At 68.0% G+C, this 56781-nt stretch carries 55 protein-coding genes, 2 tRNA genes and 1 other RNA gene (1 of these 58 only partly in view); 21 read left to right on the top strand and 37 right to left on the bottom strand.

Annotated features, from left to right (window positions below):
- Together IE302_RS38995 and IE302_RS38990 are read left to right on the top strand one after the other, a co-directional pair.
- On the top strand, nucleotides 1-451 hold the 3' portion of the coding sequence (locus IE302_RS38995; protein WP_191259476.1) for an alpha/beta hydrolase family protein. 626 nt of this gene lie to the left of the window's left edge; 451 of the gene's 1077 nt are visible here — the last part of the coding sequence; its start codon lies off the left edge, out of view; it ends in the stop codon at nucleotides 449-451.
- A complete protein-coding gene (locus tag IE302_RS38990) occupies nucleotides 448-1194 on the top strand; it encodes an ABC transporter permease (RefSeq protein ID WP_191259475.1) in 747 nt (248 codons plus the stop codon). Before IE302_RS38995 ends, IE302_RS38990 begins: the two co-directional genes overlap by 4 nt.
- A 124-nt stretch (nucleotides 1195-1318) precedes the next feature.
- Here IE302_RS38990 and IE302_RS38985 read toward each other — a convergent pair whose 3' ends face one another.
- Nucleotides 1319-1864 (bottom strand): TetR/AcrR family transcriptional regulator, encoded by a 546-nt coding sequence (locus IE302_RS38985; RefSeq protein ID WP_191259474.1) that lies wholly within the window; start codon nucleotides 1862-1864, stop codon nucleotides 1319-1321.
- Nucleotides 1865-1907: 43 nt separating this feature from the next.
- Here IE302_RS38985 and IE302_RS38980 point away from each other — a divergent pair, with 43 nt between their 5' ends.
- Nucleotides 1908-3029, top strand: coding sequence for an FAD-dependent monooxygenase (locus tag IE302_RS38980; RefSeq protein WP_191259473.1), 1122 nt, complete (start codon nucleotides 1908-1910; stop codon nucleotides 3027-3029).
- Here the strand turns inward: IE302_RS38980 and IE302_RS38975 are convergent.
- Nucleotides 2974-3648 carry a response regulator transcription factor gene (locus IE302_RS38975; protein WP_191259472.1) on the bottom strand — a complete coding sequence of 225 codons (675 nt, stop codon included), beginning with the start codon at nucleotides 3646-3648 and terminating at the stop codon, nucleotides 2974-2976. The genes IE302_RS38980 and IE302_RS38975 overlap by 56 nt on opposite strands.
- A complete protein-coding gene (locus IE302_RS38970; protein ID WP_191259567.1) occupies nucleotides 3623-5227 on the bottom strand; it encodes a sensor histidine kinase in 1605 nt (534 codons plus the stop codon). The genes IE302_RS38975 and IE302_RS38970 overlap by 26 nt, the downstream gene beginning before the upstream one ends.
- A 125-nt stretch (nucleotides 5228-5352) precedes the next feature.
- On the opposite strand from IE302_RS38970, the gene IE302_RS38965 reads away from it, so the two are divergent.
- Nucleotides 5353-5562, top strand: a complete 210-nt coding sequence (locus IE302_RS38965) for a hypothetical protein (RefSeq protein WP_191259471.1) — start codon at nucleotides 5353-5355, stop codon at nucleotides 5560-5562.
- On the top strand, nucleotides 5559-6317 hold the full coding sequence (locus tag IE302_RS38960; protein WP_191259470.1) for a hypothetical protein: 759 nt from the start codon (nucleotides 5559-5561) through the stop codon (nucleotides 6315-6317). The genes IE302_RS38965 and IE302_RS38960 overlap by 4 nt, the downstream gene beginning before the upstream one ends.
- A gap of 25 nt (nucleotides 6318-6342) precedes the next feature.
- Here the strand turns inward: IE302_RS38960 and hutI are convergent, their stop codons facing one another.
- From hutI to hutH, 5 genes are read right to left on the bottom strand one after another with little or no spacing between them, the layout of a single operon-like run.
- Complete coding sequence (gene hutI, locus IE302_RS38955; RefSeq protein ID WP_191259469.1) at nucleotides 6343-7509, bottom strand: imidazolonepropionase; 1167 nt, start codon at nucleotides 7507-7509, stop codon at nucleotides 6343-6345.
- Nucleotides 7497-8801 carry a formimidoylglutamate deiminase gene (locus IE302_RS38950; RefSeq protein ID WP_191259468.1) on the bottom strand — a complete coding sequence of 435 codons (1305 nt, stop codon included), beginning with the start codon at nucleotides 8799-8801 and terminating at the stop codon, nucleotides 7497-7499. The genes hutI and IE302_RS38950 overlap by 13 nt, the downstream gene beginning before the upstream one ends.
- Nucleotides 8798-9994, bottom strand: coding sequence for an allantoate amidohydrolase (locus IE302_RS38945; protein WP_191259467.1), 1197 nt, complete (start codon nucleotides 9992-9994; stop codon nucleotides 8798-8800). Before IE302_RS38945 ends, IE302_RS38950 begins: the two co-directional genes overlap by 4 nt.
- Nucleotides 9991-11658: a urocanate hydratase gene (gene hutU, locus IE302_RS38940; RefSeq protein ID WP_191259466.1), complete on the bottom strand. Its 1668-nt coding sequence runs from the start codon at nucleotides 11656-11658 to the stop codon at nucleotides 9991-9993. Before hutU ends, IE302_RS38945 begins: the two co-directional genes overlap by 4 nt.
- Before the next feature lie 4 nt (nucleotides 11659-11662).
- Complete coding sequence (hutH, locus tag IE302_RS38935) at nucleotides 11663-13189, bottom strand: histidine ammonia-lyase (protein ID WP_191259465.1); 1527 nt, start codon at nucleotides 13187-13189, stop codon at nucleotides 11663-11665.
- A 349-nt stretch (nucleotides 13190-13538) separates the two neighbouring features.
- Here hutH and IE302_RS38930 point away from each other — a divergent pair, with 349 nt between their 5' ends.
- Nucleotides 13539-14324: an IclR family transcriptional regulator gene (locus IE302_RS38930; RefSeq protein ID WP_191259464.1), complete on the top strand. Its 786-nt coding sequence runs from the start codon at nucleotides 13539-13541 to the stop codon at nucleotides 14322-14324.
- On the opposite strand, the gene IE302_RS38925 is transcribed toward IE302_RS38930, so the two are convergent.
- The 5 genes from IE302_RS38925 to ssrA form a co-directional block, all read right to left on the bottom strand.
- Nucleotides 14312-14527: a hypothetical protein gene (locus tag IE302_RS38925; RefSeq protein WP_191259572.1), complete on the bottom strand. Its 216-nt coding sequence runs from the start codon at nucleotides 14525-14527 to the stop codon at nucleotides 14312-14314. The genes IE302_RS38930 and IE302_RS38925 overlap by 13 nt on opposite strands.
- A 207-nt stretch (nucleotides 14528-14734) precedes the next feature.
- Nucleotides 14735-15694, bottom strand: coding sequence for a hypothetical protein (locus tag IE302_RS38920; protein WP_191259463.1), 960 nt, complete (start codon nucleotides 15692-15694; stop codon nucleotides 14735-14737).
- Nucleotides 15675-16778, bottom strand: coding sequence for an AAA family ATPase (locus tag IE302_RS38915; RefSeq protein ID WP_191259462.1), 1104 nt, complete (start codon nucleotides 16776-16778; stop codon nucleotides 15675-15677). The genes IE302_RS38920 and IE302_RS38915 overlap by 20 nt, the downstream gene beginning before the upstream one ends.
- Entirely contained in the window at nucleotides 16775-17929 is a 1155-nt protein-coding gene (locus tag IE302_RS38910; RefSeq protein ID WP_191259461.1) for a DUF262 domain-containing protein, read from the bottom strand. Before IE302_RS38910 ends, IE302_RS38915 begins: the two co-directional genes overlap by 4 nt.
- 109 nt (nucleotides 17930-18038) lie before the next feature.
- Nucleotides 18039-18411, bottom strand: a transfer-messenger RNA (tmRNA) gene (gene ssrA / locus IE302_RS38905).
- Between the two features lie 155 nt (nucleotides 18412-18566).
- Here ssrA and IE302_RS38900 point away from each other — a divergent pair.
- From IE302_RS38900 to IE302_RS38880, 5 genes are all read left to right on the top strand, one after another.
- On the top strand, nucleotides 18567-19262 hold the full coding sequence (locus IE302_RS38900) for a sensor domain-containing protein (protein WP_191259460.1): 696 nt from the start codon (nucleotides 18567-18569) through the stop codon (nucleotides 19260-19262).
- Nucleotides 19259-20398 (top strand): sensor histidine kinase, encoded by a 1140-nt coding sequence (locus tag IE302_RS38895; protein WP_191259459.1) that lies wholly within the window; start codon nucleotides 19259-19261, stop codon nucleotides 20396-20398. Before IE302_RS38900 ends, IE302_RS38895 begins: the two co-directional genes overlap by 4 nt.
- 52 nt (nucleotides 20399-20450) lie before the next feature.
- Complete coding sequence (locus IE302_RS38890) at nucleotides 20451-21092, top strand: response regulator transcription factor (protein WP_191259458.1); 642 nt, start codon at nucleotides 20451-20453, stop codon at nucleotides 21090-21092.
- An 82-nt stretch (nucleotides 21093-21174) separates the two neighbouring features.
- The gene (locus IE302_RS38885; protein WP_191259457.1) at nucleotides 21175-21426 is read left to right on the top strand and encodes a DUF8847 domain-containing protein; all 252 of its coding nucleotides are present in this window, start codon (nucleotides 21175-21177) and stop codon (nucleotides 21424-21426) included.
- 93 nt (nucleotides 21427-21519) lie between these two features.
- A complete protein-coding gene (locus tag IE302_RS38880; protein WP_191259456.1) occupies nucleotides 21520-22845 on the top strand; it encodes an acyltransferase family protein in 1326 nt (441 codons plus the stop codon).
- Here IE302_RS38880 and IE302_RS38875 read toward each other — a convergent pair.
- From IE302_RS38875 to IE302_RS38840, 8 genes are all read right to left on the bottom strand, one after another.
- A complete protein-coding gene (locus IE302_RS38875; protein WP_191259455.1) occupies nucleotides 22835-23731 on the bottom strand; it encodes an amidohydrolase family protein in 897 nt (298 codons plus the stop codon). The two genes, IE302_RS38880 and IE302_RS38875, sit on opposite strands and share 11 nt — an antisense overlap.
- Nucleotides 23728-24210, bottom strand: a complete 483-nt coding sequence (gene smpB, locus IE302_RS38870) for an SsrA-binding protein SmpB (RefSeq protein WP_034322147.1) — start codon at nucleotides 24208-24210, stop codon at nucleotides 23728-23730. Before smpB ends, IE302_RS38875 begins: the two co-directional genes overlap by 4 nt.
- Before the next feature lie 51 nt (nucleotides 24211-24261).
- The gene (gene ftsX / locus IE302_RS38865) at nucleotides 24262-25155 is read right to left on the bottom strand and encodes a permease-like cell division protein FtsX (protein ID WP_191259454.1); all 894 of its coding nucleotides are present in this window, start codon (nucleotides 25153-25155) and stop codon (nucleotides 24262-24264) included.
- 51 nt (nucleotides 25156-25206) lie between these two features.
- Nucleotides 25207-25896 carry a cell division ATP-binding protein FtsE gene (ftsE, locus tag IE302_RS38860; RefSeq protein ID WP_005168409.1) on the bottom strand — a complete coding sequence of 230 codons (690 nt, stop codon included), beginning with the start codon at nucleotides 25894-25896 and terminating at the stop codon, nucleotides 25207-25209.
- A 135-nt stretch (nucleotides 25897-26031) separates the two neighbouring features.
- Entirely contained in the window at nucleotides 26032-27135 is a 1104-nt protein-coding gene (gene prfB, locus IE302_RS38855) for a peptide chain release factor 2 (RefSeq protein WP_039920096.1), read from the bottom strand.
- A gap of 66 nt (nucleotides 27136-27201) precedes the next feature.
- Nucleotides 27202-27702, bottom strand: a complete 501-nt coding sequence (locus IE302_RS38850) for a PadR family transcriptional regulator (RefSeq protein WP_020633847.1) — start codon at nucleotides 27700-27702, stop codon at nucleotides 27202-27204.
- A gap of 277 nt (nucleotides 27703-27979) precedes the next feature.
- Nucleotides 27980-28053 (bottom strand) — tRNA-Met (locus IE302_RS38845).
- A gap of 83 nt (nucleotides 28054-28136) precedes the next feature.
- Nucleotides 28137-28730: a TetR family transcriptional regulator gene (locus IE302_RS38840; protein ID WP_191259453.1), complete on the bottom strand. Its 594-nt coding sequence runs from the start codon at nucleotides 28728-28730 to the stop codon at nucleotides 28137-28139.
- A gap of 93 nt (nucleotides 28731-28823) precedes the next feature.
- On the opposite strand from IE302_RS38840, the gene IE302_RS38835 reads away from it, so the two are divergent.
- On the top strand, nucleotides 28824-30281 hold the full coding sequence (locus tag IE302_RS38835; RefSeq protein ID WP_191259452.1) for an FAD-dependent monooxygenase: 1458 nt from the start codon (nucleotides 28824-28826) through the stop codon (nucleotides 30279-30281).
- Nucleotides 30282-30481: 200 nt separating this feature from the next.
- Here the strand turns inward: IE302_RS38835 and IE302_RS38830 are convergent.
- Nucleotides 30482-30555: transfer RNA gene (locus tag IE302_RS38830), tRNA-Met, on the bottom strand.
- A gap of 67 nt (nucleotides 30556-30622) precedes the next feature.
- Complete coding sequence (locus IE302_RS38825) at nucleotides 30623-33622, bottom strand: UPF0182 family protein (protein ID WP_268246798.1); 3000 nt, start codon at nucleotides 33620-33622, stop codon at nucleotides 30623-30625.
- Between the two features lie 156 nt (nucleotides 33623-33778).
- Here IE302_RS38825 and IE302_RS38820 point away from each other — a divergent pair, with 156 nt between their 5' ends.
- Nucleotides 33779-34327, top strand: a complete 549-nt coding sequence (locus tag IE302_RS38820; protein WP_191259451.1) for a PPA1309 family protein — start codon at nucleotides 33779-33781, stop codon at nucleotides 34325-34327.
- Nucleotides 34328-34457: 130 nt separating this feature from the next.
- Here the strand turns inward: IE302_RS38820 and IE302_RS38815 are convergent, their stop codons facing one another.
- Nucleotides 34458-35462 (bottom strand): YlbL family protein, encoded by a 1005-nt coding sequence (locus IE302_RS38815; RefSeq protein WP_191259565.1) that lies wholly within the window; start codon nucleotides 35460-35462, stop codon nucleotides 34458-34460.
- A gap of 203 nt (nucleotides 35463-35665) precedes the next feature.
- Between IE302_RS38815 and IE302_RS38810 the strand changes: the two genes are divergently transcribed.
- Nucleotides 35666-37015, top strand: coding sequence for a zinc-dependent metalloprotease (locus IE302_RS38810; protein ID WP_191259450.1), 1350 nt, complete (start codon nucleotides 35666-35668; stop codon nucleotides 37013-37015).
- A 6-nt stretch (nucleotides 37016-37021) separates the two neighbouring features.
- Here IE302_RS38810 and IE302_RS38805 read toward each other — a convergent pair whose 3' ends face one another.
- Entirely contained in the window at nucleotides 37022-37585 is a 564-nt protein-coding gene (locus tag IE302_RS38805) for a M48 metallopeptidase family protein (RefSeq protein WP_005167498.1), read from the bottom strand.
- A 163-nt stretch (nucleotides 37586-37748) separates the two neighbouring features.
- Here IE302_RS38805 and IE302_RS38800 point away from each other — a divergent pair, with 163 nt between their 5' ends.
- The 3 genes from IE302_RS38800 to IE302_RS38790 all read left to right on the top strand — a co-directional run bounded on the left by IE302_RS38800 (nucleotide 37749) and on the right by IE302_RS38790 (nucleotide 41255).
- Nucleotides 37749-38783 carry a hypothetical protein gene (locus IE302_RS38800; RefSeq protein WP_191259449.1) on the top strand — a complete coding sequence of 345 codons (1035 nt, stop codon included), beginning with the start codon at nucleotides 37749-37751 and terminating at the stop codon, nucleotides 38781-38783.
- 77 nt (nucleotides 38784-38860) lie between these two features.
- Nucleotides 38861-40201, top strand: a complete 1341-nt coding sequence (locus IE302_RS38795) for an ABC1 kinase family protein (RefSeq protein WP_191259448.1) — start codon at nucleotides 38861-38863, stop codon at nucleotides 40199-40201.
- 142 nt (nucleotides 40202-40343) lie between these two features.
- On the top strand, nucleotides 40344-41255 hold the full coding sequence (locus IE302_RS38790) for a hypothetical protein (RefSeq protein ID WP_191259564.1): 912 nt from the start codon (nucleotides 40344-40346) through the stop codon (nucleotides 41253-41255).
- Between the two features lie 5 nt (nucleotides 41256-41260).
- On the opposite strand, the gene IE302_RS38785 is transcribed toward IE302_RS38790, so the two are convergent.
- The 6 genes from IE302_RS38785 to IE302_RS38760 all read right to left on the bottom strand — a co-directional run bounded on the left by IE302_RS38785 (nucleotide 41261) and on the right by IE302_RS38760 (nucleotide 45785).
- Nucleotides 41261-41440, bottom strand: coding sequence for a hypothetical protein (locus IE302_RS38785; RefSeq protein ID WP_191259447.1), 180 nt, complete (start codon nucleotides 41438-41440; stop codon nucleotides 41261-41263).
- Complete coding sequence (locus IE302_RS38780) at nucleotides 41437-42306, bottom strand: class I SAM-dependent methyltransferase (protein ID WP_191259446.1); 870 nt, start codon at nucleotides 42304-42306, stop codon at nucleotides 41437-41439. Before IE302_RS38780 ends, IE302_RS38785 begins: the two co-directional genes overlap by 4 nt.
- A gap of 102 nt (nucleotides 42307-42408) precedes the next feature.
- Entirely contained in the window at nucleotides 42409-42666 is a 258-nt protein-coding gene (locus IE302_RS38775) for a hypothetical protein (RefSeq protein ID WP_191259445.1), read from the bottom strand.
- Entirely contained in the window at nucleotides 42663-43046 is a 384-nt protein-coding gene (locus IE302_RS38770; RefSeq protein WP_093936198.1) for a WhiB family transcriptional regulator, read from the bottom strand. Before IE302_RS38770 ends, IE302_RS38775 begins: the two co-directional genes overlap by 4 nt.
- A gap of 167 nt (nucleotides 43047-43213) precedes the next feature.
- Nucleotides 43214-43480 (bottom strand): hypothetical protein, encoded by a 267-nt coding sequence (locus IE302_RS38765; RefSeq protein WP_191259444.1) that lies wholly within the window; start codon nucleotides 43478-43480, stop codon nucleotides 43214-43216.
- 217 nt (nucleotides 43481-43697) lie between these two features.
- Nucleotides 43698-45785, bottom strand: a complete 2088-nt coding sequence (locus IE302_RS38760) for an ATP-dependent DNA helicase UvrD2 (protein ID WP_191259443.1) — start codon at nucleotides 45783-45785, stop codon at nucleotides 43698-43700.
- 63 nt (nucleotides 45786-45848) lie between these two features.
- Between IE302_RS38760 and IE302_RS38755 the strand changes: the two genes are divergently transcribed.
- Together IE302_RS38755 and IE302_RS38750 are read left to right on the top strand one after the other, a co-directional pair.
- Complete coding sequence (locus IE302_RS38755; RefSeq protein WP_191259442.1) at nucleotides 45849-46577, top strand: DUF4191 domain-containing protein; 729 nt, start codon at nucleotides 45849-45851, stop codon at nucleotides 46575-46577.
- A 103-nt stretch (nucleotides 46578-46680) separates the two neighbouring features.
- Complete coding sequence (locus IE302_RS38750; protein ID WP_229908243.1) at nucleotides 46681-47634, top strand: hypothetical protein; 954 nt, start codon at nucleotides 46681-46683, stop codon at nucleotides 47632-47634.
- A gap of 62 nt (nucleotides 47635-47696) precedes the next feature.
- Here IE302_RS38750 and IE302_RS38745 read toward each other — a convergent pair whose 3' ends face one another.
- Nucleotides 47697-48182, bottom strand: a complete 486-nt coding sequence (locus tag IE302_RS38745; protein WP_229908242.1) for an RDD family protein — start codon at nucleotides 48180-48182, stop codon at nucleotides 47697-47699.
- Nucleotides 48183-48354: 172 nt separating this feature from the next.
- Here IE302_RS38745 and glnA point away from each other — a divergent pair, with 172 nt between their 5' ends.
- Nucleotides 48355-49779, top strand: a complete 1425-nt coding sequence (gene glnA, locus IE302_RS38740; RefSeq protein WP_005167524.1) for a type I glutamate--ammonia ligase — start codon at nucleotides 48355-48357, stop codon at nucleotides 49777-49779.
- Nucleotides 49780-49867: 88 nt separating this feature from the next.
- Here glnA and IE302_RS38735 read toward each other — a convergent pair whose 3' ends face one another.
- The 5 genes from IE302_RS38735 to IE302_RS38715 form a co-directional block, all read right to left on the bottom strand.
- Nucleotides 49868-50302 (bottom strand): acyl-CoA thioesterase, encoded by a 435-nt coding sequence (locus IE302_RS38735; protein ID WP_191259441.1) that lies wholly within the window; start codon nucleotides 50300-50302, stop codon nucleotides 49868-49870.
- A gap of 127 nt (nucleotides 50303-50429) precedes the next feature.
- Nucleotides 50430-53402, bottom strand: coding sequence for a bifunctional [glutamine synthetase] adenylyltransferase/[glutamine synthetase]-adenylyl-L-tyrosine phosphorylase (locus IE302_RS38730; protein ID WP_191259440.1), 2973 nt, complete (start codon nucleotides 53400-53402; stop codon nucleotides 50430-50432).
- A 109-nt stretch (nucleotides 53403-53511) separates the two neighbouring features.
- The gene (locus tag IE302_RS38725; RefSeq protein ID WP_373308077.1) at nucleotides 53512-54630 is read right to left on the bottom strand and encodes an inorganic phosphate transporter; all 1119 of its coding nucleotides are present in this window, start codon (nucleotides 54628-54630) and stop codon (nucleotides 53512-53514) included.
- Nucleotides 54631-54735: 105 nt separating this feature from the next.
- The gene (locus tag IE302_RS38720; RefSeq protein ID WP_191259438.1) at nucleotides 54736-55491 is read right to left on the bottom strand and encodes a type 1 glutamine amidotransferase; all 756 of its coding nucleotides are present in this window, start codon (nucleotides 55489-55491) and stop codon (nucleotides 54736-54738) included.
- Nucleotides 55492-55579: 88 nt separating this feature from the next.
- Nucleotides 55580-56032, bottom strand: a complete 453-nt coding sequence (locus tag IE302_RS38715) for a rhodanese-like domain-containing protein (RefSeq protein WP_191259437.1) — start codon at nucleotides 56030-56032, stop codon at nucleotides 55580-55582.
- A 107-nt stretch (nucleotides 56033-56139) separates the two neighbouring features.
- On the opposite strand from IE302_RS38715, the gene IE302_RS38710 reads away from it, so the two are divergent.
- The gene (locus tag IE302_RS38710; RefSeq protein ID WP_191259436.1) at nucleotides 56140-56583 is read left to right on the top strand and encodes an Lrp/AsnC family transcriptional regulator; all 444 of its coding nucleotides are present in this window, start codon (nucleotides 56140-56142) and stop codon (nucleotides 56581-56583) included.
- The last annotated feature ends 198 nt before the right edge of the window (nucleotides 56584-56781 follow it).

Genomic DNA, 56781 nt, shown 5'->3' with positions numbered 1-56781 from the left:
CGACACCCTGCTCAAGGACCGGCGCTGGTCGATCGACGCCGGGAAGATCGGGATGGCCGGTCACTCGGCAGGTGGTTCGGCGACCGCCGCCGCGATGGTCACGGACCGGCGGATCAAGGCGGGCGTGGACGTCGACGGCCCGTTCTTCGGCACCGTCTCCCTCGACCGGCCGTTCCTGCTGCTGACCAGCCCGACCGGCGAGAAGTACTACGGAGCCTCTTGGGAGGAGACCTGGCCGCGGCTCACCGGGCCGAAGAAGCGGGACCTCGTCGAAAACAGCGGCCATTCGTCGGTGACCGACGCGGCGATCCTGATCGACCAGCTCGGTCTGCGAACGCACCTGCCGCCGACCGAGGTCGAGAACCAATACGGCTCGATCGACTCGGGGAAGGCGCTGGAGTTCTTCCGCGGCGAGCTGACAGGATTCTTCAAGAAGTGGAGCGCGCGATGAACGCGATCTCTTCGGAATGGACGAAGTTCTGGTCGGTCCGGTCGACCTGGTGGTGCCTGATCGCCGGTGTGCTGTTGATGCTCGCCTACTCCGGCGCGGTGGGCCTGGCCGCGAACGCGGGCGTCGAACGCTCGATGGCCCCGCACGCCGTGGTCACCGGGGCGGCTTTCTACCTCACGCAGTTCGCCGTGGTCGCGCTGGCGACGCTGTTCGTCACGAGCGAATACGCCAGCGGCAGCATCCGCTCGACCTTGCAGTGGGTCCCGGTGCGGAACCGGGTCCTCGCCGCGAAATCGGCCGTGCTGCTGCCGGTGTTGTTCGGCTACGGCGTCCTGAACACGCTCGCCGGCGTGGCGCTCTCGGCGCCGCTGATCCCGGCACAGGACTCGTCGGTGGGCGAGGTCCTCGCGACCTCGGCGGGCATGGGCGGCTACTTCGCGCTACTGGGCTTGCTGTGCCTCGGTCTGGGGACGGCGCTGCGGAGCACGGCAGGGACGATCGTGACCGTGTTCGTGCTGCTGGTGATGATCCCGATGTTCGCCGGGTCGCTGGGCGGCGAAGACGCCGTGAACTACTTCCCCGGCTTCGCGGGCGTCAACGCGATGCTCAATACCGGGGAGCCGAACCCGGTCTTCGGCGGCGTCGCGCCCTACGCGCGCTGGGTCGGCATCGCGCTCTGTACGGCGTGGGCGGCGGCCGGGCTCGCCGCCGGTTCCACCGTCCTGCGGCGCCGCGACGCCTGAGGGAGAGCAAGGGACCTTTGCTCTCGCTTGTCTCAACGTCGAGAGAAGCGACAGCAAAGGTCCCCTGCTCCCTGTCGCACCAAAACCGCAGGTCAGCGCCCCGAGCGATAGCAAAGGTCCCCTGCTACCCCGCGACCCCGAGCCCCGCCAGCACCTCCCGCGCCCCTTCCGTCAGCTCCGCGAGCCCCGGCGGCCGCAGCGAGCCGGTCCCGGCCAGCGCGTCGAAGATCGTCCCGTCCAGCCACGCGACGAGCACCCGCGCGTGCCGCTCCGGCTCGGCCGATCCGCGGTCGGCCAGCACCTCGGCACACCGCCGCCGGATCACCAGCCCGCCGCGGTCGTAGGCCTCGCGCAACTCCGGCCGCCGCGTCGCCTCCAGCGCGAACTCGTACCGCGCGAGCATCCGCGTCCGCCCGCTCGTGATCGCCGCGTGCACGAACCCCGCCACGTACTCGGCCAGCCGACCGGGCGGCGGTTCGAGGGTGACGTCGTCGAGTTCGACCATCCGCGAGATCGCCAGCTCAAGCAGAGCCGCCCGCGTCCGCGCGTAATACGACGTCGACCCCGACGGCAGCCCGGCGAACCGGTCGACCGCGCGATGCGTCAGCCCTCGCATCCCTTCGGCCGCGATCACCTCGATGGCCGCGTCCCCGATCGTCGCCTTTCGCACTCTACAAGTGTAGTAGTACTCTACACATGTAGAGGAGGTCGACATGCGCAAAGCGATCGTGGTCGGCGGAGGAATCGGCGGACTGACCGCGGCCATCGGGCTGCACGGCATCGGCTGGGAGGTCACCGTCCTGGAACGGGCGCCGGAACTCACCGCGGTCGGCGCCGGCATCTCCTTGTGGCCGAACGCCCTGCGCTCACTCGAAACGCTGGACGTCCACCTCGGCACCCTGCGGGAACAGTCGTCGGGCGGCCTCCACGACCGCGAAGGCCGCCGCATCACCCGGTGGGACGCCGAGGCGTTCCGCCGTCATCACGGCCGTCCGCTCGCCGCCATCCACCGCGCAGACCTCATCGGCGCGCTCCGCGACGCCCTGCCCGCCGGTTGCCTCCGCACCGGCACCGAGGTCAGCGGCCTCGACGAGCTCGACGCGGACGTCATCGTCGCCGCCGACGGCATCCACAGCACAGCACGCGCACAACTCTGGCCGCGGCATCCCGAGCCGGTCTACAGCGGCAGCACCGCCTTCCGCGCGGTGACCGCGCTGCCCCGCCCGGCCGAGCTCAGCACGAGCTGGGACGACGGCGCCGAGATCGGCGTCATCCCGTTGCACGACGACCGCGTCTATTGGTGGGCGAGCTACGTCGCCGAAGCGGGAATCCGGCACGAAGACCCGAAGTCGTATCTGAGGAACCGCTTCGGCGGCTGGCACGCACCCATTCCCGAGCTCATCGACGCGACAGAGCCCGAAGCGCTGCTCCACCACGACCTCTACCTGCTCGGCACTCCCCTGCCCTCTTACGTGAAAGGCCGCGTCGCCCTCCTCGGCGACGCGGCCCACGCGATGCCGCCGTTCCTCGGCCAGGGCGGCTGTCAGGCGATCGAAGACGCCGTCGTCCTCGCCGCCGCGCTCAGTACCACCGAAGACATCGAAACGGCGCTGAAGAGCTACGACGAACAGCGCCGCCCGCGCAGCCAGGGCGTCGTCAAGGCCTCGGTCCAGGCCGGGAAAGTCGGGCCGCAGCTGCGCAATCCGCTCGCCGTGGCCGTCCGCAACAGCGTGTTCCGCCTGCTCCCCGGCGCGCTCACCGCCCGTATCGGCGCCGGTGTCAGCGGCTGGATTCCTCCCGTTCCCCGCCGACCAGTCCCGCCTCGTACGCCGTGATCGCCGCCTGCACCCGGTTCCGGGCACCGAGCCGGTTGAGGATCGTGCTCACATAAGCCTTCACCGTGCCCTCGACGACGAAAAGTTTCGCCGCGATGTCCGCATTGGACAGTCCGGAACCCAGCAGCGCCAGCACTTCCTGCTCGCGTGGCGTCAGCTTGCCGACCAGTGCCTTCGCTTCTTCGGCACGGGACACCTGATTTCCGGAGAACCGGGCGATGACCCGCTGCGCGACCTTCGGCGAGAGGAAGGCAGCTCCGCCGGCGACGGCGTGGATCCCGGCGAGCAGTTCGCGGGGATCACCGGATTTCAACAGGAATCCGCTGGCGCCGAGACCCAGCGCGCGCTCGATGTAGGCGTCTTCGCCGAACGTGGTCAGCATGATCACGCCGATCTCCGGCAGCAGACGCCGGATCTCCTCGGCGGCCTTGAGCCCGTCCATGACCGGCATCCGGATGTCCAGCAGCACGACATCCGGCCTGGTCGCGCGTGCCTGCTCGACGGCGGCACTGCCGTTCTCGGCCTCCGCGACCACTTCGATCCCGGCGTCCGCCGCCAGGATCGCCGACACCCCGGCGCGGATCATCGCCTCGTCATCGGCCAGCACCACCCGGATCATCCGGGTTCCCCCTTTGCTCGTCTTCACTGATCATGTCCTTCGCCACGAGTTTGCCGTCGGCGAAGCACAGCCGGTAGGCCTCGTAGTTCAAGTTGAACACGGTGCGCTCGGTGCCGTAGTACTCGCAGGTCGCTCCGGCGGGCACCGGCGGTTCCACCGTCCGTGGCCTCGCGATCCGCTGGTTCCCTGGCAGGACGGACGCGAGCTCCGCCCGCGTCTGGCCCAGCCGGATGCGGTCGTAGTCGCCGCCGGGCAGGACGGAGCGGTACCACTGGACGAGGAACACGGCGCCGCTGATCGCGACCACCACGCCGAAGAGCCCGATCGGCACGACGATCGCCTGGATCAGGCTGCGCCGGACGTCCCGCCGGGCGCGTTCCAGTTCCCTGGCCGAAATCGACTGCCCCACCTCGGCGTCCATCGCCGCCTGGCTCTCCGGCGATTCCTCCGACGGCGCCGCGTCGTGCGGCAAAGTCGCGCTGACCTCGAATCCGCCGTCGTGGGGTCCGGCCCGCAAGGTCCCGCCGACCAGCCGGACCCGCTCGCGAAGGCCGATCAGCCCGCGCTTGCCCGAGGTCCTGCCCGGCAGCGGTCCCGCGGGTGGCGCGGCGTTGGTGACCACGACGTCCGTCCGTCCCTCCGAACGCACGACCCGGACGGTGACGGCCGCGCCCGGCGCGTGTTTCACCACGTTCGTGACCGATTCCTGCACCACGCGATACGCGGCGCGGTCGACCATCCGCGGTTCACCGTCCACCGGGCCGTCCACGGAGGAGTCGATCAGCACGCCCGACGCCCTGGCGCGGTCGAGCAGGTCGTCGATGCTCTCGTCCACCGGTTCGGTCGGCGCGTCGTCCTCGCGCAGGACGCCGATGATCTCGCGCAGCCGTTCGGTCGCGGTCGCGGCGCTCTGCCGCAGCTCGCCCGCGGCCTGGCGCTGAGGCTCGTCGAGCCCGCCCGCGACCTCCAGCGCCGCCGCGCGCACCGCGATGAGGCTCAGCTCGTGGCCCAGCGAGTCGTGCATGTCGCTGGCGATCCGGGTGCGCTCGCGCAGCCTCGCGCGGTCGGCGACGAGCCGCTGACGGCTCTCCATCTCCTCGGCGCGGCGCCAGCCGTCGCGCGCCATGTCCTCGCGCTGCCTGATGTAGCGGCCCATCAGCCACGGCGTCACCGACGCGAAGACCAGGACACCGAGCAGGGCGCCCCAGGACGCGAACCCGTCCCTGCTCCACACCAGCGCGACAGGGACCGCGATCAGGGAAACGACGACGAAGAGGCGCAGCATCGGCTTCGCGACCGGCTGCCGGTAGCCGGCGAGGTAGCTCACCGCGACCAGGACGAACCCTTCCCAGATCGGCACCCGGCCGCCGAAGCTGCCCATGACGACGAAACCGGCGACCATCGCGATGGCGAGCGAGACCAGCGGATACCGGCGCGACACCGCGACCGCGGCGGTCGTCGCGATGAGCCCGGCGAGCAGTTCCCAGGACCTCGTGCTGGATCCGGCGTCGATGACCACCCAGCCGCAGAGCCCGAGCCACAGGGCGACGTCCATGATCAGCCGTCGCCCGCGCCGCACCGGCTCTTCCGCGTCCTTCACAGGCCTGGACGCTACAAGTCGTGCCGAGCCGTCCGCCATGGACGAAAGTAAAGGTCCCCCGATCATCCGGTCTCCGCCGGATTCATGAGGCATGATGATCGACCATGGCCGAGCGCACACTCACCGGCCAGCTAGGCGGTCCTGTCCCGGCAGGCATCGAAGCGCTGGCCGACAACGAAAAACAGGACCTCTCCGACGCGCTGCGCGAAGCGCGGCACCGTCAGGCCAAGGCATTGGCCGAAGCGGGCGAAGAGGGCCTGAAGTACGTACCCGCCCTTCTGCGCGGCACCATCCGCAAGGTGGTGGGCCTGTGACCACCGAAAACTTCGCATCGCAGGCGGAGATCCTCAAACTCGCCCGTGTCCTCGGCACCGCTCCTGATCGACTGTCCTACCTGGAGAACGTGGACGCGGCGGAGCTCCAGGCGTTCCGCGAGCAGGTCACGGACACGCTGTTCGACGCCAATCTCGCCGCCCTGGAGCGGATGGCGATGGCGAGCAAGCTCGTCCCGAGCCCGATCCTCGCGAAGATCGCCGAGAAGGTCTTCGGCCCGCTTCTGTGCGCGCGGATCGCCGGGCTCGTGGACGTCTCCCGCGGCGTCGACGTCGCGAAGCGCCTGAAGCCGCAGTTCCTGTCCGACGTCGCGGCCGAACTGGACCCGCGCCGGGCGAGCGCGATCATCGCGCGCATCCCGCTCGACACGGTCGTCGCGGTCGCCGGGGAACTGGTGCGCCGCGAGGACTGGATCACCGTCGGCCGCTTCGTCGGCCACCTGCCCGATCCGACAGTGCGCCGGGCTCTCGGCGTCATCGGCGACGAGGCGCTGATCCGGATCGCGTTCGTCCTCGACGACAAGAGCCGGATCGACCACGTCCTCGGGCTGCTCTCCGAAGCCCGGTTCCGCGGCCTTCTGCAGGTCGCGGCCGCCGACGAGGACCTGTGGGCGCCGGTGCTCGACCTGCTCACCCATCTGAGCGAGAAGCGCGTCGAGCAGTGGTCTCACTTGCTCGACGAACTCCCGTCCGCGCTGCGCGAGCGGGTTCAGGAGACCCTCGACCAGGCCTCCTGACCGCCGGGAGAGCAAGGGACCTTTGCTATCGCTTTGACGCGAAACCGCTGGTCAGAAGCTCCCCGCGCCGCCACACAGCGGCCGTCAGCGGCACCCCGGGCCGGTACGCCAGGTGCGTCGTCGAAGGCGCCTCCAGCACCTGGAGGTCGGCCCGCGCCCCCGGCCGCACGAAGCCCACGTCGTCACGCCGAAGAGCGCGAGCGCCGCCCGCCGTCGCCGACCACACCGCCTCGTCGATCGTCATCCGCATCTGCAGCACCGCGGTCGTGACACAGAACGCCATCGACGTCGTGTACGAGCTGCCCGGATTCGCGTTGCTGGCCAGCGCGACCGTCGCCCCCGCGTCCAGCAGCCGCCGCGCCGGCGCCAACGGCTGCCGGGTCGACAGGTCGCACGCCGGCAACAAGGTCGCGACGGTGTCCGAAGCGGCGAGAGCCTCGACGTCCGCTTCGCCCAGGTACGTGCAGTGGTCGACACTCGCCGCCCCCAGCTCGACGGCGAGCCGCACCCCGGGCCCCTCCCCCAGCTGGTTCCCGTGCACCCGCAGCCCGAGGCCACGCTCCCGCGCCGCCTTCAGCACCCGCCCGGACTGCGCCTCGTCGAACGCGCCGGTCTCGCAGAACACGTCCGCCCACCGCACGAGCGGCGCCACGGCGTCGAGCATCTCGCCGCATACGAGGTCCACATAGGACTCCGCGTCGGCGCCCGGCGGCACCAGATGCGCGCCGAGGAACGTGACCTCGTCGGCCACCTCGGCGGCGATCCGCGCCGAACGCGCCTCGTCCTCGACGTTGAGCCCGTAGCCGGTCTTCGTCTCCAGACAGGTCGTGCCCTGCTTCGCCGCTTCGTCGACGTGACGCCGCAGATTCGCCGCCAGCTGCTCGTCGGACGCCGACCGCGTCGCGTCGACAGTGACCGCGATACCCCCGGCGCTGTAAGCCTTCCCGGCCATCCGCGCCTCGAACTCGGCGGTCCGGTCACCGGCGAACACGAGGTGCGTGTGGCTGTCGACCCAGCCCGGCAGCACCGCCCGGCCGTCGACGTCGATCCGCTCGTCCGCGTCGGGCGCGTCCGCCGCCGAACCGACCCACGCGATCGCTTCGCCGTCGACGACGACCGCCGCGTCGCGGAGCTTGCCCAGCTCGGCGTCGTTCGTCGTGAGCTCGCCGATACCCGTGATCAGGACTGCCACAATGCCTCGATCTCCTTGGCCAAGACCGTTTCCGGCCGGTCGATCAGCTGGTGTACGCCCTCGCGGACGATCTCACGTCCGGCGACGACGACATCCCGGACATCCGTGCCGGACGCGGCGAAGACCACGCCGGACGGCTCGATCCCGGCGGTCCGCACCGAGCCGAGGCCGACTGTGACCAGGTCCGCGCCCGCACCCGGAGCCAGCAGGCCGACCTCGTTCCAGCCGACGGCGCCGTGATCCGTCGCCGCTGTCAGCAGTTCCTCCGCGGTGAACCGGCCGCGCCGCTCACTCGCGAGCCGCTCGTTCAGTTCCAGCGCCCTGGTCTCCTCGAACGCGTCGACGACCGCGTTGCTGTCGCTGCCGACACACAGCCGCACCCCCGCGTCCAGCAGTGTCCGCGCCTGGCCGATCCCGTCACCGAGATCCCGCTCGGTCGTCGGGCAGAAACACGCGCGGCTCCGCGCCCCGCCGAGTTTCCTGACGTCGTCCGGCGTCAGATGCGTCGCGTGCACCGCGGTGAGCCGCTCACCGAGCACTCCGTGGTCGTGGAGCACTCCCGTCGGCGTCCGGCCGTAGGCCGCCAGGCACTGCTCGTTCTCGGCCCGCTGCTCGGAAAGATGGATGTGCAGCGGGCGATCCGCTGGCGTCCCCTTGTCCACTTCGGACAATTGATCTTCGGGAACCGCGCGCACCGAGTGGATCGCGCCGCCCACCCGGAACGTCTCCCCCTCACGCACTTCGCCGACTCGGTGCGCCCAGTTCGCGGCGGAACCGTCGGAAAACCGCCGCTGAACCTCGTCCGGCTCCACCCCGATGCCACCGGCCAGGTAGCACGTGTCGAGCAGAGTGAGCCGGATCCCGGCGTCCGCGGCCGCCTGCCGCAGCGCCTCGCCCATCGCGTTCGGCTCGGCGTAAGACTTTCCGCCCGGCGCGTGGTGCAGGTAGTGGAACTCGCCGACGCTCGTGTACCCGGCCAGCACCATCTCGGCGTAGACCCCGCGCGCCAGGCGGAAGTACGAGTCCGGATCCAGCCGGGACGCGAGCGAGTACATCCGCTCGCGCCACGTCCAGAAGGTCCCGCGGTCGTGATGCGTCCGGCCGCGCAGCGCACGGTGGAACGCGTGCGAGTGCCCGTTGGCGAAGCCCGGCAAGGTCAGTCCACTGAGGACGGTCCCTTCCCGGGGCGCGTTCGCCGTCACGGAAGCGATCTTCCCGCCGTCGACCTCGATCCGGACGGCGTCGGCGATCCCGTCCGGCAACCAGGCCCGCTCACACCAATATGTCGTCATGTCGACAGTTTCTCCAGGATGTCCGCGAGCGCGCGGGCACCGTGGTCGACGTCGTCTGCCTCGGAGAACTCCTCCGGGGAATGGCTGATCCCGGTCGGATTGCGCACGTAGAGCATCCCGGACGGGACGAACCCGGCGAGGATCGCCGCGTCGTGCCCGGCGCCGGTCGGCAGCTCCGGCGGTCCGCCCAGCCAGGTGCCGAGGTCGCGGCGCAGCGCGTCGTCGAAGATCACGTCGTCCGAGTACGACTCCCTGGTCACCTCGACCCGGCAGCCTTCCTGACCAGCGGCTTCTTCGGCCAGCTTCGCGATCTCCGCGACCAGTTCCGGCGTGGCCGTACCCGGCACGCGCGCGTCCAGCCAAAGGTCCACGGTGGACGCGATGACGTTGGTCCCGCCGGGGACCGGCACGAGCCTGCCGACAGTCGCCCTGGCGTCAGACGTCGCCTTCGCCAGCTTCCGCACGGCGAGGACGGTCTCGGCCGCCGGGATCATCGGATCCCGGCGATCCCCGATCAGCGTCGCACCGGCGTGGTTTCCCTGCCCCTGGAAGGAGAATCGCCATCGGCCGTGCGCGATCACCGTGTTGCCGACCGCGATCGGCGAGCCGAGGTCGATCAGTCCGCGCCCCTGCTCGACGTGCAGTTCGAGGAACCGTCCGATCAGCCCGAGGCGCTCGGAGTCCCGGCCGACGCGTTCAGGATCGAGGCCGGATTTCGCCGCCGCTTCCGCGAACGTGACGCCGTCGGGATCGCGCAGTCCGCGCGCCTTGTCCGCGTCGATGGTCCCGGTCAGCAGCCGCGAGCCGAGGCAGGGCACACCGAACCGGCCGCCTTCTTCTTCGGCGAAGACCACCACGGCGAACGGCTTGGCGGGACGGAATCCCTTGTTCTGCAGGATCTCCACCGCGTCGAGCGCGCTCGCGACCCCGAGCGGGCCGTCGAAGGCGCCGCCGCCGGGCACCGAGTCGAGATGGCTCCCGGTGACGACCGCGTCCGGGCCCGGCGTACCCCACCAGGCCCAGATGTTGCCGTTGCGGTCGGTCTCGACGCCGAGTCCCAGCCGTCCGGCACGCTCGACGAACCACGCGCGCAGCTCGATTTCGGCCGCGTCGAAGGCGTGACGGGAGTAGCCGCCACGCTTCGGGTCGCGGCCGACGTCGGAGATCTCCTCCAGCAGCGAGGACGCGGTCACTCGGCGTCCCGCATCGGCACGCGCACGCCACGCTCGTCGGCGACCTCGGCCGCGCGGTCGTAACCGGCGTCGACGTGCCGGATGACGCCCATGCCCGGGTCGTTGGTGAGCACGCGCTCGAGTTTCTGCGCGGCCAGCAGGGTTCCGTCCGCCACGCTGACCTGGCCCGCGTGGATGGAGCGGCCCATGCCGACGCCGCCACCGTGGTGGATCGACACCCAGCTGGCCCCCGAAGAGGTGTTGACCAGCGCGTTCAGCAACGGCCAGTCGGCGATCGCGTCGGAGCCGTCGGCCATGCCCTCGGTCTCGCGGTACGGCGAGGCGACGCTGCCCGAGTCGAGGTGGTCACGGCCGATGACGACCGGCGCCTTCAGCTCGCCGCTGGCGACCATCTCGTTGAAGCGCAGGCCCGCCAGGTGCCGCTCGCCGTAGCCGAGCCAGCAGATCCGCGACGGAAGCCCTTGGAAGGCGACGCGTTCACCGGCGAGGCGGATCCAGCGCGCGAGGGATTCGTTCTCCGGGAACAGTTCCAGCATCGCGCGGTCGGTCGCCGCGATGTCCTCGGGGTCGCCCGACAGCGCCGCCCAGCGGAACGGGCCGTTGCCCTCGCAGAACAGCGGACGGATGTAGGCGGGCACGAAACCCGGGAAGTCGAACGCGCGCTCGCAGCCGCCGAGTTTCGCCTCACCGCGCAGCGAGTTGCCGTAGTCGAAGACCTCGGCGCCCTTGTCGAGGAAGCCGAGCATCGCCTCGACGTGCTCCGCCATCGACTCGCGGGCGCGTTCGGTGAACTCGTCGGGCTTCTTGTCCGCGTAGTCCTGCCACTCGTCGACACCGACGCCCTTGGGCAGATAGGAAAGCGGGTCGTGCGCGGAGGTCTGATCGGTGACGATGTCGACCTCGACACCGCGGCGCAGCAGTTCGGGCAGCACCTCGGCGGCGTTGCCGACGACGCCGACGGACAGCGCGCGCTTCTCCTTCTTGGCGGCTTCCACGCGGCGGATCGCGTCGTCGAGGTCGTCGGCGACCTCGTCGAGGTAGCGGGTCTCGACGCGGCGGTGAGCGCGCTGCGGGTCGCATTCGATGACGAGCGCGACGCCGTCGTTCATCGTGACGGCCAGCGGCTGCGCGCCACCCATGCCGCCGAGACCGGCGGTGACCGTCAGAGTGCCCTTGAGGCTGCCGCCACTGTGCCCATTCAAAGCGAGCTTCTTGGCGACGGCGGCGAAGGTCTCGTACGTGCCCTGCAGGATTCCCTGCGTGCCGATGTAGATCCAGGACCCCGCGGTCATCTGGCCGTACATGGTCAGGCCCTGTGCTTCCAGGCGGCGGAATTCCGGCCACGTCGCCCAGTCGCCGACGAGATTGGAGTTCGCGATGAGCACCCGCGGCGCCCATTCGTGCGTGCGGAACACGCCGACCGGCTTGCCGGACTGGACGAGCAGCGTCTCGTCACTGTCCAAAGTGGTCAGTTCGCGGGTGATCGCGTCGAAGCTGGCCCAGTTGCGGGCGGCCTTGCCGGTGCCGCCGTAGACGACCAGGTCCTCCGGGCGCTCGGCGACCTCGGGGTCGAGGTTGTTGTGGAACATCCGCAGCGCGGCTTCGGTCTGCCAGTTCTTCGCGGTGAGCGTGGTGCCTCGGGCGGCACGGACCGTGCGGGTCATGGGCTCAGACCTCCAGTTGGGCCGCGGCGAGGACGGCACCCGACGCGACGAGTTCTTCGGCGGCCGCGATCTCCGGCGCCAGATGACGGTCGGGGCCGGGGCCCTCGACCTTGGTACGGACGAGATCCCGGACCCGGCCGGTGACCGGCGACGGGACCAGGGGCGCGCGCATGTCGAGCGCCCGCGCGGCGGTGAGCAGTTCGATGGCGAGGACGGTGTTGAGGCCCTCGACGGCCTTGCGCAGCTTGCGCGCGGCGGACCAGCCCATCGAGACGTGGTCCTCCTGCATGGCGCTGCTCGGAATCGAGTCGACCGAGGCAGGCACCGCGAGCCGCTTGAGTTCGCTGACCACGGCCGCCTGCGTGTACTGGGCGATCATGTGGCCGGAGTCGACGCCGGGGTCGAACGCGAGGAAGGGCGGCAAGCCGTGCGAGCGGGCCTTGTCGAGCATCCGGTCGGTGCGGCGCTCGGCGATGCTGGCGACGTCCGCGAGCGGGATGGCGAGGAAGTCGAGCACGTACGCGACCGGGGCGCCGTGGAAGTTGCCGTTCGACTCGACGCGGCCGTCGGACAGCACGACCGGGTTGTCGACCGCGGACCGGAGCTCACGCTCGGCGACGAGTTCGGCATGCGTGAGACTGTCCCGTGCGCCGCCGTGCACCTGGGGCGCGCAGCGGAGGGAGTACGCGTCCTGGACGCGGTTGCAGTCCGGGCCGCGGTGGCTCTCGACGATCTTCGAGTCCTGAAGCGCCGCCCACATCCGCTCGGCGCTCCGGGCCTGCCCGGGGTGCGGACGCAGGGCCTGGAGGTCGGCGGCGAAGGCGCGGTCCGTGCCGAGGAGCGCTTCGACGCTCATCGCCGCGGTGATGTCGGCCGTGTCGAAAAGCTTGCGCAGGTCAGCGGCGGCGAGCAGGAGCATGCCGAGCATGCCGTCGGTCCCGTTCGTGAGGGCGAGCCCCTCCTTTTCTGCGAGAACGACCGGCTCGATCCCGGCGTGCTTCAGCGCGACGCCGGCCTGGACGACTTCGCCGTTGTACGCGACTTCGCCCTCCCCCATCAGCGCGAGCGCGACGGCGGCCAGGGGCGCGAGGTCGCCGGAGCAGCCGAGGGAACCGTACTCGTGGACGAGCGGGGTGATCCCGGCGTTGAGCAGGGCCGCAAGCGCTTGCGCGGTCTGCGGGCGGATACCGGTGTAGCCGCTGGTGAGGGTGCGGAGACGCAGCAGCATCAGCGCGCGCACGACCTCGGTCTCCACGACCGGCCCCGCGCCCGCCGCGTGCGAACGGATCAGCGACCGCTGCAGCGCGGTGCGGCTCTCGAGCGGGATATGCCTGGTGGCGAGCGCACCGAAGCCCGTCGAAACGCCGTACGTCGGCGCTTCGGCGTGGGCGAGGTTGTCGATGTGCTGACGTGTCGCGGCGAGGTTCTTCTCGGCCGCTTCGCTGACCGCGACGGGCGAGTGGTCACGGGCGACCGCGACGACCTGTTCGGGCCGAAGCGGTTCGGACCCCAGAAGTACGGTTTCCGGCATAGCCCCATTGGACAACGCCATGCCCGCTGGCAGGCGGCCCCAACCGGTGGTTGTGTCTGGTATCCAAGACACACCCGGCGGGAGCAAGGGACCTTTGCTGTCGCGGGCGGGAGGGGTGTGTGGAAATAGAGACGTTGAGTGTCCCTGTTCCCGCACACCTCCTACTCCGCGTAGCGGTGCGTACCGACCGTGTGGATTTTGGTGCGTTGGACGCGCGGAAATCCACACAGTCACAGTGCCCACCTGCAGAAAGAGAGCAAGGGACCTTTGCTATCGCTTCTCTCGACGTTGAGAGAAGCGACAGCAAAGGTCCCTTGCTCCCCCCGGGCCGGACGAACAGGAGGTCGGCGTGGGTGAGAGCAGCGAAGTACCGGCGCTCAGGCGCGGCCTCGGCATCCTGCGTGCCCTCGCCGCCCGCCCGGGCCCGGTGTCGGCGGCCGCGATCGCGCGCGAGCTCGGCCTCCCTCGCTCGACGACGTATCACCTGCTCGCCGAACTGGAAGCCGCCGGTTTCGTGACGCACCTGCCCGCCGAGCGCCGGTACGGCCTCGGCATCGCCGCGTTCGAACTCGGCTCGGCCTACCTGCGGCACGACCCGCTGGAACGGCTCGCGGTCCCGCTGCTGCGCAAACTCGCCGATCGGGTGGGCCATACGGCGCACCTCGGCGTGCTGCACGGCAACGAGTCGCTCTACCTGGTCAAAGAGCGCCCCACGCGCCCGGAAACCCTGGTCACCGAGGTCGGCGTCCGGCTTCCGGGCCAGCTCACGGCCTCCGGCAGGGCGATCCTGCGGCATCTGCCGTCGCCCCACGTACGCGCGCTCTTCCCGGCGGCGTCGGCGTTCGTCCTGCGCACCGGCCGCGGCCCGCGCACGCTCGCCGAACTGCGCCGCACGCTGAACGCGGAGGGCAGGCTCGGCTGGGCGGTCGAAGACGGCCACGTGACCGAGGGCTTCGCCTCGGTGGCCTGCCCCGTCTTCGACCACGGCGGACGGCCGATGGCCGCGATCAGCGTGACCCTCCGCCACCTCTGCCCGGGGACCGGAGGCTGCGAGGAAACTTGGCCTGACCTCGCCGAAGAGGTTCGCCGGACAGCGGCCGAACTGACCACCCGGATCGGGGGTCAGGTTCGCTGAACGTGCTCTTTCCGCACTCCTTCGAGACCCAACATCGCCAGCAGTTCAGCACAGTCGAGAGCCCCTGAAGAATGCCCCGCGACCGTGCGCGCCGCCTTGGCGTTCTGCAGGTTGAGGCGGACTTCTTCCTCCGCGCGCACGCTCGCCATCCGGCTGTGGTCGTCCGCGGGATCCGGTCGGCTCGAGTGCCTGGCCCAGGTCATCTGCCACCTTCTTCCGGCCCTCCGGCGACACGGGGTCGTTTCGGAAGAGGGCCATGGTCGGACACTCAGCATGACACCTCACCCGAACAAGATCACCATTGCGGGTGAATCGAGATGAAAACGACCCTGATTTAGCTACTCTCCGTTATTAAGACGATCGTCCAAAGCCTGGTCGGACAGTCACTTCGCGACCGACCTCGACCAGCCTCAGTCCAGGTGCTCGGCGAAGATTCCCACCAATATCCGCCCGGAGTACTTTTCGATCGGCAACGAGAAGTGGACCCGGTCGCAGTTCCAGACCCGTTTACCGTGCCATTCGCACCGATAACGCACGCCTTCGAACTCCACCAGCCGCTGAGCCCAAGCCTGGGGGTTCTTGTGCGTCAGCGTGCTGTCCGGCGAAATAGTGATGCCGTACGTGGAAAATTCCTTGATCACTTTTTTCCGGTCGCCCTGATGGCGGATCAGGGACGAGGCGAAGGAGTCGTTGATCCCGGAGAGGAGATCGATCAGCCACGGGATGACTTCTTCGCGCGCCCCCTTGAACCTGCCGAACGAAAGCGAGTCCGCGAAGAGCAGCTCCGGAAACGCGCGCCCGGCCAGCGCGAAGAACTGCGTCTCGGTGATTCGCTCTCTCCGGAGCACGCCACGCCAGAAATCCGGCAACTGTCCGGGAGCGGTCAGCAAATGGATGTCCAGTTCCGCCGGCGGTGTCTGCCGTTTGACCGTCGTCCAGCCCGCGATCTCCACCTCGGGCGAAGCGACCAGGCACGACATCGCCCGCCCCGCCGAGGCGAGCGCGAGTACGTGACAGAACCCGAACGACCGCTCCGCCGTTGTTCCCCCGACCTCGACTTCCTGAGGCAGGTCATCGTCTTCAGGGGACACCGAATGGCACTTGTCCAGCAAGGTGGCGAGGCGGACACGGGAATCACGGGGCACCCGCGGGTCACGAGTGGTGAACAGTTCGAAAAGCCGGACCGACTCCCAGCACTCCACTTCGTAAGCATGATCCATGAGCGCGACCTGCTTGCCGGTCGTCAACGGATCCAACAGGTCCGCGAGGTCGTCGACGGCGTCGGCCGGATCGAGGTCCGCCCGGCCGCGCCAATCGAGACTGCCTTCGTCCACGACCACGCGATAGCGGTCATCGGCGGCGCCGCGCATGCGCGAGGACCCCCAAGTCGTTCTCGATCTGATCGAAGAAGCCTTCAGGCCAGGCGTCGAGTTCACCTACCTGGTTGACCTGGATCGGTGTCACGCCCGCACGGTCGAAGTAGTGCACGATCATCGCGGCCGAGTCCAGCGCGTGGTCCCGCGCCACCGCCAGCCGGGCGCCGTTCAGCACGTGATCGCTGTGCGTTTCCACGACGACCTGCACTCCGCTGCCCGCGACCTTGGCGAGAAACCGTCCGAGTCGGGATTGACCCGCCGGGTGAAGGTGCGCTTCGGGGTTCTCGATCAGGAGAACGTCGCCCTCGACGGCCAGCAGGCCGCTGACGATGATCGGCAAGGCATAGGACACGCCGAACCCGGTGTTGACCGGGCGGATCATGTCGGCGAACTGGTCGGTCTCCTGGAAGCGGATCGTGCTGGCCATGATGCCGGTGGAGAGCTGGGCGGTGATGCGCACCGGCCGGATGATCTCCGACGCCCATGCCTCGGCCTGAAGCCGCAACTGCGGGCTCGCGACCTGCTGGTGCCGCAACGTCTCGCGCACCGTCGCGCGAGTGCTGACCGACCTGGTCTCCCGCAGTGCGAGCACTTGAGCCGTGAACTCGCCCCGTACGCCGACCCCGATGTGTTCGGGCTCCTCCGCGGACACCGACAGGACGTCCCTGGGCCCCAGCCGTTCCGCGCCCAGGTAGGTGAAGGCGCCCGGCTCGTTGCCGATGCCGGGGGCCGGCCGCTCAGGAAGACGAGTGACGTCCAGGTACAGGGCCTCTTCGTGAGCGGGGACCGAGAAGCCGTAGGTCCAGTCCTCTCCGCCGCCCCCGAAGGAGATCGTGATGTCCGGTGTCGGCGCCGATCCGCTGAGGACATCGGCGGCGGTGCCCAGCGCCAGCTCGTAAGGCCCGTTCAGGCGGACGGCCCGTCCCGGTGAGTTCGACGCCAGACGCGCCAGCAGCAAGGACTGCAAGACGGTGCTCTTGCCGCCGCCGTTCACCCCGGTGAGGATCGTCAGCGGCCGCATCGCCAGCGAAACTTCGCGCAGACACTTGAAATTGACGATGTCCAGCGAGGTGATCATCGGCCGACCCTGGCATCCTCGTCTGCGGCGTTGAAGCGATATCTGACGCGCCGGCGGTCGGCGGTCGAGGACGTGATGGAGTCCAGATAGTCGATATCCGACGTCATACGCTCTCGCGCCGCGGCCACTATCGCGTCCTTCCTTCTCGCGAGATCTCCGGCCTCGTGTCGGGCCATCGCGATGGACCACGTCTCGAACAAGGCCCGGTTGATCGGGCTGCGCCCATGAGCGTGCTTGGCCCATTTCCTGAACGCGTGCTCACCGAAAACCAGATGAGTGTTGGACATGGCCTTGACGAAGGCCGCTTTGAGCCGCTCGACGTCGGTGTCGGCGAACTTGTCGGAGTTGTCCAGCAACTGCGTCGCTCGCATGAGGAAGGTCTCCATCGCCGGATTCCTCATGTAGTCGTCCAGCCCCAGAATGTAGAACGCGGCGAAGCGGAGAGCCATCTCCCTGTCGTTCATTCTGATGTGGTCGGTCAAACCGTTGGTCGCCATCGAGAACTCCGGCGTATGGGTCATCTGCCGGAGGATCTCGCGGCTTCGCGGCTTGCTCATGCAGTGCCGGATCTCCTGGGCGTTGAGCGGTGTGCCGCCGGTGTTGATCCGCTTGAAGATGTCGTACATGACATCGGCGGGCGTCGTCGGATCGATGACGTTGACGACCAGCTGGGTGTTGTTGATCCGGCGCTGCCACTGCATGTCCAATTCGTCGAAACGACGACCGTCGGCGTCATGCAGATATTCGAGGCCGCGAAGCGCGAACTTCGGACCACGCACGAAGGCGTGCAAGGTGGAAAGCCGCTGGAGCCCGTCCACCACGTGAAAGCCACCGTCGGTGTCTTCGGCGAAGTAGAACGCCGGCAAAGGTATCTGAAGCAACAAGGACTCGACGAGCAGGGATTTCTGCTCGGCTCGCCACACCTTCCCCCGCTGGAAGTCGGGGGCGAGTTCCAAGGCGCCCTCGTCGATCTGATCCAGAATGTTGCGGAGCGAGAAAGCGCTGGTCGTCACCCGAATGTGCTCGGGATTCCAAGGGCGTTCGATCTTCGCCCCGTCCGCGCTGGTCTGCTCGACCTCCACCCCCGTGGCCCGGCCCTCGAAAACGTCTTCGACGACATCTGGAGCCAGCTGGGCACTCTCCGAAACCATGACGGCGATCCTACGGGCCGGACGGCCGCCCCACCTCCGACCAGCCACGCGGCTCCCGGGCCCCGGCAACGAAAACGGCGAGTGCTCTGTCGAGCACTCGCCGTTCGTCCAGTGGAGGTGCCGGGAATTGAACCCGGGTCCTCTGGCGTATCACCAGGGCTTCTCCGTGCGCAGTCCGCTATGTCTCTACTTGGCCCCTTCAGTCACGCGAACAAGCTGAAGTGACGAGCCCAGCCACTGTTTGATTCCCAACCACACCCCGTAGCCGAGTGTGGCGGTAAGCCTCCTAGCTGATGCCGGTGACCGGGTCGGAGGCGACCCCGGACCGACAGAGTTGCTCTACTGCTTAGGCAGCAAGAGCGAACTCGCGCTGGCTCTTAGGCTCGGCGCTTATTGGTTTGCGATGACGCTTACGGTGGTCTCTCGCCTGCACCGGCACGCTTCTCCTGATTCAACGTCCAAAGTCGAAACCGTTCACCCCCTTGGTGGGACACAACCTGTACATCATAACGCGGCGGGCAACCGGATTGATCCCGCAGGTGGGGCTAGCCCCACCTGGGAGATGCCCGTGAGCACCATGTCGGCGGGCGCCCGCGAGCGCGATGCTTGTCTCCTCGACCAGGAGAGGAGCACGACCATGAGTTCGCTGGCGGCCGAGCGGGAGCTGAGCAGGTCCGATCCGTCGTTCGGCGGCTCGCTGGTCTACCTGCTGATGAACCTGCCGATGGGCGTCCTGGCCTTCGCGCTCCTGATGTCGTTCATCTGGCTCGGTATCGGCACGGTGATCGTCTGGATCGGGCTGCCGATCCTCGCGCTGGTGATCCTGACGGTCCGCGGGGCGGCCCGGATGGAGCGCGCCAGGGTGTACGCGCTGCTCGACCGCTACATCGACCTGCCGTACCTCCCGTTGCCCACCGCGGGCCAGTCCGTGCGCTGGAAGGCGCGGCTGAAGGACGGCTCGACGTGGCGCGACCTCGGCTACTTCTTCCTGCTCTTCCCGCTCGGGATCATCGAGTTCGTGCTGGTCACGGCGTTCTGGTCGACCAGCCTCGGCCTCGCGGGCCTGCCGATCTACTACCGCTTCCTGCCCGCCGGCGAGTACCGCTTCCCGACCTGGGACAACGCGTGGTTCACCGTCGACTCGACGGTCTCGGCGCTGCCTTGGGCGGCTCTCGGCGTGTTGTGCGTCGCCCTGTCGGTAGCGTTGACGAAGGCGCTGGCGGGGCTGCATGCCCGGCTGGCGACGGCGCTGCTCGGGCCGACTCACGCCCAGCGCCGCCGTCTGGAGGATTCATGGGGCGAGGTTCCGACGATGAGCACGGTGAACGGATGACGATCGACCAGCAGATCCAGCACGTGGACATCCCGCGGCCGCGGCCGCTGCGGTCGATCGCCTACATGTTCGTCAGCTTCCTCTTCCGGCTGCTCCAGTTCATCCTGATCATCGTCGGCCTGGCGGTCGGCATCGCGACGGCGGTGGTGTGGATCGGCTTCCCGATCCTCATGGCCACGACCAACTTCATCCGCTGGTCCGGCGACCGTGAGCGGGGCTGGGTACGCAAGATGCTCGAAACTCCGCTGGAGCCGGTGGAGCGGCTCCCCGTCGAGGGGCTTTCACTGGTCAAACGCTGGCTGACCCGGCTGACCGACCCGACGACGTGGCGCGACCTCGCCTACCTGATGGTGGCCTTCCCGCTGGCCTGCGTGGAGTTCCCGATCGCGATCGCGTCGATCGTGCTGCTGCCGATGGCGATCTGGGTGACCCCGTGGATCGGCTGGCTGCACGGCAACCTCGCGTTCTCCCTGCTCGGCCCGAACCGCACCCAGCGGCTGGAGCAGAAGGCCGAGCGGCTGCAGGCGTCGCGGGCTCGCGGTGTCGACGCCGCCGAAGCCGAGCGCCGCCGCATCGAACGCGACCTGCACGACGGCGCCCAGCAGCGCCTGGTCGCGGTCGCGATGAGCCTGGGCCGCGCGAAGTCGAAGTTCGACCAGGACCCGAACGCCGTGCGCGAGCTGATCGACGAGGCGCATCTCGACGCCAAGCTGGCGGTGTCGGAACTGCGCGATCTCGCCCGGGGCATCTACCCGGCCGTGCTCGGCGACCGCGGCCTCGACGCGGCGCTGTCCGCGCAGGCCGCGAAGTCCCCGATCCACGTCGACGTGGAGGTGGACGTCGAACCGCGTCCGCCTGCCGCGGTCGAGACGACGGCGTACTTCATCGTCGGCGAGACGCTGACGAACATCGCGAAACACTCGGGCGCGACCGAGGCGGGTGTGAAGGTGTGGCGCACCGACTCGATGGTGATCGTCGAGATCACCGACAACGGGCACGGTGGCGCCGAGGTCCGGCCAGGTGGCGGCCTCGCCGGGCTCGCCGACCGGGCGGCCACGATCGACGGCGTGATCACCGTCGTCAGCCCGCCCGGCGGCCCGACGGTGATTCGAGCGGACCTGCCGTGCCAATGGTGACCCGTTCGTGAGTGAATAGGCCCTGCCGTTCACTCACGAACCTGGGGGCAGGATGCGGGTCGTCATCGCCGAAGACGCTGTGCTGTTGCGCGCGGGGGTGATCCGACTGCTCGCCGACGAGAACATCGAGACGGTCGCCGCCGTGGACAACGGCGACGACCTGCTCGGCGCGGTCAAGGAGCACCAGCCGGATCTCGCGATCGTCGACGTGCGGATGCCGCCCACGTTCACCGACGAGGGCCTGCGCGCGGCGCTGGGTGCCCGTGAGGCCGTCCCCGGCCTGCCCGTTCTCGTGCTTTCCCAGTACGTCGAAGAGAGCTACGCCGTCGAGCTGTTGTCCGGCGGCGCGGGCGGAGTCGGTTACCTGCTCAAGGAACGCGTCGCCGACGTCGGCGACTTCCTCGACGCGGTCAAGCGGGTCGCCGGCGGCGGCACGGCCATCGATCCGGACGTCATCGCGCAGCTGATGGCCCGGGGCCGCAAGAACCCGCTCGACGCGCTCACCGCCCGCGAATCCGAGGTGCTGGGGCTGATGGCCCAAGGCCTGTCGAACACCGCCATCGCGAACTCGCTCGTCGTTTCGCACGGCGCCGTCGAGAAGCACATCGGCAACATCTTCTCGAAGCTCGGCCTCGAAGCGAGTTCGGTGGAACACCGCCGGGTCCGCGCGGTGCTCACTTACTTAGGACGCTGAAGTAGCTCTTGGTGGCGAAGCCGTCACTCACCTAACATGGGCAGACTGATGGTGAGAGACGAGCCGAAACCGAGGAGGACCCATGACCGACCGGACCTCCCACCGTGTCCGTTTCTTCGGCGGCCCTCTCGACGGACGCGTCCAGGAACTCGGTGATACCGAACCGATCCCGGGCACCGTGCTCAAGCACGTCCATCTGCACGACGGGCCGAAGATCGAAACCCGCTACGAACTCGGGCGCGCCGAGGACGACTGCTGGGAATTCCGGCTGTGCGCGGCCCCGGTCCCGGAGCCCGCGCCGCGGCCCGAGCCCGAACCCGACGGTGTGGGGTAGGGAAAACTCCACCTTCGACGGGCGAAAACAGGAAGACCGATACGGCGGCCCGCACTGCTGTTTCCGGGCGTGGGAAGCACCAGGCTTCTTTCCATGCACACAAGCCAGAAACAGGGCCGGGACAGGTTCCTGGACATCGTCCGGGCGGTCGCGATCCTCGCGGTCGTCGTCCAGCACTGGGGCATGCCGGTGCTCTCCTACGCCGACGGGAAGCTGTCCACGGGGAACGCGCTCGCGACGCCTGGCTGGTGGGTCGTCACCTGGCTCAGCCAGGTCATGCCGCTCGTCTTTTTCGCCGGCGGGGCGGCGAACCTGATCTCGCTGGGACGCGCGGAAAGTTCCCGTTCCTGGCTCGCGGCCCGCCTCAAGCGGCTGATGATCCCGGTGCTGCCACTGGTGGCCGTCTGGCTGTTCGTGCCGGACATCCTGCGCGGGATGGGCGTCCCGGACCAGCCGCTGCAGGTCGGCGGCGCGATCGCCGCTCAGCTGCTGTGGTTCCTGGCCGTGTACGTGCTCGCCGTGCTCCTCACCCCGATGCTGGCCGCCGCGCATCGCCGCTGGGGCCTCAAGGTCCCGCTCGTGATGCTCTCCGCCGCCGTGCTCGTCGACGTCGCCCGCTTCAACGACCTCGGCCTGATCGGTTTCGCGAACGCCGTCTTCGTCTGGATGGCCGTGCACCAGCTCGGTTTCCACTACACGCGGGGCCGTCTCGGCTCGATCGGCCGCAACGCCGCGCTGGGCATGGCAAGTATCGGGTTCGGCATCACCGCGCTGATGGTCGCCTTCGGCCCGTACCCGGCCAGCATGATCGGCATGCCGGGGGCGCCGGTTTCGAACATGAGCCCGCCGACCGTGCTGCTGGCCTTCCTCGCGATCGGCCAGATCGGGCTCCTGCTCGCCTTCAAACCGCGGCTGAACGCGCTGGCCGCCCGGCCGAGCCTCGACGCCGCGCTGAAGTGGATCGGCCCGCGGTTCATGAGCGTCTACCTGTGGCACATGCCGGCGCTGATCGTCGTCTCCGGGGTCGCGGTCTACGGCCTGGGCTACGAGACCCCCGAACCGGGTTCCGTGCTGTGGCTGACGATGGTCCCGGCCTGGCTCGGCGCCTGCGGTCTGGTGCTTCTCGGTCTCCTGCGGCTCTTCGCCCGCTTCGAAACGCAAGCCTCCGGCCCGGCCTCGACCGCGCAGACGCCTCAGCTCGTCCTGGCCGGCCTGGCGATCGCCGGCGGCCTGCTCGGGCTGGCCGCGCACGGTTTCGCCCCGCTGAGCGACGGTATCGCGCAGGGTCCGGTGCCGTGGGTGGCGCTGGCCACGGGCGGATTCCTCCTGGCGGGCAAGCAGATCTCGGTCACGGAACTGGGGACGCGGCTGCTCGGCCGCGCGGTCTCGGTCAGCGAGGTGGCGCAGCTCAAACGCTGAGCAGTTTCGCGGGGGTGTCGTGCAGCACCGCCCGCAGGAAAGGCTCACCCAGGCGATCGTCGGCGGCCCAGCCGGCGATCGCCTGCAGCTGTGTGGCGTACGAGTACGGGATGTTGGGGAAGTCGGTGCCGAACACGACGCGATCCGGGAATTCCGCCAGCAGATCCGCCCAGTCCGGCGGGAGCGGGTTGCCGCGCAGGGTGAACTCCACCCCGACCATCGTGGTGTCGAGGTACACGCGCGGATACGTCCGGGCCAGCTCGAACGCGAAAGCGATCTCCGGCATGCCGGCGTGCGCGAGCACCAGCGTTAGGCCGGGATGCCGCAGCAGGACCTCTTCGAACAACCGTAGCCCGGTGTAGGCACCCTTCAACGGACCGTGTCCACAGTGGACGACCACCGGGACACCCGCGTCCGCCAGCGCGCCCCAGACGCCGTCCAGCAGCTCGTCACGCGGGTCGTAGGCGCCGACCTGGACATGTGCCTTGAAGCAGCGGGCACCCGCGCGCAACGCACCGTCCACAACGGACAGCGCGGACGGTTCGGGATAGAACGTGCCCGTCGGCACGGCTTCCGGGACGCGTTCGGCGAACTCCAGCGCCCAGGACGTCAGCCACTCGGCCATCCCCGGTTTGTGCGGATAGACCAGCGGCGCGAACCTGCGCACGCCGAACGAGCGCAGGGTTTCGATCCGCTCTTCCTCCGACGTGCGGTAATACACCGGCCAGGCCACGCCGTAGTGCTTCTCGGCCTGGTCGAAGTAGGCCCACACCTTGTCCATCACCGGCTTCGGCAGGAAATGCAGGTGCAGGTCCACGAGCCCGTCGATACCCAGCGCCGCGATCCAACCGGGGATCTCGGCGTCCGAAGCGGGCCCGTGGATCAATCGTTGTACCGGCCCTTCAGCGCCCGGCCCATGGCCCGGCTGATGGTGCGGTCCGCGTCCCGCTTGGCGATGTCCTGACGCTTGTCGTAGGACTTCTTGCCCTTCGCCAGCGCGATCTCGACCTTGACCTTGCCGTCCTTGAAGTACATCGACAGCGGGACCAGCGAAAGGCCGCTCTCCTTGGTCTTGCCGATGAGCTTCTCGATCTCCTGGCGGTGCAGCAGCAGTTTCCGGGTGCGCCGCGGCGTGTGGTTCGTCCAGGTGCCCTGCACGTACTCCGGGATGTGCACGTTGCGCAGCCACACCTCGCCGTCGTCCACCGTGGCGAACGCGTCCGCGAGTGATGCCCGTCCTTCACGCAGGCTCTTCACCTCGGTACCGACGAGCACGAGACCGGCTTCGTAGGTGTCGAGGATGGAGTAATCGTGGCGAGCCTTGCGGTTCGACACGATCACCTTGTGTCCACGTTCCTTGGGCATAGCGGCGACTCTACGTGAGTTTCTGTGTTCGGGCAGGTGGTTATCGGGCGGCTAGTGGCGCACGTACAGACGCAGCGTCACGTAGCCGGTGATCGCCGAAATGATGACCGAGACGGCGATCAGGATCGGCGCCACCGGGAACAGCAATTCGAGCATGCCGACCGCGGGGAACACGTCACCGGTGAGCACCAGGTCGAGCAGCAGCACCTTGGTGAGCACCAGGAAGACGATACCGATGAGCGCGCCGACCAGGCCGGCGACCACCGCCTCCAGGAGGAACGGCAGCTGCGTGTACCACCGGGTCGCGCCGACCAGGCGCATGATGCCGACCTCGGTGCGCCGGGTGAACGCCGACACCTGGATCGTGTTGGCGATCAGCAGCAGCGCGGCGATGGCCATGATCAGCGCGGCCCCGAACGCCAGGTTTCGCACACCGTTGAGCGCGTTGAACACGCGGTCCAGTGCCTTCTGCTGGTCGTCGACCTTGCTGACGCCGGGTTTGCCGGTGTACTCCTGGATGATCGCCTGGCTGCGCTCGGGGTTCTTCAGCTTGACGTGGAGCGACGCGGGCAGCGCCTCCGGCCCGGTCAGCGCGAGCAGTTCCGGCTGGCTCTCGAACATCTTCTTGAACCGCTCGTAGGACTGCTCGCGGTTCTCGAACACGACCGACTCGACGCCGTCGTTGCCCTGCAGGTCCTGGCGCAGCGACTGGCAGGCGGACTGCGAGCAGTTGGGGTCACCCGCGCTGATGTCGTTGACCAGATAGACCGAAACCTCGACGTCGGCGAGGAAGTTGGCCTTCATCTTGTCGATCGTTCCGACGGCCAGCAGACCGAAGCCGAGCATGGCGAGGGAGACCGCGGTGGTGAGGATCATCGCGATGGTCATCGTGACGTTCCGGCGCAAGCCGGTGACTACCTCGCTGAAGACGAAACTGGCGCGCATCGGGGTTGCTGTCCCTTGGAAGTCGTGGGTTACGGAGGAGGGCGGGGCCGGTCAGCGGCCGATGCCGTAGACGCCTCGGGCGTCGTCACGGATGACCTTGCCGAGCTGAAGCTCGACGACCCTTCGCCGCATCGAGTCCACGATCGAATGGTCGTGGGTGGCCATGAGCACCGTGGTGCCGGTGCGGTTGATCCGCTCCAGCAGCAACATGATGTCCTGGCTGGTGTCGGGGTCCAGGTTCCCGGTCGGTTCGTCGGCGAGCAGCACGAGCGGGCGGTTCACGAACGCGCGGGCGATCGCGACACGCTGCTGCTCACCACCGGAGAGTTCGTTGGGGAGGCGGTCGGCCTTGCCGTCGAGCCCGACGAGTTCGAGGACCTCGGGGACGACCTTGCGGATCGTGGGGCGCGGCTTGCCGATGACTTCGAGCGCGAAGGCGACGTTCTCGGCGACGGTCTTGTTCGACAGCAGACGGAAGTCCTGGAAGACACAGCCGATGGTCTGCCGCAGCCGCGGCACCCGGCGGCGGGCGAGCTTGGCGACGTCGAAGTTGGAGACCATGACGCGACCCTTGCTCGGCACCTCTTCGCGCAGCAGGAGACGCAGGAAGGTCGACTTCCCGGACCCCGAGGGACCGATCAGGAAGACGAACTCACCTTTGTCGATCTCGACCGACACCCTTTCGAGGGCGGGACGGGTCGAGGTCTTGTAGACCTTGGAAACCTCTTCGAGCCGGATCACGGTTCGGCATACTACCCATGCCCGTCGTTAAGCCCGGGTAGCCCGGTCCCGGCGGCGAAGCGAGCAAGGGACCTTTGCTGTCACTCTCTTCCGGAAAGTGACAGCAAAGGTCCCTTGCTCTCTCACGCAGGGTTGTTACGCGGCTCCGGACTGCTTGCGCCAGCGGATGCCCGCCTCCAGGAAACCGTCGATCTCGCCGTCGAGCACGGACGACGGGTTGCCGACCTCGAACTCGGTCCGCAGGTCCTTGACCATCTGATACGGGTGCAGCACGTAGGAGCGCATCTGGTTGCCCCAGCTGGAGCCGCCGTCCTTGAGCGCGTCCATCTCGGCGCGCTCCTCCTCCTTCTTCCGCTGCAGCAGCCGCGCCTGGAGCACCTTCATCGCGGCCGCCTTGTTCTGTAGCTGCGACTTTTCGTTCTGACACGAAACGACCACGCCGGTCGGGATGTGCGTGATCCGCACCGCCGAGTCCGTCGTGTTGACGCTCTGGCCGCCGGGGCCGGACGAGCGGTACACGTCGACGCGGATGTCCTTCTCGGGGATGTCGACGTGGTCGACCTCCTCGACCTCGGGCATCACCTCGACGTGCGCGAAGGAGGTCTGGCGGCGGCTCTGGTTGTCGAACGGCGAGATGCGCACCAGCCGGTGCGTGCCCTGCTCGACCGAGAGCGTGCCGTAGACGTAGGGGGCGCTCACCTTGAACGTGGCGGACTTGATGCCCGCCTCCTCCGCGTAGGAGATGTCGTAGACGTCCGTCGGGTAGTTGTGCCGCTCGGCCCACCGCAGGTACATCCGGAGCAGCATCTCGGCCCAGTCGGCCGCGTCGACGCCGCCCGCTTCGGACCGGATGGTGACCACGGCGTTGCGCGGGTCGTACTCACCCGACAGCAGGGTGCGGACTTCGAGCCCGTCGATGTCCTTGGTGAGGGCCGTGAGCTCGGTCTCGGACTCGGCCACGCTCGCGGAGTCGCCCTCGGCCTCGGCCAGTTCATAGAGGACGCCCAGGTCGTCGAGCCGCTGCCGCAGCTCGGAAATGCGTCGCAGCTCACTCTGCCGGTGGGACAACTGGCTGGTGACCTTCTGCGCCGCTTCGGGGTCGTCCCAGAGGTTCGGGCTGGATGCCTGTTCCTCCAGCTCGGCCACCTGGGCACGCAGCGCATCCAGGTCCATCACCGACTCGATCTGCGTCAGCTTGCCGGCCAGGTCCTTCAGTGCCGCATCGAACTCATCACTCACGTCGGCCAAGGTTACGGCAAAACCCACGACCGGTTGCGGGGAACCGGTCGTGGGCACCTGTCCGGGTCAGGACTGGGGGATGGAATCCAGCAGTTTCAATGCCGCTTTCGCCTGCGCCTGAGCGAACTCGGCGACCGCCTTGGCGTAGGGACCGTCGGCCCCCTTCGTGGCGGCCTTGGCCTCGTCGAGCTGCTGGGTGTAGCTGGCGCGCGCCGACTCGAGCAAGGTCGAACGCTGCTTCACCGTCAGCGAGCCGGCGTGCACGAGACGCAGGATCAGCGGGCTGCGGAGGTGGTCAGGACCGGCTTCGGAGGACAGCCACGTCTTGAACGCCTTCTTGCCCGCCGCGGTGATGAGGTACTGCTGGCTCGACCGCGGGCCCTGCTTGCCGAGGCGGACGAGGCCCTCCTTCGACAAGGCGGGGAGCTCCCGGTACACCTGGCTGCGGGTCACGCTGAAGAAGGCGCCGAAACGCTCACCCGCCCCCGCGACCAGTTGCCCGCCGGTGGCGGGACCGTCGTGGAGAAGACCGAGCAGTGCGGCGGCTGTTGCATTCAATTCGGACACATCCTCTACGGTCCCACTTTTCGGAACCTGTGTCCACTGTGGTCAACGCATCTGTCCATTGTGGCTAGTGATATGCGCTCATTCGGCCCAACGCGCTACGCCTGTCCACAATGGACCGAACACGCTGCGCAACCGGCCTTCGCCACGGACAGCGGTACGCGTCCCCCGCCCCGACCAACGACAGCGAGTGATCGCCCCGGAGGGCGCACGGCCACCGAACCGGAAAAGAAGAAGCGCGTATCTGCGATTTCCGCAGATACGCGCTTCGTTTTCTCTGTAGCGGGGACAGGATTTGAACCTGCGACCTCTGGGTTATGAGCCCAGCGAGCTACCGAGCTGCTCCACCCCGCGTCGTTGTGTCAATAGATTACACGGGGGCGAAACCGGGTTTCAGGCGGGTGCCCTTAACTTCCCGAAGCGCCCTTGACCTGCCCTTATGGCGCGAGTTTGTCATCCAGCCAAGCGAAGACGCCGTTGAGCACCATGGTCAGCCCGTCGCTGAACCTGCCCTCGACATCGTCGTCGAGAGCCCACTCCGTGGCCGGGGCGTCGTACCGCGGGTCCCGTTCGCCCGGAACCGGATAAACGGCCTGTTCTTCGATGGTGAAGCCGATGACATAGCTGTAAACGGTGAACCACGCTCGTCCAGCCAGGTACGGTTCGAGCCCCGCGTCGACACGCCCCTGGAACGGGTTGCCGCCGAGCAGGCTCTCGTCGGTCATGTAGGTACCGGAGAAGACCTTTGCCCCGTCACGGTAAGCAAGCATCATCCGGCGCAGACCCCGCGACGCGACTTCGAGAGAATCCCGCTCCCCCAGTCCTTCCGGCACCCGGCCCGGCATCGCGTCGGCATACATCCGGGTCGCCATCTCATCGAGCAGCTCTTGTTTGTTCTTCACGTGCCAGTACAGCGCCGGCGCCTTGACGTCGAGCTCCTGCGCGATCAGGCGGAGCGTCAGCCCGTTGAGCCCGACGTCGTTGAGCAGCCGCAGCCCGGCGCGGACGATGTCCTGCCTGGTCAGACCCAATTTTTGCCCTCTTCTCAACGGTGACGTCTTGACAATTTAACGATGTTAAGGGCAAGGTGAGCACAGGTCAATTTAACGTTGTTAAGGAGTGGTATGAACAACCTGGGGACGGACGTGGTCGTGGCCGGGGCGGGACCGACCGGGCTGATGCTGGCCCACGAACTCGCGCTCGCCGGCGTCGATGTCGTGGTACTGGAACGACTTCCCGGGCGCACCGGACTGTCGAAAGCACTGAACCTGCAGCCGCGTACTGCGGAAATATTGGAACTGCGCGGACTTCTGGACGGCGCCGAGGAGCGTTCGTTCGCGACAGTGCGGGACGGACATTTCGCGATGATCCCCGTCCGCTACGACGGTTGGGACACTCGATTCCCTTTCCAGCTGGGGATTCCGCAGGCCAGGGTCGAGGAGTACCTGGAGGAACGCCTTGCCGCACAAGGAACGAAGGTGGTGCGGGGAGCCGAAGTAATCGATTTCGTTCAGGACAAAGACTCTGTCTCTGTCCGGTACCGAACAGACGGTGGCGAAACCCGGCTGCACGCGAAGTTCCTCGTCGGCTGCGACGGTGCTCGAAGTGTTGTACGCAAAGGGTCGAACGTGGACTTTCCCGGTGTGGACGGTGAAGGTTTCGGTGTGGTCGCGGACGTTCTGTTCGACAAAATCCCTGACGGTGCGCAAAAACAGTGGCGAACGATGCGGGATGCCGGCGGGCCGACCGGCGCGACCACGTTCAAAGGTCTTATCCCGTTGGGAGAGCCGGGTCTCTACCGTTTCGTGTACGGCGACCGGGCCTCCCGGCCCGAGGACTTCCGGTCCGCCGTCTCGCAGGACGAAGTCCGGCGGGTTCTGCTCGACTCGTACGGCGACTCCGGGACGGTGTCGGAAATCCGGTGGGCTTCACGGTTCTCGGATGCCGCGCGGCAGGCGGAGCGCTACCGCGCCGGGCGGGTGCTGCTGGCGGGCGATGCCGCGCACATCCATTTCCCGGCGGGTGGGCAGGGTTTGAACCTGGGCGTGCAGGACGCGATGAACCTGGGTTGGAAGCTCGCCGCGACGGTGCGCGGCTGGGCCGGTGACGACCTGCTGGACACCTACGAGGCCGAACGGCACCCTGTCGGTGCTCAAGTGCTGCACAACGTCGCAGCTCAGACTGGGCTGATTCCCCGGTCTCGCGAGTCTCGCGCGCTTCGCGCCGTTTTCGCCGATCTTGCCGCGCTGCCCGAGGTGAGCCGGTACCTGTCGGGCATGGTCTCCGGTCTAGGGATCCGCTACACGACCTACGGAACGTCGCACCCGGCTCTCGGTTCGCGACTGACCGATCAGGACGTCGCCACCGAAGCCGGTCCCCTGCGCCCCAGCACCCTCTTTCGCAACGGCGGGTTCGTGCTCCTGACGACCAGCTCGGCCCACGTCGACGCCGCCCGGGCTCAGGCCGGCTCGCCGCACCTGACGACCCAGATCGTCACTTCGCTGCCTTGGCCCGCCACGGACGCCGTCCTTTACCGTCCCGACGGCTACGCCTGCTGGGTCGCCCCCACCCCCACGCGATAGCAAAGGTCCCCCGCTACCGCCGCCACCTAGGCGATACCAAAGGTCCCCTGCTCCCGCCCGCCCTGAACACCACGCAACCGACCACTTGGGGGGTCCAGGGGGCGGAGCCCTCCTGGCGGGGGTCCGGGGGTTCGACCCCCGGGTAGAAATACGAAGGAGGCCCGGTCTGCGTTTCCGCAGACACGGGCCTCCGACCTCTGTAGCGGGGACAGGATTTGAACCTGCGACCTCTGGGTTATGAGCCCAGCGAGCTACCGAGCTGCTCCACCCCGCGTTGTGACACCTACCTTACGCCTGCGTTTCGAGCAGGCGCAAAGCAGGTGCCCTTTTGGTAAGCGACGTCACCCTCCGGGCTGGCCGGAGGTCGGCGGAGCACCGGACGCCGGCGGGTTGGCCTTGGCCGACTCGTAGGCCTTGGAGGCTGCTTCGAGTGCGGCGAGGGCTGCGCCCTGGTCGGCATAGTTGCCGGATTGCTGGGCCGCGCGGAACTTGACCCAGGCGTCGTGCATGTCGCCCGCGGCCTTGTCGAGCGCCGGGTTGCCGCTGGCGGGCGGCTGTTGCGGTGGCGCCGTCGTGCCCGGCGGCGGTGTCGTGGTTCCGGGGGAGCCGCCGGTCTGCGGCGGTGTGACCCCGGATCCGGTGCCCGCTCCGAAGACCTGGTCGAGCGCCTCGTTCAGCGTCGGCGCGAAACCGATCTTGGTGCCGTAGGAGACCAGGACTCGCGCCAGCTGCGGATAGCTCAGCTGGTTCCGCTGCCTGATGTAGACCGGCTCGACATAGAGGAAGCCGTTGGCGACGGGCAGTGTGATCAGGTTTCCGTAGGTGACCGTGACATTCGGGTTGTTGAAGAGTGTCCGGTCCTGCGCGACCCGCGGGTCACTTTGGAATCTGTTCTGGACCTGAACGGGTCCGTCCACCTGGGTCGCGCCACTCGCTCCTGTCGGCAGTCTCAGGACCCGCATTCGTCCGTAGTCTTCGGGATCCGACGACACCGACATCCAGGCCGCCAGATACTGCCGTTGGAGACCGGTCAGTGAACTGGTGAGCTGGAACCGCGACTTGGTGTCGCCCGGCGCGGTGGCCAGGACGTAGTAGCCGGGCTGGTTGGCGATACCGGAGGCGGACGCGTTCACGCCGCCTTCCTGTGTCGGGTCCTGCGGGACACTCCAGAAGGCCTGCTGAGCGTAGAACTCGGCGGGGTTGTTCACGTGGTACTTCGACAGGAGTTCCCGCTGCACCTTGAAGAGGTCTTCGGGGTAGCGGAAGTGCGACCGCAGGTCCGGAGAGATCTCGCTGCTCGGCTTGACCAGGCCCGGGAAGACCTTCTTCCAGGCGTTGAGCACCGGCTCGTTGTCCTCGACCCCGTACAGGGTCACGGTGCCGTCGAACGCGTCGACGGTGGCCTTGACCGAGTTGCGGATGTAGTTGATCGAGGAGTTCGCCTGGCGGGTGGTGCCGCTGAGCGAGTCGTTGGTCGCCTGGCCGAGCTGGGTCTGCTGGGCGTACGGGAAGTTGTTCATCGTCGTGTAGCCGTCGACGATCCAGATGATCTTGCCGTTGACGACCGCCGGGTACGGGTCACCGTCGAGGGTCAGCCACGGGGCCGCCTTCGCGACGCGCTCGCGCGGTTCGCGGTTGAACATGATCTTGGATCCGTCGCCGATGGCGTCGGAGAAGAGAATGTTCCGCTCGCCGTATTCGGCGGCGAAGACGAGCCGGTTGAACCAGTTGTCGATCGGCACGCCGCCGGAGCCCTTGTAGATGTATCCGCGGTCGACGGCGGTGTCGTACTCGCCGGGCGCCTGTCCCGCCTTGCCGCCGACGATCGCGTACGCGGCGTCGGTCGCGAGCTCGCCGTAGTAGATGCGGGGCTCGTCCACCTTGATGCCCGGCTTGTTCGGGTCGGACGACCCGGCACCCGACGGGTTCTGGGTGTCGCTGGTGGTGGCGATCGGGTAGCCGCCGTCGGAGTTCGCGTCCTTCAGCGCACGGTCGATCGTGTTGGCGGGCGCGGCGACGAAGCCATTTCCGTGCGTGTAGACGAGGTGCTTGTTGATCCAGTTCGTCTGGTTGCCGGTGAGGCCTTCGGTCTTGATCTCCTTGGCCGCGACGATGTAGTCCTGCGTGACACCGTTGAGGGTGTAGCGGTCGATGTCCAGCTTGGACGGGAAGCCGTAGAAGTTCTCACGGCCGACGCGCTGGGTGAAGGTGTCGCTGAGGATGTTCGGGTCGAGGAGCCGGATGTTCGGGACGGTCCCCTTGTCCGCCTTGATCTCCGCGGAGGTCGCCTCGGATTTGCCGGTGTAGTCCTTGTACTCGACATTGGTCAGGCCGAACGCCTGACGTGTCGCATCCATGTTGCGCTGGATCGACGCCGATTCCTTCTCGTTGGCGTTGGGCTTCACGGAGAACTGGTCGAGCACCGCGGGCCACGCGACGCCGACGAGCACGTTCGACAGGATCAGCAGTACCAGCGCGATCGCGGGCAGCTGCAGATTGCGCAGGAACGCCCCGGCGAAGAACGCGACGGCACAGATCACCGAGATGCACAGAAGGATCAGCTTCGCGGGCAGGACCGCGTTCAGGTCGGTGTAGGTCGCACCGACGAACAGCGGCGCTCCCCGATCGGAGAGCAGCAGGTTGTAGCGGTCGAAGAAGTATTCGACCGCCTTCAGCAGCACGAAGATGCCGATGGTGATGGCGAGCTGGGCGCGGGTCGGGCCGGCGAGCTGGCCGCCCTTGCCCGCGAGCCGGATGCCGCCGAAGACGTAGTGCGCGATCAGCGCGCCGAAGAACGCGATCACGACCGAGATGAACAGCCAGCCCAGGAGCCAGTTGTAGAACGGCAGATCGAAGGCGTAGAAACCGACGTCGTTGCCGAATTCGGGATCGGTCTGGCCGAACGGCGTGCCGTTCAGGAACAGCTGCACGACCTGCCAGTCGCTCTGCGCGGACGCGCCGGCGATGAGCCCGGTGAGCACCGGGATGCCGATGCCGAACAGGCGGATCCGGCCGACGATCGCGGACCGATAGCGCGCGAGCGGGTCGTCGTTGCCGGAAACCGGCACGAAGACGGGCCGGGACCGGTACGCGATCATCAGACTGACCGCGAGCGAGCCCCCTACCAAGAGCCCTACGGCGAAGAACAAGACGACGCGGGTGATCAGCACCGTGCTGAACACCGTCCGGGCGCCGACCTCGCCGAACCACAACCAGTCGACGTAGGTGTCCAGCAGTCTCGCGCCCAGCAGCAGGGCCAGAATGACTACGGCGGCGATGATGAGCAGTATCCGGCTGCGCCGGGACAGCTTCGGCAGGCTCACGGGGGGCCGAGTGGCCACTGCACACGCTCCTGGTTTGGTGAACTTTTCGCAGGGACGCGCGTACCGCGTGCGGCCCCTGATGCTCTAACTCTACGGATGCCGTCGGAAGTTCCCGGAACCCGCCCAAACCGGACTCGGAAGGCCGCTGGCCCGACCGCCTGGAACGATGTGCCAATGGCACCGAGTGAGCAGCAGGGCGTGGCCGGCCTGGCCCGCGAAGTCGAGGAGTTCGTAGCCTCCGGAGGATGGGATCAGCCGCCGCAGTTGTTCGCGCTGGTCCCGACCGCGGCGCTGCTGGACGAACAGCCCGAACTGGCCGGGCAACTCGACCCGTCGGCCCCGCTGACGCCGGTCGCCCAGGAGTCGCTGCCGGACGGCGATCTGGGTGAGGCGCTGGCGCAGATCGCGTGGCCCGATCTGGTGCTGGGCTGCGCGCTCGCGCAGGAGATCATCGTGCTGCCGCCGGACGCCGAAGCCGAGCTTCCGGTCGTTCCCGAGACCGATGCCGAACGCCTGCGCCAGGCAGCCGCCGATCACCCGCGCCGGACCGAAGCCCGGCTCGTGGCCGCGGTGCTGCGGGATGGTGCCGGAGCGTGCGTCATGCGGCTTCGCGGCGCCGGGAAAACCGAGGAACCCGGTGATGTCCCCGTCGACGAGATCATCGAGAACCCGGAGCTGGCCCCTAACCTCCTCGAAGCCCTGAGGGCGACCCTGCTGCCCTGACCAGCGAAAAGAGAGCAAGGGACCTTTGCTATCGCCGACCCCAGTACGGGACGCCGGGACGACACCAAAGGTCCCTTGCTCTCTATTACAAACTCGCGAGCGATAGCAAAGGTCCCTTGCTCCCCCGCGGTCAGCAGGAAGCGGTAGGCCGCCCCGCCTTGAGGTTCTCGAGCTGCGCGATCGCCTCGTCCAGCGTGGACACCTTGATCAGGTTCAGGCCGTCGGGCGCGGCGGTCTTCGCCTCGGCGCAGTTGTGCGCGGGCACGAGGAAGTCGGTGGCACCGGCCTCGCGGGCGCCGACCACCTTGAACGAGATGCCGCCGATCGCGCCGACGACGCCCTTCTCCGAGATCTCACCCGTCCCGGCGATGTGCTTGCCACCGGCGAGGTCGCCCGGCTCCATCTTGTCGACGATCGCGAGCGCGAACATCAGGCCGGCCGACGGGCCGCCGACGTCCTGAAGCGAGATCTTCACGTCGAACGGAACGTCGGCGCGGTCCACCGCGGTCAGGCCCATGAAGCCTTCCGGGCCGTCGGGACGCTGCGCGAGCGTGAGCGGCACGGTGCGTTCGGCCTGCCCGTCGGATTTGAACGTGATCTGGACGGTCTGGCCAGGCTTCGTCCCGTTCAGCGCGGCCCGCACATCGGTCGCTTCCTTCACCGTCTGCCCGTTGACCACCAGAAGCCGGTCCCCCGGGGCGAGCACCTTGTCCGCCGGGCTACCGGAGACGATCGTCTTCGCGAGCACCTTCACCGGGAACTTGCGGCGCAGCGCGGCGACCTGGGCGGCGGTCTGCGAGTCCTGCAGCTGCTGGATGTTCTCCTGGCGGACCTGCTCGTTGGTCTCACCCGGCTTGAAGTACTCCTCGCGCGGGGCCAGCGCGTACCGGCCACTCGCCCAGAGCCCGAGCGCGTTGAACAGGGTGATGCCGCCATCGCGCAAGGAGACGGTCGTCATCCGCAATTCGCCGGAGGTCTGGAAGATCTCGTGTCCGTTGACCTGGATCACCGACTGCCCGGCGGCGTCCTTGCCGAGCGTGTCGTAGGTCGGGCCGGGGCTGATCGCCACGTAAGGCACCGGGATGAAGAACCCGACCAGCGCGAAGGCGACGAACAATGCACCACTGACCAGCAACGTCCAGCCGCGCCGGGTCAGCCGCCGCTCGGAGCGGTCCTGGTCACTCGCGGAGCCCGCACGGGTCCGCGTTGCTGTGGTCTGCTCCGAGGACTCTGTCACGCGTGACAGCGTACGGTGACGGTGTTCGCTTCTCGGTGAAGGCCACGCTCATCACTCCACTTGACGAGCTCTGCGTCCCAGGACCCGCGTACGGTGGTGCCATGAGCAAACCCCCGTTCGGCTTCGGACCGCCCGATCCCGACAAACGAGGCGAGAACGAGCCGTCGGATTCCGGCGGCCAGCCCTCCGGCGCCGAGGCCTTCAATCAGCTCGGTCAGATGCTCAGCCAGCTGGGCCAGATGCTCAGCCAGGCCGGCAGCTCGACCGGGCCGGTCAACTACGACCTGGCGAAACAGATCGCGCTGCAGAACCTCGGCAGCAGCGGAAGCGGTGACGTCCAGCTCGGCTTTTCGTCGTCCAGCGGCGGCGACTCGAGCACAGCCGTCCGTGACGCCGCGCACCTGGCCGAGCTGTGGCTCGACGCCGCGACGATCCTGCCCGCCGGGGCGACGACGACCGTCGCGTGGTCCGCGCGCACTTGGGTCGAGAAGACCCTGCCCACCTGGCAGCGCCTTTGCGACCCCGTCGCCCAGCAGGTCTCGGGTGCCTGGGTCCAGGCCCTGCCCGACGAGGCCAAGCAGGCCGCCGGCCCGCTGCTGTCCATGATGGGACAGATGGGCGGGATGGCGTTCGGCTCCCAGCTCGGTAACGCCCTGGCTCAGTTGGCTTCCGAAGTGCTCACCTCCACCGAGGTCGGCCTGCCGCTCGGCCCCGCGGCCACCTCCGCGCTGCTGCCGGCGAACATCGAGAAGTTCACCGAGGGCCTGGAGCTGCCGACCAGCGAGGTGCTGGTCTTCATCGCCGCGCGCGAGGCCGCCCACCAACGGCTGTTCGCGCACGTTCCGTGGCTGCGGCAGCGGCTGCTCGCCACCGTCGAGGAGTTCGCGAGCGGTATCTCCGTCGACACCTCGGCGCTGGAGCAGCTCGCGGGGCAGATCGACCCGTCGAACCCGGCCAGCATCGAAGAGGCCATGTCCTCCGGTCTGCTCGAGCCGCAGACCTCGCCCGAGCAGAAGGCGGCCCTGAACCGGCTGGAGACCCTGCTCGCGCTGGTCGAAGGCTGGGTCGACGTCGTGGTCGCCGAGGCCATCGGCGACCGCCTCCCGGGCGCGGACGCGCTCCGGGAGACGCTGCGCCGCCGCCGGGCCACCGGCGGCCCGGCGGAGCAGACCTTCGCCACCTTGGTCGGGCTCGAGCTCCGGCCCAGGCGGATGCGGGCGGCTTCCGCGCTGTGGAAGCTGGTCGGCGACCAGCACGGCATCGAGAAGCGGGACGGCCTCTGGTCCCACCCCGACCTGATGCCGACCGCCGAGGACCTCGACGAACCGCTCGACTTCGCCGAACGTCTCGGCGATGGCGAGTCGACCCTCGAAGGCATCGACCCGATCGCCGAGATCGAACGCACCGAGCGCGAGAAGAACAAGCCCAAGGACGACGACGACAAGAGCTGAGGCACGTCAGTCCTCCGCCGCGATGCCCCATCCGGCGGCGGAGGACAGGCCCTCCAGATAGCCGATGGCGCGCTCGGTCTTGGGATAGCGGCGAACGAGCTCCCAGAACGCCGCGTTGTGCCCTGGTTCCTTCAAATGCGCGAGTTCGTGCACGAGGACGTAGTCCAGCACCCACGCCGGCACCCGGCGCAGACGATCGCTGACCCTGATCGTCGCGTCGACCGGCGTGCAGGACGCCCACCTCGTCCGCATCGGCGGCACCCAGCGAACGCTCGCGGGTATCGCCTTCCCGTCCAGATATTTCGCCGAAAGCACGGCGCAGCGCGCCAGCAGCGCCTCGTCCGAGGCTTTCGGCGGCGCGGCCTGCCGCGGCCCTTTACGCAGCAGCTTGCGCTGCATCTCGGCTACCCAGTGCTTCTCCTCCGCCCGGGTCATCCGGGCAGGGATCAGCACGACGAGGGTGTCCTCGTCCCAGTACGCGGTGACGGTCCGGTGGCGGCGTTGGCTACGCCGTACCTCGACCTTGTGTTCGGGAGTGTCCGACGGATTCGTCGTGTCCCGGCTCCTCAATGAGGGCGTCCGTGCTTCGACCACTCGACCACGGTAAGGCCAGTCACCGACAAGTCCGAGGGCCGAAAGGTCACAGCCTCAAGTTGTCCACAAGGGGGTCAGCCTGTGGATAACTCGCGTTCTTCTTGACCTTCGGGCATCGGACCGGTGCGATCCTGCGATCATGAACCTGCGCGAACCGGACCTGCGATCGATCATCCTGCCCGCCTTCCCGGCCCTGCTTCCCGGCCTGGATGTGCTGGAACGCGGAAACGGTGAGATCCAGATCGGCCTCGACCCCGCACACGCCGTGGTGATCGCCGGGGTCGCCACCGAAGTGGCCGAAGCGCTCCGCGGGCTGGACGGGAAACGGGCCGCCGACGACATCGCGCTCGCGCAGAGCGAACACGACGAACAGCTGCGGGACCTGATGACGGACCTGACGGCCCGGGGCCTCGTGACCGACGCGGGAGAGCCTCGGCGACATCCCGTGCCGAAACCGGAAACAGGACTCTGGTCGCTCCGAGTTCGCCACCATCACGCGGCCATGACGGCGAGGCGCAAGCGCACCGCGGTGGCGGTCCACGGCGACGGCAGGCTGGCCGTGGCCATCGCCGTCCTGCTCGCCAACGGCGGGGTCGGGCACGTCGACATCAGGGCGTCGGGCACGGTGCTCGAAGACGATCTCGGCTCGGGTTACACCGAGGCCGAGATCGGCATGCCACGCCGGGAAGCGATCGCGCAGGCCGTGCACCGCGCCGGGGCGGACACGTCGACCACCAGGCTCTACTCGGATCGCCGTCCGGAACTCGTGCTGCTCACCGACGCCGTGGTGCCCGCTCCCGAAGCGGTCGAAGAACTCGTCCGGGACGGGATCAACCACCTGCCGGTGCGCGTCCGGGACGGGGTCGGCATCGTCGGGCCGCTGGTGGTGCCCGGCCGCAGCAGCTGCCTTCGCTGCGCCGACCTGCACCGCGCGGGCCGCGACGAGTCCTGGCCGAGAGTGGCGAGCCAGCTCGCGGGGCGCGTGCAACGGCCGGACCTCGGCGCCGTTCAGGCGTGCGCCGCGCTGGCCGCCGCGCAGGCACTCCGGCTGCTCTCCCCCGGCGACCAGGCGCCGCCCGTGTGGAACGCCACCCTCGAGATCGACTTCTTCGACGGCGCGATCCGCCATCGAGACTGGCCGCCGCACACCGGATGCGGATGCGGCGCCCGGTGACACGGGGAGCGACGTAGCCCACACGCACGCCCTCAACAGGCTGCGCGAGCGGAGTGAATCAAGGCAGAATCGCGGAGGTGACCGACTCCCGCAACGCCGAGGACCGAGATGCCGCCATCCCCCGCAACGGGGCCGCCCGAACGGCGAAGCTGGCCAGCATTCCGCTCGGCATAGCGGGCCGGGCGGTGGGCGGCTGGGGCAGGCGGCTGACCGGGCAGAGCGCCGAAGAGGTCAACGCGACACTGTCCGCCAAGGCCGCGGAGCAGCTCTTCGAGGTACTCGGCACGCTCAAGGGCGGCGCGATGAAGTTCGGCCAGGCGCTGAGCGTCTTCGAAGCCGCGGTGCCCGACGAGATGGCGAAGCCCTATCGCGAGGCCCTGACGAAGCTCCAGGCCGCGGCACCGCCCATGCCCACCCGGCAGACCCACCGTGTCCTCGCCGAGCAGCTGGGGCGCACCTGGCGGCAGCGGTTCGCGACCTTCGACGACAACCCGGCCGCGTCCGCGAGCATCGGCCAGGTCCACCGCGCGACCTGGCACGACGGCCGCGAAGTCGCTGTCAAAGTGCAGTACCCCGGAGCCGACGACGCGTTGCGGAGCGACCTTCGACAGCTTCAGCGTTTCAGCAGGTTGTTCCAGGCCTTCGTGCCGGGGACCGAGGTGAAGCCTCTCCTGGCGGAACTCGCCGAGCGGATGAACGAAGAGCTCGACTACCAGGCGGAAGCCCAGAACCAGCGGGCTTTCGTGAAGGCGTTCGAAGGCGTCCCCGGGTTCCTGATCCCTCGTGTGGTCGCCAGCGCGCCGAAGGTCGTCGTCACGGAGTGGGCCACCGGCACTCCGCTGTCGAAGATCATCGCCGGCGGGGACAAGGACGCCCGTGACCGCGCCGGCCGCCTGCTCACCGAGTTCCACTACTCGTCGCCGGAACGGGCCCGGCTCCTGCATTCGGATCCGCATCCCGGCAACTTCATGCTGACCGCCGACGGCAGGCTGTGCGTGATCGACTTCGGTGGGGTGTCCCGGCTGCCCGAGGGGATTCCGCAGCATCTCGGCGAGATGACCCGGCTGGCGCTCGACGGTGAGTCCTCGAAGCTCATGCGGCTGCTCAGGGAGTCCGGCTTCATCCGGGCCGACGCGGATCTGCAAGCCGATGACGTGCTCGCGTACCTGGCGCCGTTCACCGAACCGCTCGCGAGCGACACGTTCCACTTCACCCGCCGTTGGATGCAGCGGCAGGCGGGCCGGGTCGGCGACACCCGCGGCCGGGATTTCCGGATCGGCCGTTCCCTCAACCTGCCGCCCGAGTACCTGATGATCCATCGGGTGACCGCCGGATCGACCGGGATCCTCTGCCAGCTCGACGCGGAGATCCCCGCCCGCGCGATCGTCGAACGGTGGCAGCCGGGCTTCGCGGCCTGAGAAGTTATCCACAGGGATTGGCTCGGCTGAGCCGAAATCGGGGTCGTCCGGGCGAGTTGTCCACAACTTCGCGGATGGTGTTCCACCCGGACGGCCCAACGGTCATCCTCGTTTTATGACCACTACACGAAGCGCCCGACTCGTGGCGCTCAGTAACACCAGCGAATCCGGGATCATCACCAGCCGCGAGCTACGCAAGGCAGGCGTCACCGCGCGTTACGCCGCGAAGCTCTGTGGCCCGGGCGGTCCTTGGCGAAGGCTGATGCCGGGTGTGATCCTGTTGCGCGACTCCGCGCCCACCCGGCTTCAGCTGTTACAAGCCGCTGTCGCGCGGTTCGGGCCGGACGTGGTGGTGACGGGCGCGGACGCGCTTCGCGCACGAGGCGTCGACTGCCCGGTCACCCGGGAGGTCCATCTCCTCGTCCCCGACTATCGGCGCGTCCCGGCGGAACCCGGCATGCTGCCCCGAAGAACCACGCGGATGCCGCCGCCGACCGTGATCGACGGCGTCCCGTTCGCCCCGCCGGCCAGGGCGGCGCTCGATCTGGCCAGGCTGGAGCTCGATCCCGCGCGGATCGACGAGCTGATCTCGCTCCCGCTGTACTGGGGCCTGTGCACGCTCGACGAGCTCATGGACGAGCTCGACTCCGGCAACCGACGCGGCTCGGCCGCGGTCCGCGCGGCTCTGCGCCGCGTCGATCCCGAAGAGACGTATGCGCATGGGCTGGCGAAGAAGGTCCTCAGCGGCTGCCCGCTGCCCTCGCCGTCGTGGAACACGACGATCTGCGACCGGCGAGGGCGCCCCATCGGCTCTGCCGACGCCTGGTGGGACGACATCGGCCTGGCATGGCAATTCCGTGCCCCGAGACAGGGCGTCGCGGATTTTCACCCGCTGGCGCTGACCGCGACCGGCACGGTGCTGGTCCGGTGCACCATCGATCAGTTGAAGAAGGTTCCGCTGGAAGTCGCGGCCGAGCTCGTGAGGGCGTTCGCCGAAGCGGCGCGGACGCCGCGGCCGAAGGTCCGCACGATCGGCCGGATCGACGCCGCCTGAGGAGCTCACCAGTACTCGTCCGGCAGCTTTCCCTCGATGTCGCGGGTGTGGCGGCGAGCGCAGGTAGGGCACATCCAGCGCACGGCGTTCTTCTCCCGGGTGGACACCCAGGCGAGCGTCTGCGCGGGTTCCTCGTCCACGCCGCGGATCCGGCCGCACAACGAGCAGCCGACCTGGTCGCTCACGGCCGGCGTCCACGATGGATCGTCTTCGCCCCTTGCAAGAACAGATCCTGGCGCGCGCCGAGGAAAGCCGGGCTCTCCGGATCCACCAAAGCGGCCGTTGTCTCTTGGTCTTCGCTGCTCAGGAGGTCACCTGCCACCTCGGTCAGCCAGGTCATCCGCTCGATGACGAACTCGCTCAGCGGATCCGGCCCGGGCGCCGGGTGGTGGATGAGCACCCCTAAGGAATCGATGTCACTCAGTCCTGCTCGCTGGAGCGCGATGTTCCAGCCGTAGGGCATCGGGACGGAGCCGGGGATGCCCGCCCGCATCTCGGCGAACCATTCGCCGCGCGCGGCGAGCAGGCGCTCCTCCAGCCCGGGCCGCCCGATGCCGAGGTCCCAGGGGAGGCAGTTGAAATCCAGGCCGCCCTCGGAGATGGCGACCAGTCCGCCGGGGCGGGCGAGCCGGGAGAGGGTGTCGACGGCCGCCTGCTGATCGGGCAGGTGATGCACCACGCGGGAAGCCCAGACCAGGTCGGCGGGAGGGAGCTTGGCGGGCAACCCGTCGTCGGCGACGTCGGCGTGGATCGTCTCGACGGTGGCTTTGTCCCCCGCGGCCGCGGCGACGACCCGATGCGCTTCGGCCAGCAGGTGCTCGGTCGCGTCGACAAGCACGATCTTGGCGCCGGCGGAGGCCAGTTCCTCGGCGAAGAGCACGCTCATCCCGCCCGCACCGCAGCCGACGTCGAGGATGGTCGGCCCGTCCGGCATGCCCTCCAGCAGCCGTCGGGCGGCCAGCCGCATCGGCTCCGCGTCGAGAGCTTCGGCCATGCGAAGTGATCGAAGCCTGTCAGCCCAGTCGATGTCGTCGTGCGTGTGTACGGCCATTCCCCCAGTCAACACCACGCGGTGCCGCACCACGCCGAAAAGGGAGCGGGGGACCTTTGCTATCGCCGCGCGATAGCAAAGGTCCCCCGCTCCCCCGGGTGGTCAGGCCTGATGGCGCTCGGCTCGCCGGGTCGCCCAGCGAGCGACCTTGGTCCACCTGCGTGCGGCGCGTGGGCCGCTCCGAGCCCGCTGCGCGCGGACTCCTTCCTCGAGGTCTCGTATTCGGGCCCTGGACAGTTCTTCATAAAGCAACATTTCGCTGGTCTCCTCGACCTTGATCTCGTTCAATTTGGCCGGCGCGAGAGTCCGGTAACCCGTCCGCGCCTCGTAATCCCTGGTGGTGATGAGTTCGACGGTCATGCCGCGGCGCTCCGCTCGACCTTGCGCGCAACGGGACGCGCCTCGGCGACGGGCTCGACGACCGGGTTCTTCCGGGGGCGGCCACGGGGCCGCTTCCGCGCGACGACAACGCCACGCTCGAAGATTTCGCCACCCCAGACGCCCCACGGCTCACGCCGCGAAAGGGCACCCGCGAGGCAGGCGGAACGGACCGGGCAGTCCGCGCAGAACGCCTTCGCACGCTCGAGCTCTGCCGGCGACTCGGCGAACCAAAGGTCCGCGTCGCCCGAACGGCAGGGAAGCATCGACTCAGGCGAGTCGATGGCGTCGAGCAGGTCGACGACGCCTGCGTCGGCGAAGGGCAGGGCCTCCCCCGGCGCGAAAGCTATGGCCGATGACATAAGTGCACTCCTCTGTGCCGTGACGGATTTCGTACTGACGGTGGAACTGGACAACGCTGAACCCCAATTAGGTTGTGCAGCCAACTTGTTTGTGCAGCAAAAACACGAAGGCCGCGGATCCGGTAACCCGGTTCCGCGGCCTTCGTGAGCCTCTGGTCCTGACTAGGTCAGGAACTTCGCTCCCGTATGGACAACGGAACACGGAACTGCTTGATGACCGGCAGATCGACGCCGCCGTTCACGTACGCCCCACCCGAGGTGGCGGCGTGCGTGAAGGTCTCGTCGGCGGCGATCCAGCTCAGGTCGAGACGCTGGGTGCCGCGGGCGGCGAGGATGCTCACGGGCATGAAGGTGCCCTGGCGCTGAGCCTGCGGGACTTCCGCGACGCAGGACAGACGGGTGCCAGGGTTCGTGAGCATCATTTTGTTCGTCATTTCACCGGCACCACCTTTCTCTGTCGCGCGCGAGCCGCCCTGCGGTCTACGCTGTGTTGTAGATGTTCTTCCCCAGACCGAGCGCTTCCCGCCCGGGTACCTGCAGGTTATTGCCCCCGACCACACCGGGGCAACTTATTTTCCAGAAAATCCGTCGAAGTGGCGAAGATCGGCTCTGAGCAGCGGGTTCGCCGCGTGGATCAAGCCCGGGACGCGGTCAAGACTCCACCGAGGCCCGCACGACATCGAGAACCTCCGCTCCGAAGCGTTCGAGCTTCGTCGCGCCGATCCCGGAAATGGCACATAACGCTGTGTCATCGGTCGGCCGCTGTTCAGCGATGGCGACCAGTGTCGCGTCCGTGAAGACGACGAAGGCCGGCACCTTGAGCTCACGGGAGCGTTCCCCACGCCAAGACTTCAATTTTTCGAGCAGCCGCTCGTCCACATTGGACGGGCAGCGGGAGCAACGGCCCAGCTTGATGTCCAGGGTCTCCAGCAGCGGCCCGCCGCATACCCGGCACCGTGCCTTGTTGCCGGACTGCTTCGGCTGCTGCGCGCGGGCGACCCGCGCCGCCGGGTGATCCTCGGGGATCAGGCCGTAGAGGAAGCGGCTGCGTCGCCGATTGCGGCGATTTCCCGACGTCCTGGCCAAGGCCCACGACAGCGAGAGATGTTCTCGTGCTCGAGTGACGCCGACATAGAACAGGCGGCGCTCTTCTTCGATGGCGGCGTCGTCACCGTCGGCGTGCAGGATCGGCATGGTCCCCTCCGCGAGGCCCACGAGGAACACGGCGTCCCATTCGAGACCCTTCGCGGCGTGAAGCGAGGCCAGCGTGATGCCTTCCACCGTCGGCGGATGCTGCGCGGTCGCGCGCTGTTCGAGCTCCGCCACGAATCGGGGCAGATCCGCGTCCTCGACAGTGGAAGCCAGCTCCTCGGCCAGCTCGACGATCGACAAGAGGGCGTCCCACCGCTCCTTCGCCGCGCCGCCGGCAGGTGGCTGGTCGGTGAGCCCTACCTTCGCGAGCACGGAGCGAACCCGGGTCACCAGCTCGCCGGTGTCTGCGTCGGTCGCCGCCATCCGCAATGCGGACATCGCCTGCCTGACCTCGGTCCTGGCGAAGAAGCGCTCACCACCGCGGACCAGATACGGGATGCCCATCTCGGCCAGCGCCTGCTCGTAGGCCTCCGACTGGGCGTTGACGCGGTAGAGCACCGCGATCTCGCTGGCCGCCACTCCGCCGTCGAGCAGGTCACGGATCCTGCGTGCGACAGCCGCGGCCTCGGCGGTCTCGTCGTCGTACTCAGCGAAGCGCGGGACCGGGCCCGAAGGACGCTGGCCGACGAGTTTCAGCCTCGACCCGGCAGGACGGCCGCGTGCGGCACCGATCACCTGATTGGCGAGTGCCACGACCTCCGGGGTCGAGCGGTAGTCCCGCTCGAGCCTCACGACCGTCGCCTCGGGAAACCGCCGAGTGAACTCCAGCAGCGGCCGGGGCGAGGCGCCGCCGAACGAATAGATGGTCTGGTTGGCGTCGCCGACGACGGTCAAGTCGTCGCGGCCACCGAGCCATGCGTCGAGAAGCCGCTGCTGCAGCGGTGTGACGTCCTGGTACTCGTCGACCACGAAGCAGCGATAGCGCTCGCGGAACTCCTGGGCCACCACCGTGTGTTCCTCGAGGACCGCGGTGGTGTGCAAGAGCAGGTCGTCGAAATCGAGGACCTGTGCGGCGTTCTTGACCTTCTCGTAGTTGCGGTAGACCTCCGCGACCTGCGACGCGGGCGCGGGTGTGTCCCGCTGCGTGCGCGAGGCGACGGCCGGATAGTCGTCCGGCGATACCAAAGAGGCCTTGCTCCACTCGATCTCACTGGCGAGGTCGCGCAGGAGTTCCGTCTCGGTGCCGAGACCGGCCTTGTTGGCGGCCTGGCTGACGTAGCGGAACTTGTTCTCGAGCAGCTCCCAAGGCCGGTCTCCGACCACCTGGGGCCAGAAGTACCGAAGCTGGCGGCGAGCGGCGGCGTGGAAGGTGAGCGCCTGGGCCGCGTCGACACCCAGCCCTCGAAGGCGTGCGCGCATCTCACCGGCGGCGCGGGTCGTGAAGGTGACCGCGAGTACCTGACCAGCGGCGACGTGCCCAGAACGGACCAGGTGAGCGATGCGATGCGTGATCGTCCGCGTCTTGCCGGTCCCCGCTCCCGCGAGGACGCAGACCGGCCCCCTCGGCGCGCAGGCGGCGGCGCGTTGCTCGGGATCGAGCCCATCGAGCAGGCCTGGACGACTCTTCGGGGACGATGCGCTAACCACGCCCCGATCCTCGCAGAGGGCCCGACGGGATCGGCGCAGGGCACGCGGCCGTATTCTGGTCACATGGCGGGAAAGCAGGACAAGGAAGCAGCGAAGCTGGCCAAGAAGGAGAAGCGTGCCGCGAGCAAGGCTCGCCGCGGGCAGATCTTCGAAGCCTTCAAGATGCAGCGCAAGGAAGACAAGGCGCTCATCCCCTGGATGGTCGGATCGATCCTGGTCATCACCGGTGTCGTGTTCGGCATCGGGTTCATCTTCGACGTCCACTGGGTCGTGCTGCCGCTGGGCATCCTGCTCGGCGCGCTCGCCGCTGTGATCATCTTCGGCCGGCGGGTCCAGAAGACCGTGTACTCGAAGGCCGACGGGCAGCCGGGCGCCGCGGCCTGGGCACTCGAGAACATGCGTGGCCGCTGGAAGGTGACGCCGACCGTGGCGGCCACGACCCAGCTCGACGCCGTGCACCGGGTGCTGGGCGGCCCGGGTGTCGTACTCGTCGCCGAAGGCGCGCCGCACCGCGTGAAGTCCCTGCTCGCGCAGGAGAAGAAGCGCGTGTCCCGCTTGATCGGCGAGACCCCGATCTACAACGTGATCATCGGGAACGAAGACCAGCAGGTGCCGTTGAAGAAGCTTCAGGGGTACCTCATGAAGCTCCCGCGCAACCTCAAGCCCGCGCAGGTCGACGCCCTGGAGGCGAAGCTGGCCGCCCTCGGCAACCGCGGCGCCGCGATGCCCAAGGGCCCGATGCCCGCCGGCGCGAAGATGCGCAACGTCCAGCGCACCATCCGCCGCCGCTGACCAAAACGCATCAGGGGTCCTTTGCTGCCGCCGCGCGGTAGCAAAGGACCCCTGATGCGTTTCCGGACAAAAAACTGTCGGTGGGTGGTCGCATGATCACTGTGTGGACGGAACCTCAGGCGCCTTGCACCAGGCGCTGGCAGCGATGTTCCCGGACGGCGTGGCCGCCCGGGCGAAACTCGTCGCCCTGGGGCACTCCCATTCCTGGATCTCGCGCCGTTGCCGCGAGGACGGCCCATGGCGACGGCCGATTCCCGGCGTCATCCTCCTGACCAAGGCCACACCGACCAGGCGCCAGCTCATGAAGGTCGCACTGACCCACGCGGGCCCTGAGGCGATGCTCACCGGAATCCAGGCAGCCAAGTTGCACGGAGTCCGAAGACTTCCGCCGGAAAGACGGGCCCACACCTTGATCCCCCACCGGAGTAAGGTCGCCACCTGGGGATTCGCCGTCGTCGAACGAACGATCCACCTGCCGGAGCCCGTAGAGATCGACGGGCTGCCGGTAGCTCCACTCGCCCGGGCCCTGATCGACGCGGCTCGGCGTATGGACGAACTCCAGCCGGTGCGGGCGATGATCCACGACGCGGTCCATCGCGGACTCTGTACTCCCGAGGAGCTGCGAGAAGAGCTGGCGCAGGCCAGCACGATCGGCTCGGCACTCCCCCGGATCGTCATCGGCGCCCTCCAAGACGGCGTTGACTCAGCCGTCGACCAGTGGCTGGAGACCGTACTCGAGCGCAGCGGCTTGCCCAGGCCGATACGGCGGGCCGAGCTACGGAGCGCAGACGGAGAAAGCGTCGGTGTCGCCGACGCCTGGTGGCCGCAGGTCGGCGTCGCGATGCAAATCCGCTACGACGAGGTCTCGCTCGAACCGGACAAGGCTCCCGAAATCCCTCCGCTGGTCGCCGACGGCCTCATCGTCGTCCAGGTAAGTCCTGCACGACTGCGGGACGAGCCGCTGCTAGTGATCCAGGAATTGCGAGCGGCCCACCATCGGGCGCGACAACGACCGCCTCCGGATATCGGCAGCGCTCCTGCGGCGCCGGCCGCCTGACCATGGCGGTGCAGAGCCGCGTCCCCCGGCGGGAGCAAAGGTCCCTTGCTCCCCTTGCGGGGTCATCGCATGCGGATCACGACGGTCCCGGTCAGCCGGTCCAGCCAGCTGCGGCCGTCGATATTGCGGATCGCGGCCGGAATGATCAAGAAAGTCAGTGCCGCCCGCACGACGGCACGCCACACTCCGACCATTTGCGCGCCATCGAGCCTGGCGACGCGGATTCCGACCGCCGCCATACCAGGGGTGAACCCGAAGAAAGCAGCGGGAATGACGGTGAGTGCCGCCCAGATGCCCACCGACCAGAGGTTGAACGTCTGCATGACGGCGGGATCCTGAAGGCTGGGCGTCACGAAAAGAGTGGTGACGAGCGAGGCCAGCACAAGGTCGATGACCAGCCCGAGGAGACGTGCCCCGCCGCCCGCTACCGAGCCGACACCCGATTGGGGCAAGCCGAGTCGCTCACCGCGCCACCGCTGCGTACCCTCGCCACCGGCCGTTGTTCCATCCCCGGCTCCGGGTAGCCATTCTCCGGTCCATCTCGCCACCCATCCAGGGTATGCCGGTGGCGCGGGACACATTCGCCCTGGTCGGCTACCCGATATCGCCGCCCCGTTAACACCGGCGAAACATACGGGTGACGGTCGGGCAACACCGCGCTCTTAGCGTGAGCCGAAGAGAGTACTGCCGCCGGCAACGAACGAGAAGGAGTCACCGAGGGTGCCCACTACTCCAGACGACATTCAGCGCCTTATCGCCGACGAGAACGTAGAGGTCGTCGACGTCAGGTTCTGCGACCTGCCCGGCGTTATGCAGCACTTCACCGTTCCGGCGAAGGCGTTCAACGAAGAAGCCTACGAAGAAGGCCTGGCCTTCGACGGCTCCTCGGTGCGTGGTTTCCAGTCGATCCACGAATCCGACATGCTGCTCCTTCCGGACCCCGAGACTGCGCGTATCGACCCGTTCCGCAAGGCGAAGACGCTCTCGCTGAACTTCTTCGTGCACGACCCGTTCACCCGCGAGGCGTACAGCCGCGACCCGCGCAACATCGCGCGTAAGGCCGAGCAGTACATCTCGGAGTACGGCGTCGCCGACAACGTGTTCTTCGGCCCGGAAGCCGAGTTCTACATCTTCGACTCGATCCGGTTCGACTCCGCCGAGCACGCCTCGTTCCACGAGATCGACTCCGTCGAGGGCTGGTGGAACACCGGTGCCGACGTGCCGGGCGGCAACCAGGGTTACAAGACGAAGTTCAAGGGTGGCTACTTCCCCGTCCCGCCGGTCGACCACTTCGCCGACCTGCGCGACGAGATCGTCCGCAACCTGCAGGGCTCCGGATTCGAGATCGAGCGCGCGCACCACGAGGTGGGCACCGCCGGTCAGACCGAGATCAACTACAAGTTCAACACGCTGCTGCACGCTGCTGACGACCTGCAGCTGTTCAAGTACATCGTGAAGAACACGGTGTTCGCCGCCGGCAAGACCGCGACCTTCATGCCGAAGCCGCTCGCCGGTGACAACGGCTCGGGCATGCACTGCCACCAGTCGCTGTGGAAGGACGGCACGCCGCTGTTTCACGACGAGTCCGGTTACGCGGGCTTGTCCGACACCGCCCGCCACTACATCGGCGGTCTACTCAAGCACGCGCCGAGCCTGCTGGCCTTCACCAACCCGACCGTCAACTCGTACCACCGGCTCGTGCCGGGCTTCGAGGCCCCGGTCAGCCTGGTGTACTCGCAGCGGAACCGGTCGGCTTGTGTCCGTATCCCCATCACGGGCAACAACCCGAAGGCCAAGCGCGCCGAGTTCCGGTGCCCGGACTCGTCCGGCAACCCGTACCTGGCGTTCTCGGCGATGATGATGGCCGGTCTCGACGGCATCAAGAACAAGATCGAGCCGCCGGAGCCCATCGACAAGGACCTCTACGAGCTCCCGCCGGAGGAGGCCCAGAACGTCAAGCTCGTTCCTGGCGACCTCGGTGCGGTTCTCGACACGCTGGAGGCCGACCACGACTACCTGCTCGAGGGTGGCGTGTTCACCCCCGACGTGATCGACACGTGGATCTCCTACAAGCGTGAGAACGAGATCGACCCGCTGCGGCTGCGTCCGCACCCGTACGAGTTCTCGCTGTACTACGACGTGTGATCGTGCGGTAGGAACACCAAGAGCACGCCGGTGGTGAGGTGCGGAAGCGCCCTCACCACCGGCGTTTCTTATTGGTACGGCAGAGCGGCTACTCCGAAGTGGAGAGGACCTTCAGGTCGACACCCGCTCGCTCGATCCGGCCGCGCGGGTCGTCCACCAGCTTGCGTCGCTCGAGATCCATCAACCCCAGGGTGCAGGTGATCTCCGCGGAAAGAGTGCCGTCGACCTTGTAGATGTTCGAGTCCATGTGGAACGTCTTGCCGGTACCGAACTTGGCGTCACAGGTCACGTCCACGACGTCACCGGCCCGGAGTTCGCGCCGGAACACGATGTGGGACTCAAGCAGCACAAAGGCGAGATTCGCGTCCCGCATGCCCGAGTTGAGCCCACCGGCGAGCTCCATCAGCTCGAGTCTGGAGACCTCGCCGTACGAGTGGTAGACGGCGTGGTTGAGATGCCCAAGAGTGTCCAGCTCGTAGTGCCGCACCTTGATACGGGTGCTAAAAGGCTCGCGCACAGTCACCGGTCCACTGTAAGCGCCGCTCCCCCTCCACGACGTCGAGTGTGAGCAAAGGACCTTTGCTATCGCCCGCAGCGTGCGGAGCAGGCGACAGCAAAGGTCCCTTGCTCACTTCCCGCAGGTCAGGGAGTCAGCCCTGGTAGAAGAGGGTCTCCACAACCGCGTGGGCGCGTCGCGTCGTCCGCCGGTAGGCGTCGAGGAACTCGCCTGGATCGTCATCGGCCGAGTAACCGAGCACCCGCGCGACCGCGGCGAGATCTCGACCGGAGCTGGGGATCTCGTCGACGGCCTTCCCGCGGACCAGCATCCCGGCATTCCGGACACGCGTCGCCAGCAACCAGGCCTCAGTCAGGGATTCGATCTCGGCGGGCTCGGCGAGCCCCGCCTCTACCGCGGCCTTCAGTGCTCCGATGGTCGAGGTGGTCCGAAGCCCTTCGACTTCGTGCCCATGACGCAGTTGCATGAGCTGCACCGTCCACTCCACATCGGCGAGCCCTCCACGCCCAAGCTTCGTGTGCCTTGTCGGGTCGGCGCCTTTCGGCATCCGCTCCGTCTCCACCCGCGCCTTGATCCGCCGGATCTCCCGCACCCGAACCGCGTCGAGGCCCGCATGCGGGTACCGGATCGGGTCGATCATCTCGATGAACCGTGCGCCGATGTCGTCGTCACCGGCGATGAACCGCGCCCGGAGCAGCGCCTGCGACTCCCAAACCTCTGCCCATCGCCCGTAGTAGCTGCGATAGGACTCGAGAGTCCGCACAAGCGGGCCACTCCGCCCCTCCGGACGGAGGTCGGCGTCGACGACCAGCGCCGGATCGGGGCTGGGCGCGCCGAGAATCTTGCGCACCGTCTCGGCGACAGAGGAAGCGAACTTCGCTGCTTCGGAGTCCGACACGCCTTCATTCGGCTCGCAGACGAAGAGAACGTCCGCATCGGATCCATAGCCGAGTTCGGCCCCACCCAGACGGCCCATGCCGATGACTGCGATCTTCGCGGGCGTCTGTCCGAGCTCTGCTTGACGCTGGCGAAAAGCAGCGGCCAGGGCACCTTGCAACACGGCGACCCACACGCTCGACAACGCCTCGCAGACCGCAGGGACGTCAAGCAACCCCAACAGGTCTGCCGATGCGATGCGCAGCATCTCGTGCCGGCGGAGCGATCTCGCGGCCGCGACCGCAGCGTTCAATCCCGGCTGACGCCGCACCGCGGCCCGCAGCGAGGTGGCCACTTCTGCCGGCGTGCGACCTGCCAAGCGCGCGGGGTCGCCGAGCAGCTGCAGGACTTCCGGCGCTCTCGCCAGCAGATCGGGCACCAGCCGCGACGTTCCCAGCAAGAAGGCGAGTCGCTCGACAACGGCACCCTCGTCCCGAAGAACCCGCAGGTACCAAGGTGTTTCCTCGAGCGCTTCCGAGACCTTCCGGTAGGACAGAAGCCCGCGGTCAGGGTCCGGGGTGTCGGCGAGCAGGTCCAGCAAGACCGGCAGCAGCGCCTGCTGGATGGCCGCTCGGCGTGACATTCCTGCGGTCAACGCCTTGATGTGCTGAAGCGCTCCGTCCGGTGCGGCGTAGCCGAGCGCGGCGAGGCGGCTCTCCGCTTGCTTCGTCGTCAGGCGCAGCGCTTCGGTCGGCACGTTCGCGACCGATTGCAGCAAGGGCCGGTAGAAGAGTTTCTCGTGAAGGCGCCGGATGCTCTGCAGGTGGCGGCGGAATTCCGCCAGCAGTGCGTCCCCTTCGCTTTTGCCCCGGGCGGGTCGTACTCCGCTCGCCCTCGCGATCGTTCGCAGCTCGCTGGTGTCCGAAGCTGCAGGGAACAGGTGCGTACGCCGGAGCCGGCGAAGCTGGAGCCGGTGCTCGATCGTCCGGAGGAACTCGTATGACGTTCCGAGCTCCGCGGCATCCTTTCGGCCGACGTAGCCGCCTTCCCCCAGCGCGGCGAGCGCGTCCATCGTGGACGGAGAACGCAGCTCCGCGTCGATCCGACCGTGGACCAGCTGCAGCAACTGCACGGCGAACTCGACGTCACGAAGGCCGCCGCGTCCCAGCTTCAGCTCCCGCTCGGCGTGTGCTGACGGCACGTGGCCTTCGACGCGGCGCCGCATCTTCTGCACCTCGGGGACGAAATTCTCCCGATCGGCCGCCGCCCACACCTTCGGTGCGACCATCTCCGCGTACTGACGCCCGAGTTCGGCGTCGCCCGCGACCGGCCGCGCTTTGAGCAGTGCCTGGAACTCCCAGGTCTTGGCCCACTTCTGGTAGTAGGCGGCGTGTCCGTCGAGGGTCCGGACCAAGGCACCGGCCTTACCCTCCGGACGCAACGCCGCGTCGACCTCGAAGCAGGCCTTGCCGACCACGCGCATCATCGTGCTGGCAAGCCGCGTCGAGATCGAAAGATCCCCATCGCCGACGAAGATGACATCGACGTCGCTCACGTAGTTCAGCTCTCGGCCACCGCACTTGCCCATCGCGATCACGGCGAGCCGGCCTTCGACACCGGCGCCAACTTCGGACTCCGCGACCAGGAGACCGACCGTCAATGCGGCCTCGGCCAGTGTGGTGAGCTGAGCTCCGATCTCGGCGTAAGGCGGTTGCCGGAGGCCGGGTTCGACGAGATGACCGAGGTCTGCCGCCGCGATCCCGAGCAGCAGCTCGCGGTATCCGACTCGAAGAGCCTGCTCCGCCTCGAGCCCGGTGAGCAATTCGCCTCCCGACCGTAGATGGTCAAGAAGGCGGCTCACATACTGACTCGGCTCGGTGCTCTTGTCCCCTTGGAGGGTCTTCCAGCTGTCGGTGTTCGCGACCAGGAAGTCCGCGAGCGCACTCGATGTGCCCAAGACCCCGAGCATCCTGCCGCGGAAGGTGCGGTTGGTGCGGAGCACCTGGTCGAGCTCGTTCCAGGCGGCCGGGTCGGCTTCCCTGATTCGGTCGAGCCCGCTCAAGGCGAGATCGGGGTCCGCCGCACGGGACAACGCTGACAACACGTCGGCGGCGGAGCCGTCCGGGCCGGATTCGGTCCACCAACGGGCAGCACGCAGTTGCCCGTCGGCACGGGGGTCGGTGAAGCCGTATCTCGCCACGGAAGCGGTCGGCCTGGCGCGCTCAACCATCGGCTTCCACCGTAGTCGCCCTCGCGCCCGTCACCAGCCGGACGCGCAAGGGAGCAAGGGACCTTTGGTATCGCCTCGCGCTCGGCGATACCAAAGGTCCCTTGCTCTCCTAGGCGGCGATCCTGCCGACTTCCTGTTCGGGGACGGTCGAGGCGGGGCTGGCGAAGCTGCCGGCGTTGACTGGGCTACGCCGTGAAAGCAGGTAGATCCCGATGCCGATCGCCAGGCCGACGACACCGACGGCGACGGTGCCCACCGTGCCCGTCGAGGTCACGAGACCGGCCGCGGCACCGACGATGGCAGCTGCCGGAAGCGTGAACAGCCAGGCGATCACCATGCGGCCGGCCGTGCGCCAGCGGACCGGGGACTCGTTCCTGCCCACGCCGGAACCGACGATGCCTCCGGAGCAGACGTGGGTCGTCGAGAGGGGAAAGCCGAAACTCGTCGACGCAAGGATGACCGCAGCCGAACTGGTCTGCGCGGCGAAGCCCTGCGGACCGTCGATGTCTGTCAGGCCCTTACCCAGTGTGTAGGTGATACGCCAGCCACCCAGGTACGTGCCGAGCGCCAACGCCAACGCGGCGCTGACGATCACCCAGAGCGGCGGCCCAGCCCCGGCAGGGAGGGTTCCGGCGGTGATCATCGTCAGCGTGATGATGCCCATGGTCTTTTGCGCGTCGTTCGTACCGTGGGCGAGCGAGACCAGCGAAGCGGAGATGATCTGTCCAACTCGGAAGCCGGCGGTGCGGCCGCGGCGGACAAAGATCCGGTAGACGAAGTACGTCACGATCATCGCGGCCAGGCCTGCCAGGACTGGCGACAACGCCGCCGGAACCAGCACCTTCTCGACGATCTTTCCGAAATGGACAGAGTCCGTTCCGGCCGACACCCAGGTGGCGCCGATCAGTCCGCCGAACAACGCGTGGGACGAGCTGGAGGGTAGTCCGACGAACCAGGTGACCAGGTTCCACACGATCGCCCCGACCAGGCCGCCGAACACGATCGCCGGTCCGATCTTGGTGTCGTCGACCAGTCCATTCGAGATGGTCTTGGCCACTTCGACCGACAGGAAGGCTCCGACCAGGTTCAGGACCGCGGAGATCGTCACCGCGACCTTGGGACGCAACGCCCCGGTGGCGATCGACGTCGCCATCGAGTTGGCCGTGTCATGGAACCCGTTTGTGAAATCGAAAATTAGGGCCGTGACGACGACGAGCACGACCAACACTGAGGGCTCCACCCCGACCTCCGAACCCTTCGAAACTCCCTTCGCAAGGTACCTGACGGCCTGACCGGAGTGTTAATAACCCATACACATTTGAGACATAAGTCGTTAAGCCATCGGCAATGTGCGTTGACGGTCTGCAGCCGGAGCGAGGTCACCGGACACCAGTCGGACGAAGCGGTGCGCGAACGGCCGCCAGGTTTCGGTGATATCGGCATGCACCCGAGCGAGGTTCTCCGGGGTCAGTGCGTCCGGCCGGGTGAGTTCCGCCATTTCCGGCGACTGCCGCGCCCAAGCGAGGACCACGTCCTGTGTCGTCTCGATATGGAACTGGACACCGTAGGCACAACGGTCGAATCGGAATGCCTGGTAGGCGTATCGCGGCGACGAGGCGAGAAGTTCGGCCCCCGCGGGCAGGCGGGTGATCGCGTCGTTGTGGAACTGCAAGACGTCCTGCATGAGGGGAAGGTCCGCGAAGAGCGGATCGGTCCAGGCAGCGTCCTTCTTGGACACAAGACCTGGGCCGACCTCAGGCCCTTGATCGCCTGTGACGACGGTGCCGCCCAGCGCCACTGCCAGCAGTTGACCGCCAAGGCAGATCGCGAGCGTCGGAACGCGCGCGCCCGCGGCCTTGGCAAGCAGCTTCCGCACGTCCGCCAGCCACGGATGAGCGGCGTCGTCGTTGGCGCCCATCCCTCCACCGAGGCATACGACGCCCGCGTAACCAGCAAGATCAGCAGGGAGACTCTGCTCGGGCGGCAACCGGATGTCGAGCTCGGCTCCCGCCTCGGTGAGCCAGTCGCCGAGGGGGCCGATCGGATCGGATTCATCTGGCTGGATGACGAGCAACTTGGGAGCGGTCACCACCCCAGCCTACGACCGCCAGGAGAGCAGGGGACCTTTGCTATCGCTCGGGGCCGGCGATAGCAAAGGTCCCTTGCTTCCGCCTTGGTCAGCAGGCGCAGCGTGGGGTGGGCGCGGAGGCGAGGGCGAGTGCGGGGGTATCCCGGTCGACGGGATAGCCGGCCGCTTGCCAGGCGGTGATGCCACCGGACAAGCGCTTGACCTTGAAGCCGAGTTCCGCCAGTTTCAGGGCTCCCTTGGTCGCGGCATTGCAGTGGATGCTCTCGCAGTAGCAGACGTAGACGAGATCGCGGTCGAGACCGCTGACCGACTCGGGTGTCATGTCCCGGTAGGGGAGATTGATCGCCCCCGGGATGCGCGCGGACGCGAAGGCCTCCGGGGCCCGGGTCTCGACGACCACGTATCCCTGCTGAGTGCCGGAGGTGAAGTCACGGACCAGGTCGTCGGGGTCCACGTCGAGGGAGAGTTCGGCACGCAGGAGCGCGGCCGCGGTCGCGCTCTCCAGGGCAGGGAAAGTCAGTACGCGAGGCTCGGTCGTCATGCCTCAATCCTGCTGATCGGTGATCATCCACAACATCGGAGATTCCAGGTCTCGCCGACGGCTAGCCTTGAGTTTCCTGGCAAGAGTGACGATCGACCTGGAGTTCTGTGAACCTCGATGATCTCGACTGGCAGCTGCTCGAACTGCTCCAGTCCGACGGTCGGCTGACTTTCTCGGAGCTCGGCCGACGGGTCTCACTGTCGGCGCCCGCGGTGACCGAGCGGGTTCGGCGGCTCGAGGAGAAGGGGATCATCACGGGCTACTCGGCCAGCGTCGACCTGACCAGGCTCGGGCTCCCGATCGAGGCGATGGTCCGGGCGAAGGTGCGAAGTCTCGACACGCCTCGCTTCCGCGAAGCCGTCCTCGCACTGCCTCAGGTCCTCGACGCCGATCACGTCACAGGTGACGAGTGCTGGCTGCTGCGCGTCGCCTGCCGGGACACCGCGGAGCTGGAAGAGCTCGTAGAGCGGATGCAGCGCTATGGGGAGACGACAACTTCGCTGGTCTTCTCGTCGCCTGTCCGTCGGCGCGCGGTCAGGCGGCGGAGCTGAGCAACGCCGCGGGCGATAGCAAGGGACCTTTGCTATCGCCTGGGGTCGGGGTGGTTGCCAGCGCATCCAGAGGACTAAATGCGATGTGTGAGTAATGAGAAAAGGGCCGAGGGCCTGGGAGAACTCTCGGTTCTCGACCAGGCCCTCGGCCCCTTTATCAATGTTAGTCCGGCGGTGTCCTACTCTCCCACAACCCTT

Origin of the sequence: Amycolatopsis oliviviridis, assembly GCF_014654365.1 — a bacterium.
Classification (GTDB): Bacteria; Actinomycetota; Actinomycetes; order Mycobacteriales; family Pseudonocardiaceae; genus Amycolatopsis; species Amycolatopsis oliviviridis.
Note: the sequence above shows the minus strand (reverse complement) of the source record. Positions and strands in the feature narration are given on the sequence as shown.

Bases quoted from the DNA above. Each gene is read 5' to 3' on its own strand.
- IE302_RS38730 (WP_191259440.1), bottom strand. From the start codon at position 53,402: ATGGTTGAGCGCGCCAGGCCGACCGCTTCCGTGGCGAGATACGGCTTC.
- IE302_RS38910 (WP_191259461.1), bottom strand. From the start codon at position 17,929: ATGGTTTCGGAGAGTGCCCAGCTGGCTCCAGATGTCGTCGAAGACGTT.
- IE302_RS38925 (WP_191259572.1), bottom strand. From the start codon at position 14,527: ATGACCTGGGCCAGGCACTCGAGCCGACCGGATCCCGCGGACGACCAC.
- IE302_RS38890 (WP_191259458.1), top strand. From the start codon at position 20,451: ATGCGGGTCGTCATCGCCGAAGACGCTGTGCTGTTGCGCGCGGGGGTG.
- IE302_RS38810 (WP_191259450.1), top strand. From the start codon at position 35,666: ATGAGCAAACCCCCGTTCGGCTTCGGACCGCCCGATCCCGACAAACGA.
- IE302_RS38775 (WP_191259445.1), bottom strand. From the start codon at position 42,666: ATGACCGTCGAACTCATCACCACCAGGGATTACGAGGCGCGGACGGGT.
- hutH (WP_191259465.1), bottom strand. From the start codon at position 13,189: ATGCCGGAAACCGTACTTCTGGGGTCCGAACCGCTTCGGCCCGAACAG.
- IE302_RS38755 (WP_191259442.1), top strand. From the start codon at position 45,849: ATGGCGGGAAAGCAGGACAAGGAAGCAGCGAAGCTGGCCAAGAAGGAG.
- IE302_RS38965 (WP_191259471.1), top strand. From the start codon at position 5,353: ATGGCCGAGCGCACACTCACCGGCCAGCTAGGCGGTCCTGTCCCGGCA.
- IE302_RS38975 (WP_191259472.1), bottom strand. From the start codon at position 3,648: ATGATCCGGGTGGTGCTGGCCGATGACGAGGCGATGATCCGCGCCGGG.
- IE302_RS38820 (WP_191259451.1), top strand. From the start codon at position 33,779: ATGGCACCGAGTGAGCAGCAGGGCGTGGCCGGCCTGGCCCGCGAAGTC.
- IE302_RS38800 (WP_191259449.1), top strand. From the start codon at position 37,749: ATGAACCTGCGCGAACCGGACCTGCGATCGATCATCCTGCCCGCCTTC.
- IE302_RS38885 (WP_191259457.1), top strand. From the start codon at position 21,175: ATGACCGACCGGACCTCCCACCGTGTCCGTTTCTTCGGCGGCCCTCTC.
- IE302_RS38835 (WP_191259452.1), top strand. From the start codon at position 28,824: ATGAACAACCTGGGGACGGACGTGGTCGTGGCCGGGGCGGGACCGACC.
- ftsX (WP_191259454.1), bottom strand. From the start codon at position 25,155: ATGCGCGCCAGTTTCGTCTTCAGCGAGGTAGTCACCGGCTTGCGCCGG.
- IE302_RS38980 (WP_191259473.1), top strand. From the start codon at position 1,908: ATGCGCAAAGCGATCGTGGTCGGCGGAGGAATCGGCGGACTGACCGCG.
- IE302_RS38990 (WP_191259475.1), top strand. From the start codon at position 448: ATGAACGCGATCTCTTCGGAATGGACGAAGTTCTGGTCGGTCCGGTCG.
- smpB (WP_034322147.1), bottom strand. From the start codon at position 24,210: ATGCCCAAGGAACGTGGACACAAGGTGATCGTGTCGAACCGCAAGGCT.
- IE302_RS38880 (WP_191259456.1), top strand. From the start codon at position 21,520: ATGCACACAAGCCAGAAACAGGGCCGGGACAGGTTCCTGGACATCGTC.
- IE302_RS38765 (WP_191259444.1), bottom strand. From the start codon at position 43,480: ATGACGAACAAAATGATGCTCACGAACCCTGGCACCCGTCTGTCCTGC.
- IE302_RS38770 (WP_093936198.1), bottom strand. From the start codon at position 43,046: ATGTCATCGGCCATAGCTTTCGCGCCGGGGGAGGCCCTGCCCTTCGCC.
- IE302_RS38780 (WP_191259446.1), bottom strand. From the start codon at position 42,306: ATGGCCGTACACACGCACGACGACATCGACTGGGCTGACAGGCTTCGA.
- IE302_RS38715 (WP_191259437.1), bottom strand. From the start codon at position 56,032: ATGACGACCGAGCCTCGCGTACTGACTTTCCCTGCCCTGGAGAGCGCG.
- IE302_RS38920 (WP_191259463.1), bottom strand. From the start codon at position 15,694: ATGCGCGGCGCCGCCGATGACCGCTATCGCGTGGTCGTGGACGAAGGC.
- IE302_RS38895 (WP_191259459.1), top strand. From the start codon at position 19,259: ATGACGATCGACCAGCAGATCCAGCACGTGGACATCCCGCGGCCGCGG.
- IE302_RS38950 (WP_191259468.1), bottom strand. From the start codon at position 8,801: ATGACGACATATTGGTGTGAGCGGGCCTGGTTGCCGGACGGGATCGCC.
- IE302_RS38915 (WP_191259462.1), bottom strand. From the start codon at position 16,778: ATGATCACCTCGCTGGACATCGTCAATTTCAAGTGTCTGCGCGAAGTT.
- IE302_RS38900 (WP_191259460.1), top strand. From the start codon at position 18,567: ATGAGTTCGCTGGCGGCCGAGCGGGAGCTGAGCAGGTCCGATCCGTCG.
- hutU (WP_191259466.1), bottom strand. From the start codon at position 11,658: ATGACCCGCACGGTCCGTGCCGCCCGAGGCACCACGCTCACCGCGAAG.